The 55894-nt window shown below is 69.0% G+C and carries 60 protein-coding genes and 1 tRNA gene (2 of these 61 cut by a window edge); 52 read left to right on the top strand and 9 right to left on the bottom strand.

Annotated elements, in window-relative coordinates:
• Together ACH01S_RS12025 and ACH01S_RS12020 are read left to right on the top strand one after the other, a co-directional pair.
• Window positions 1–32: the 3' end of a UDP-N-acetylmuramate dehydrogenase gene (locus tag ACH01S_RS12025; protein ID WP_067889398.1), read on the top strand. The gene continues 1036 nt to the left of window position 1, outside the view; the window shows 32 of its 1068 coding nt (coding positions 1037–1068); its start codon lies off the left edge, out of view; the stop codon is at window positions 30–32.
• 305 nt (window positions 33–337) lie between these two features.
• The gene (locus tag ACH01S_RS12020; protein ID WP_067889395.1) at window positions 338–919 is read left to right on the top strand and encodes a TMEM165/GDT1 family protein; all 582 of its coding nucleotides are present in this window, start codon (window positions 338–340) and stop codon (window positions 917–919) included.
• A gap of 18 nt (window positions 920–937) precedes the next feature.
• On the opposite strand, the gene ACH01S_RS12015 is transcribed toward ACH01S_RS12020, so the two are convergent.
• Entirely contained in the window at window positions 938–2035 is a 1098-nt protein-coding gene (locus ACH01S_RS12015; protein ID WP_083980588.1) for an adenosine deaminase, read from the bottom strand.
• Window positions 2036–2256: 221 nt separating this feature from the next.
• Here ACH01S_RS12015 and ACH01S_RS12010 point away from each other — a divergent pair, with 221 nt between their 5' ends.
• The 3 genes from ACH01S_RS12010 (at window position 2257) to ACH01S_RS43380 (ending at window position 4687) form a co-directional block, all read left to right on the top strand.
• The gene (locus ACH01S_RS12010) at window positions 2257–3288 is read left to right on the top strand and encodes a hypothetical protein (RefSeq protein ID WP_067889392.1); all 1032 of its coding nucleotides are present in this window, start codon (window positions 2257–2259) and stop codon (window positions 3286–3288) included.
• Window positions 3289–3421: 133 nt separating this feature from the next.
• Window positions 3422–3931 (top strand): SigE family RNA polymerase sigma factor, encoded by a 510-nt coding sequence (locus tag ACH01S_RS43385; protein ID WP_067889390.1) that lies wholly within the window; start codon window positions 3422–3424, stop codon window positions 3929–3931.
• Between the two features lie 3 nt (window positions 3932–3934).
• A complete protein-coding gene (locus ACH01S_RS43380) occupies window positions 3935–4687 on the top strand; it encodes a hypothetical protein (protein WP_067889387.1) in 753 nt (250 codons plus the stop codon).
• Between the two features lie 192 nt (window positions 4688–4879).
• Here the strand turns inward: ACH01S_RS43380 and ACH01S_RS11995 are convergent, their stop codons facing one another.
• Complete coding sequence (locus ACH01S_RS11995) at window positions 4880–6091, bottom strand: pyridoxal phosphate-dependent aminotransferase (RefSeq protein WP_067889384.1); 1212 nt, start codon at window positions 6089–6091, stop codon at window positions 4880–4882.
• Window positions 6092–6357: 266 nt separating this feature from the next.
• Here ACH01S_RS11995 and ACH01S_RS11990 point away from each other — a divergent pair.
• The 26 genes from ACH01S_RS11990 (at window position 6358) to ACH01S_RS11865 (ending at window position 36344) form a co-directional block, all read left to right on the top strand.
• Window positions 6358–6430, top strand: a tRNA-Trp gene (locus ACH01S_RS11990).
• A gap of 123 nt (window positions 6431–6553) precedes the next feature.
• Window positions 6554–6811, top strand: a complete 258-nt coding sequence (secE, locus tag ACH01S_RS11985) for a preprotein translocase subunit SecE (RefSeq protein WP_067889382.1) — start codon at window positions 6554–6556, stop codon at window positions 6809–6811.
• Between the two features lie 101 nt (window positions 6812–6912).
• A complete protein-coding gene (gene nusG / locus ACH01S_RS11980) occupies window positions 6913–7785 on the top strand; it encodes a transcription termination/antitermination protein NusG (protein WP_067889379.1) in 873 nt (290 codons plus the stop codon).
• A 140-nt stretch (window positions 7786–7925) separates the two neighbouring features.
• Window positions 7926–8354, top strand: coding sequence for a 50S ribosomal protein L11 (rplK, locus tag ACH01S_RS11975; protein WP_067889376.1), 429 nt, complete (start codon window positions 7926–7928; stop codon window positions 8352–8354).
• A 64-nt stretch (window positions 8355–8418) separates the two neighbouring features.
• Window positions 8419–9135 carry a 50S ribosomal protein L1 gene (rplA, locus tag ACH01S_RS11970; protein WP_067889373.1) on the top strand — a complete coding sequence of 239 codons (717 nt, stop codon included), beginning with the start codon at window positions 8419–8421 and terminating at the stop codon, window positions 9133–9135.
• Between the two features lie 117 nt (window positions 9136–9252).
• Window positions 9253–10776, top strand: a complete 1524-nt coding sequence (locus ACH01S_RS11965; RefSeq protein WP_067889371.1) for a class I adenylate-forming enzyme family protein — start codon at window positions 9253–9255, stop codon at window positions 10774–10776.
• A gap of 135 nt (window positions 10777–10911) precedes the next feature.
• Window positions 10912–11778 (top strand): SCO4651 family lipoprotein, encoded by an 867-nt coding sequence (locus ACH01S_RS11960; RefSeq protein WP_067889368.1) that lies wholly within the window; start codon window positions 10912–10914, stop codon window positions 11776–11778.
• A 139-nt stretch (window positions 11779–11917) separates the two neighbouring features.
• On the top strand, window positions 11918–12802 hold the full coding sequence (locus tag ACH01S_RS11955; protein WP_067889365.1) for an SCO4651 family lipoprotein: 885 nt from the start codon (window positions 11918–11920) through the stop codon (window positions 12800–12802).
• Between the two features lie 322 nt (window positions 12803–13124).
• A complete protein-coding gene (gene rplJ / locus ACH01S_RS11950; RefSeq protein WP_067889362.1) occupies window positions 13125–13736 on the top strand; it encodes a 50S ribosomal protein L10 in 612 nt (203 codons plus the stop codon).
• Window positions 13737–13787: 51 nt separating this feature from the next.
• Window positions 13788–14177, top strand: coding sequence for a 50S ribosomal protein L7/L12 (gene rplL / locus ACH01S_RS11945; protein ID WP_067889358.1), 390 nt, complete (start codon window positions 13788–13790; stop codon window positions 14175–14177).
• Window positions 14178–14710: 533 nt separating this feature from the next.
• Window positions 14711–15784, top strand: a complete 1074-nt coding sequence (locus ACH01S_RS45190; protein ID WP_067889355.1) for an ABC transporter ATP-binding protein — start codon at window positions 14711–14713, stop codon at window positions 15782–15784.
• A complete protein-coding gene (locus ACH01S_RS45185) occupies window positions 15784–16644 on the top strand; it encodes an MlaE family ABC transporter permease (protein WP_246236442.1) in 861 nt (286 codons plus the stop codon). Before ACH01S_RS45190 ends, ACH01S_RS45185 begins: the two co-directional genes overlap by 1 nt.
• Window positions 16644–17492, top strand: coding sequence for an MlaE family ABC transporter permease (locus ACH01S_RS11930; protein WP_067889352.1), 849 nt, complete (start codon window positions 16644–16646; stop codon window positions 17490–17492). Before ACH01S_RS45185 ends, ACH01S_RS11930 begins: the two co-directional genes overlap by 1 nt.
• 16 nt (window positions 17493–17508) lie before the next feature.
• A complete protein-coding gene (locus ACH01S_RS11925) occupies window positions 17509–18813 on the top strand; it encodes an MCE family protein (protein ID WP_067889348.1) in 1305 nt (434 codons plus the stop codon).
• Complete coding sequence (locus ACH01S_RS11920; protein WP_083980586.1) at window positions 18810–19841, top strand: MCE family protein; 1032 nt, start codon at window positions 18810–18812, stop codon at window positions 19839–19841. The genes ACH01S_RS11925 and ACH01S_RS11920 overlap by 4 nt, the downstream gene beginning before the upstream one ends.
• On the top strand, window positions 19842–20906 hold the full coding sequence (locus ACH01S_RS11915; protein ID WP_067889342.1) for an MCE family protein: 1065 nt from the start codon (window positions 19842–19844) through the stop codon (window positions 20904–20906).
• Window positions 20907–20924: 18 nt separating this feature from the next.
• Window positions 20925–22163, top strand: coding sequence for an MCE family protein (locus ACH01S_RS11910; RefSeq protein WP_246236441.1), 1239 nt, complete (start codon window positions 20925–20927; stop codon window positions 22161–22163).
• Window positions 22160–23443, top strand: a complete 1284-nt coding sequence (locus ACH01S_RS11905) for an MCE family protein (protein WP_067889339.1) — start codon at window positions 22160–22162, stop codon at window positions 23441–23443. The genes ACH01S_RS11910 and ACH01S_RS11905 overlap by 4 nt, the downstream gene beginning before the upstream one ends.
• A complete protein-coding gene (locus tag ACH01S_RS11900; RefSeq protein WP_067889336.1) occupies window positions 23440–24906 on the top strand; it encodes an MCE family protein in 1467 nt (488 codons plus the stop codon). The genes ACH01S_RS11905 and ACH01S_RS11900 overlap by 4 nt, the downstream gene beginning before the upstream one ends.
• Window positions 24907–24940: 34 nt before the next feature.
• The gene (locus ACH01S_RS11895) at window positions 24941–25429 is read left to right on the top strand and encodes an Rv1363c family protein (protein ID WP_067889333.1); all 489 of its coding nucleotides are present in this window, start codon (window positions 24941–24943) and stop codon (window positions 25427–25429) included.
• 2 nt (window positions 25430–25431) lie between these two features.
• Window positions 25432–26385, top strand: coding sequence for an Rv1363c family protein (locus ACH01S_RS11890; RefSeq protein WP_502687048.1), 954 nt, complete (start codon window positions 25432–25434; stop codon window positions 26383–26385).
• 345 nt (window positions 26386–26730) lie between these two features.
• On the top strand, window positions 26731–30198 hold the full coding sequence (gene rpoB, locus ACH01S_RS11885) for a DNA-directed RNA polymerase subunit beta (protein ID WP_067889327.1): 3468 nt from the start codon (window positions 26731–26733) through the stop codon (window positions 30196–30198).
• Between the two features lie 20 nt (window positions 30199–30218).
• Window positions 30219–34091 carry a DNA-directed RNA polymerase subunit beta' gene (locus ACH01S_RS11880; RefSeq protein WP_067889324.1) on the top strand — a complete coding sequence of 1291 codons (3873 nt, stop codon included), beginning with the start codon at window positions 30219–30221 and terminating at the stop codon, window positions 34089–34091.
• 246 nt (window positions 34092–34337) lie between these two features.
• A complete protein-coding gene (locus ACH01S_RS11875) occupies window positions 34338–34994 on the top strand; it encodes a DUF4360 domain-containing protein (RefSeq protein ID WP_067889321.1) in 657 nt (218 codons plus the stop codon).
• 49 nt (window positions 34995–35043) lie between these two features.
• Window positions 35044–35679, top strand: a complete 636-nt coding sequence (locus ACH01S_RS11870; protein WP_083980584.1) for a DUF4360 domain-containing protein — start codon at window positions 35044–35046, stop codon at window positions 35677–35679.
• 41 nt (window positions 35680–35720) lie between these two features.
• A complete protein-coding gene (locus ACH01S_RS11865) occupies window positions 35721–36344 on the top strand; it encodes a DUF4360 domain-containing protein (protein ID WP_067889319.1) in 624 nt (207 codons plus the stop codon).
• Between the two features lies 1 nt (window position 36345).
• On the opposite strand, the gene ACH01S_RS11860 is transcribed toward ACH01S_RS11865, so the two are convergent.
• Both ACH01S_RS11860 and ACH01S_RS11855 read right to left on the bottom strand, forming a co-directional pair.
• Window positions 36346–36696: a hypothetical protein gene (locus ACH01S_RS11860; RefSeq protein ID WP_067889316.1), complete on the bottom strand. Its 351-nt coding sequence runs from the start codon at window positions 36694–36696 to the stop codon at window positions 36346–36348.
• Window positions 36690–37079 carry an ATP-binding protein gene (locus ACH01S_RS11855; protein WP_067889313.1) on the bottom strand — a complete coding sequence of 130 codons (390 nt, stop codon included), beginning with the start codon at window positions 37077–37079 and terminating at the stop codon, window positions 36690–36692. Before ACH01S_RS11855 ends, ACH01S_RS11860 begins: the two co-directional genes overlap by 7 nt.
• Window positions 37080–37247: 168 nt before the next feature.
• Here ACH01S_RS11855 and ACH01S_RS11850 point away from each other — a divergent pair, with 168 nt between their 5' ends.
• From ACH01S_RS11850 to ACH01S_RS11840, 8 genes are all read left to right on the top strand, one after another.
• Window positions 37248–38063: a helix-turn-helix domain-containing protein gene (locus tag ACH01S_RS11850; protein WP_067889310.1), complete on the top strand. Its 816-nt coding sequence runs from the start codon at window positions 37248–37250 to the stop codon at window positions 38061–38063.
• Window positions 38054–38242, top strand: a complete 189-nt coding sequence (locus ACH01S_RS42065) for a DUF397 domain-containing protein (protein ID WP_083980582.1) — start codon at window positions 38054–38056, stop codon at window positions 38240–38242. Before ACH01S_RS11850 ends, ACH01S_RS42065 begins: the two co-directional genes overlap by 10 nt.
• Window positions 38239–38421, top strand: a complete 183-nt coding sequence (locus tag ACH01S_RS42060; protein WP_083980581.1) for a DUF397 domain-containing protein — start codon at window positions 38239–38241, stop codon at window positions 38419–38421. The genes ACH01S_RS42065 and ACH01S_RS42060 overlap by 4 nt, the downstream gene beginning before the upstream one ends.
• 30 nt (window positions 38422–38451) lie before the next feature.
• Window positions 38452–38634 carry a DUF397 domain-containing protein gene (locus tag ACH01S_RS42055; RefSeq protein ID WP_083980580.1) on the top strand — a complete coding sequence of 61 codons (183 nt, stop codon included), beginning with the start codon at window positions 38452–38454 and terminating at the stop codon, window positions 38632–38634.
• Between the two features lie 29 nt (window positions 38635–38663).
• Entirely contained in the window at window positions 38664–38852 is a 189-nt protein-coding gene (locus tag ACH01S_RS42050; protein WP_083980579.1) for a DUF397 domain-containing protein, read from the top strand.
• Window positions 38849–39031 carry a DUF397 domain-containing protein gene (locus ACH01S_RS42045; RefSeq protein WP_083980578.1) on the top strand — a complete coding sequence of 61 codons (183 nt, stop codon included), beginning with the start codon at window positions 38849–38851 and terminating at the stop codon, window positions 39029–39031. Before ACH01S_RS42050 ends, ACH01S_RS42045 begins: the two co-directional genes overlap by 4 nt.
• A 166-nt stretch (window positions 39032–39197) precedes the next feature.
• Window positions 39198–39692 carry a PLAT/LH2 domain-containing protein gene (locus ACH01S_RS11845; protein WP_067889307.1) on the top strand — a complete coding sequence of 165 codons (495 nt, stop codon included), beginning with the start codon at window positions 39198–39200 and terminating at the stop codon, window positions 39690–39692.
• 181 nt (window positions 39693–39873) lie between these two features.
• The gene (locus tag ACH01S_RS11840; protein WP_067889304.1) at window positions 39874–40305 is read left to right on the top strand and encodes a VOC family protein; all 432 of its coding nucleotides are present in this window, start codon (window positions 39874–39876) and stop codon (window positions 40303–40305) included.
• 75 nt (window positions 40306–40380) lie between these two features.
• On the opposite strand, the gene ACH01S_RS11835 is transcribed toward ACH01S_RS11840, so the two are convergent.
• From ACH01S_RS11835 to ACH01S_RS11815, 5 genes are all read right to left on the bottom strand, one after another.
• Window positions 40381–40590, bottom strand: coding sequence for a hypothetical protein (locus tag ACH01S_RS11835; RefSeq protein WP_067889301.1), 210 nt, complete (start codon window positions 40588–40590; stop codon window positions 40381–40383).
• A 189-nt stretch (window positions 40591–40779) separates the two neighbouring features.
• Window positions 40780–41130 (bottom strand): MazG nucleotide pyrophosphohydrolase domain-containing protein, encoded by a 351-nt coding sequence (locus tag ACH01S_RS42040; RefSeq protein ID WP_083980577.1) that lies wholly within the window; start codon window positions 41128–41130, stop codon window positions 40780–40782.
• Between the two features lie 98 nt (window positions 41131–41228).
• Window positions 41229–42068 carry a radical SAM protein gene (locus tag ACH01S_RS11825; RefSeq protein ID WP_246236547.1) on the bottom strand — a complete coding sequence of 280 codons (840 nt, stop codon included), beginning with the start codon at window positions 42066–42068 and terminating at the stop codon, window positions 41229–41231.
• 226 nt (window positions 42069–42294) lie between these two features.
• Window positions 42295–42789: a hypothetical protein gene (locus ACH01S_RS11820; RefSeq protein WP_083980575.1), complete on the bottom strand. Its 495-nt coding sequence runs from the start codon at window positions 42787–42789 to the stop codon at window positions 42295–42297.
• Window positions 42786–43379, bottom strand: coding sequence for a dTMP kinase (locus ACH01S_RS11815; protein ID WP_067889289.1), 594 nt, complete (start codon window positions 43377–43379; stop codon window positions 42786–42788). Before ACH01S_RS11815 ends, ACH01S_RS11820 begins: the two co-directional genes overlap by 4 nt.
• A 454-nt stretch (window positions 43380–43833) precedes the next feature.
• Here ACH01S_RS11815 and ACH01S_RS11810 point away from each other — a divergent pair, with 454 nt between their 5' ends.
• The 13 genes from ACH01S_RS11810 to rplB form a co-directional block, all read left to right on the top strand.
• Window positions 43834–44853, top strand: a complete 1020-nt coding sequence (locus tag ACH01S_RS11810; RefSeq protein ID WP_067889286.1) for a DNA polymerase IV — start codon at window positions 43834–43836, stop codon at window positions 44851–44853.
• A 107-nt stretch (window positions 44854–44960) separates the two neighbouring features.
• On the top strand, window positions 44961–45239 hold the full coding sequence (locus tag ACH01S_RS11805; protein WP_148344102.1) for a hypothetical protein: 279 nt from the start codon (window positions 44961–44963) through the stop codon (window positions 45237–45239).
• 283 nt (window positions 45240–45522) lie between these two features.
• Window positions 45523–46503, top strand: coding sequence for an aldo/keto reductase (locus ACH01S_RS11800; RefSeq protein ID WP_067889281.1), 981 nt, complete (start codon window positions 45523–45525; stop codon window positions 46501–46503).
• A gap of 268 nt (window positions 46504–46771) precedes the next feature.
• Complete coding sequence (locus ACH01S_RS44390) at window positions 46772–48403, top strand: hypothetical protein (protein WP_067889279.1); 1632 nt, start codon at window positions 46772–46774, stop codon at window positions 48401–48403.
• Window positions 48404–49019: 616 nt separating this feature from the next.
• Window positions 49020–49394, top strand: a complete 375-nt coding sequence (gene rpsL / locus ACH01S_RS11790; RefSeq protein WP_067889275.1) for a 30S ribosomal protein S12 — start codon at window positions 49020–49022, stop codon at window positions 49392–49394.
• Entirely contained in the window at window positions 49394–49864 is a 471-nt protein-coding gene (rpsG, locus tag ACH01S_RS11785) for a 30S ribosomal protein S7 (protein ID WP_067889272.1), read from the top strand. Before rpsL ends, rpsG begins: the two co-directional genes overlap by 1 nt.
• 40 nt (window positions 49865–49904) lie before the next feature.
• The gene (gene fusA / locus ACH01S_RS11780) at window positions 49905–52016 is read left to right on the top strand and encodes an elongation factor G (RefSeq protein WP_067889269.1); all 2112 of its coding nucleotides are present in this window, start codon (window positions 49905–49907) and stop codon (window positions 52014–52016) included.
• Between the two features lie 89 nt (window positions 52017–52105).
• Window positions 52106–53299 carry an elongation factor Tu gene (gene tuf / locus ACH01S_RS11775; RefSeq protein ID WP_067889266.1) on the top strand — a complete coding sequence of 398 codons (1194 nt, stop codon included), beginning with the start codon at window positions 52106–52108 and terminating at the stop codon, window positions 53297–53299.
• Window positions 53300–53399: 100 nt separating this feature from the next.
• Window positions 53400–53708: a 30S ribosomal protein S10 gene (gene rpsJ / locus ACH01S_RS11770; protein WP_018657599.1), complete on the top strand. Its 309-nt coding sequence runs from the start codon at window positions 53400–53402 to the stop codon at window positions 53706–53708.
• 14 nt (window positions 53709–53722) lie between these two features.
• Window positions 53723–54373, top strand: a complete 651-nt coding sequence (rplC, locus tag ACH01S_RS11765; RefSeq protein ID WP_067889263.1) for a 50S ribosomal protein L3 — start codon at window positions 53723–53725, stop codon at window positions 54371–54373.
• Window positions 54370–54972 carry a 50S ribosomal protein L4 gene (gene rplD / locus ACH01S_RS11760; protein ID WP_067889253.1) on the top strand — a complete coding sequence of 201 codons (603 nt, stop codon included), beginning with the start codon at window positions 54370–54372 and terminating at the stop codon, window positions 54970–54972. Before rplC ends, rplD begins: the two co-directional genes overlap by 4 nt.
• A 10-nt stretch (window positions 54973–54982) precedes the next feature.
• Window positions 54983–55282, top strand: coding sequence for a 50S ribosomal protein L23 (rplW, locus tag ACH01S_RS11755; RefSeq protein WP_067889250.1), 300 nt, complete (start codon window positions 54983–54985; stop codon window positions 55280–55282).
• Window positions 55283–55326: 44 nt separating this feature from the next.
• On the top strand, window positions 55327–55894 hold the 5' portion of the coding sequence (rplB, locus tag ACH01S_RS11750; RefSeq protein ID WP_067889247.1) for a 50S ribosomal protein L2. Its footprint extends 266 nt past the window's final position; only the first 568 of its 834 coding nucleotides appear in the window; it begins with the start codon at window positions 55327–55329; its stop codon lies beyond the right edge, outside the window.

The raw sequence follows: 55894 nt of genomic DNA, 5'->3' as shown, positions 1-55894 counted from the left end.
ACGAGCCCGTCCTCGTCGGCGTGACGCTCTGACCGTGCCGCACGCCGCGGCGCACGTCGTGCCGCATGCGGCGGCGACCGTCCGAAAAGGACCCTCTGAGCTGTGACGATCCGCACAGCGTCCGTCCGGCCGGGGCTTGGTACGGTGGTCGGCGTCGAGGGGGAGTAGTCCTGATCGCGTGATCGACACACTGGCGCCGCCGACGGCGCCCGGTCACGCGGGCCCCGATCTCTGATCGCGCGGACGAGACCTTCGGCCTGGCAGCGATGCCGGGCCGAGGTCGCATGCGCTGAGCGCACTCCCGCCCTCCGCTCGGCATCCGAGCGAGAGGGAACCGGTGACCGCCTTCCTCATCAGTCTGGCCGTGATCTTCGTCGCCGAGCTGGGCGACAAGAGCCAGCTCATGGCGATGACCTTCGCCACCCGCTTCCGCGCCCTCCCGGTGCTGATCGGCATCACGGCGGCGACCGCGATCGTCCACCTGGCGAGCGTCGCGCTCGGCGCGGCGGTCGGCGCCGCGCTCCCGACCGGTCCGATCTCCATCCTCGCCGGGCTCGCGTTCCTCGGCTTCGCGCTGTGGACGCTCCGCGGCGACGAGCTGGACGACGCCGAACGCGACAAGGCCAGCCGCGCGACCGGGTCGGCGATCCTCGCCGTCGGCGGGGCGTTCTTCCTCGCCGAGCTGGGCGACAAGACGATGCTCGCCACCGTCACCCTCGCCGCCGACCACGGCGGGTTCCTCGGCCTGACCGGCGTGTGGGCCGGGTCGACGGTCGGGATGGTCGCCGCCGACGCGCTCGCCATCGTCGTCGGGCAGATGCTCGGCAGGAAGCTCCCGGAGCGGGTCATCAAGTACGGCGCGGCGGCCGGGTTCGCGGTGTTCGGCGTCCTCCTCCTCGTCGAGGGCATCGTCGGGTGACGGCGCGCCCCCGCCCGGCTACGGGGCGGCCAGCCAGGCGTCCACGCCGGACAGGAGGCGGCGGCGGATGTCCTCCGGGGCGGCCGACGCCTTGATCGACTGGCGGGCCAGCTCGGCCAGCTCGGCGTCCGAGAAGCCGTGCTCGCCGCGGACCAGCTCGTACTGCCGGGCGAGCCGGGCGCCGAACAGGAGCGGATCGTCCGCGCCCAGCGCGATCGTCGCGCCCGCCTCGAACAGCCGCCGGACCGGGACGTCCGCCGCCGTCCGCGCCACCCCGAGCCCGACGTTGGAGGCGGGGCAGACCTCCAGCGCGACGTCCCGCTCGACGATCCGGTCGAGCAGGCCCGGGTCCTCGACGGCGCGGACGCCGTGCCCGATCCGGTCGGCGCGCAGCGTCTCCACGCACTCCCGGACGCTGCCCGGCCCGAGCAGCTCCCCGCCGTGCGGGACGGACAGCAGCCCGCCCCGCGCCGCGATCCGGAACGCGCCCTCGAAGTCGTAGGCGCGCCCCCGCCGCTCGTCGTTGGACAGGCCGAACCCGACGACCCCGTCCCCCGCGTACCGGACGGCGAGCCGCGCCAGCGTCTTCGCGTCCAGCGGGTGCCGCGTCCGGTTCGCGGCGATGACCACGCCGATGCCGACGCCGGTCGCCTCGGTCGCGTCCCGGGCGGCGGCGAGGACCAGCTCGACGGTCGGGGTCAGCCCGCCGAACTTCGCCGCGTACCCGCTCGGGTCGACCTGGATCTCCAGCCAGCCGGAGCCCTCCGCGGCCTCGTCCTCGGCGGTCTCGCGCAGCAGGCGGCGCAGGTCGTCCGGCGTCTGGAGCACCGAGCGCGCGATGTCGTACAGGCGCTGGAACCGGAACCAGCCGCGCTCGTCGGTCGCGTGCAGGCGGGGCGGCCAGTCCTCGACGAGGGCGTCCGGCAGGTGGACGCCGTGCGTCCCGGCCAGTTCGACGAGCGTGCTGTGCCGCATCGAACCGGTGAAGTGCAGGTGCAGGTGTGCTTTGGGGAGCAGGGCCACGTCCTGGCGGGCCGAAGAACGCGCTGGGCGCTCCCCGCGGTCCGGCGGGCGGCTGTCCTCCACCGGACGGGCTGAAACGGTACGGGCCTCCATGAGCCAATGCTGCCGGATCTTCGTCCCGCCCGAACCCCCGGCCCCTCAGGACCACCTGACCGGACTACCTCGCATGACACGCCGCGGCCATCCCGCCCATGGGCATCCCGAAAAAAACTTTGGAACCGCGTGCAACCCCGTCCGGGCACCGTGCGTATACGAGGGGCGCCAGAGAGAAACAAGCACACCCCCGCAGAGAGCACGGGCAGAAGGGATACACGATGATCACGCTGAAGGCAGCCTTGGTCGCCGCGTCCGCCATCGGGGCCGTCGCGGCGGGCGGCGGCGCGACGTGGGCGATGACCGGATCCCACCACGACGCGGGCCTCCAGTCGCAGACCGCGAAGGCCCCCGCGCAGCAGCGCCAGGTCCAGGACGCCCTGCCCGCCACCCCGCCGACCTGCCTGCCGGCGAAGCCCGGCCTGCCCGGCGCGAAGGTCCCGGACACCGGCGCCGCGAAGAAGCAGGTCGAGGAGCAGCTCAAGCAGAACCCCGTCACCAAGGACCTGCCGAAGGGGCAGCTCCCGAAGACCGACAACCTGCCCGGCGTCCCGCAGGGCGCGCCCGGCGTCCCGAACCCGAACGTGCCGGGCGTCCCGAACCCGGACGTGCCGAAGCCGAACGTGCCCGGCGTGCCGGACGCGGGCGTGCCGAACGCGGGCGTCCCGAAGGCGGAGCTGCCGAAGCCGGGCGTCCCCGGCGTCAAGGCCCCGGACGGCAAGCTCCCCGCGGACCTCCCGACCTGCGCCCCGAACCCGAAGGACCTCGGCAAGCACCTCCCGGCCGCGCCGAAGCCCGACGCCCGCGTGCCCGGCAAGCCCGCCCTGCCCGCCGCGCCGAAGCTCGACTGCGACTCGCTGAAGCCCGCCGTGCCGGTCGGAAGCGCCGTCGAGAAGACCGTGATGCTGGCGAAGGGCCTGCACTACACGTCGACCGTCCCGGGCGGCGCCGAGCTCGGCAAGCTCAACATCTGCGGCGTCACCCAGAAGTGGACCGGCGCCGCCGGGCAGTGGATCACCGTCGAAACGCTGAAGACCCCGGCCGGGATGACGCAGAATCAGCTCCGCCAGGCGCTGAAGCTGCCCCAGGGCGGCACCCCGGTGAACCTGTTCGGCTCGGCCGGCTGGATGGGCCCGGGCGGCAGCGGCCTGCTCCTGTTCGACCCGAACGGCTACTCCCTGTTCGTCAACGGCAGCCCGGTCTTCGCGGGCAGCCTCCAGGACGTCACCGGCGCCCTGCGGCAGGCGGGCTGACGGTAGCGACCCGGTCCGCGCGCGGCCGCGCCGCGCGCGGGCCACACGAAGGACGCGGGGCGGGCGGCCCTGGCGCGGAGGCCGCCCGCCCTCGGTACACGAGCCGGATCTGCTCTAGCCGGGACGGAGCACAGTGGGGCGTCGAGACGAGAAGTCGTTCGTGGAGTTCGTGACGGAACGCGGCGATGCCCTGCTGCGCACCGCGGCGCTCATGTGCGGGGCCCGGCAGGACGCCGAGGACATCCTGCAGACCGCGCTGGAGAAGGCCTACCGCCATTGGGGACGGCTGGAGGCTGGCAGCGATCCCGAACCCTACGTCCGCCGGATCCTGGTCAACCTCGTGATCAGCCGGGCCCGGCGGTGGAAGGTGCTCCGGGAGATCCAGATGGCGAGGCTGCCGGAGACGCCGACGAACTCGCCCAACCATTCCGTCGAGCTGAGGGGGACGCTCATGGACGAACTGCGCAAGCTCGGCCCGCGCCAGCGGGCGGTGCTGGTCCTCCGCTTCTGGGAGGACCTGTCGGAGGCGGAGACGGCGGAGGCCCTCGGCTGTTCGGTCGGAACGGTCAAGAGCCAGGCGTCCCGGGGGCTCGCCAGGCTCCGGGAACGCCTCGACAAGAACCTGGCGCCACTGGGGAGATGAGCGATGGAACTGGAGAGCGAACTGCGGAAGGCCATGGCCGAGCAGGTGGCCGGGACGACCGCGACGCCGTCGCTCGTCACCGACGTGAAGCGCCGCCACCGCAGGCGGCGGGCGCGCGTCCAGGCCGCGGCGGGGGCCGTCGCCGCGTCGGTCGCCGCGCTCGCCCTGGTGCCCACCTACCAGTCGTTCCGGGCCGCACCTGCCGGGAACTCCGAGACGGCCCGTCCGAGCAACACCGTCTCGGCGCTCCGGATGCCGGAACGACCGCCTGCCTCGGGCCTTCCCCAGTCCCCGTCCGAACGGGGGAGGCCCGGGGCGGGAACCCCGCCGAAGCAGGAGGGGCGGCCGCCGCAGGACGGCCCGGGCGGGGGCCCGCGGCGTCCCGGCGCCGCGGTCCTGGACGACCTGCCGCGCTGGATCACCTACCTGCCGTCCGGGCTGGCCGCCGCCGCGCCGTGCGCCGTCGCCGAGGCCGCCGGACGGAAGACGACGACCTGCCGGTGGGCGGGGGACGGCGGCTGGGTGGAGATCGTCCTCGTGAAGGGCGGCGGGCTCACCGGCCCGCAGGACCTGATGAAGACGACCGGCATCCCCGGCCACGCGACCGTGCGCGGGATGCCCGCGCTGACCGGCGACCACGTCGGCTCGGGACGGCAGGTGTGCTGGCTCGCCCGGCGCGGCGTCGGCGTGACGGTCGCCGCGGGCGGGCTGGCCGCCGACCACCTGATGCGCATCGCCGAAGGCGTACGGCCGTGAGGTGACGAGAAGAGCCCTGCTCCGGCAGGGCGTCCCAGGGCGGAGAGGGGCTGCTCGCGGGACGTCCCGCCGGACATCCGGGAACGGGTCGTTCGAGGCAGCCCCGTTCCGCGACGAGACCGGCCCCGGGCGGCGCGAACGAGCCCGGGGCCGGTCTTCGGCATGAAAGGCGGGAAGGTCAGGGCGGGGAGGTCAGTTGGCCTCGGCGAGCAGCTTCGCGACCCGCGAGACGCCTTCGACGAGATCGTCGTCGCCGAGCGCGTAGGACAGGCGGAAGTATCCCGGCGTGCCGAACGCCTCGCCCGGCACGAGCGCGACCTCCGCCTCCTCCAGGATCAGCGACGCCAGCTCCACCGAGGTCCGCGGGCGCTTGCCGCGGATCTCGCGTCCGAGCAGCTCCTTGACCGACGGGTACACGTAGAACGCGCCCTCCGGCTCGGGGCACACGACGCCCGAGATCTCGTTCAGCATCCGCACGATCGTCTTGCGGCGCCGGTCGAACGCCTTGCGCATCTCCGCCACCGCCGTGAGGTCGCCGGTCACCGCGGCGAGCGCGGCGGCCTGCGACACGTTCGCCACGTTGGACGTCGCGTGCGATTGGAGGTTCTGCGCGGCCTTCACCACGTCCGCCGGGCCGATCAGCCAGCCGACGCGCCAGCCCGTCATCGCGTACGTCTTCGCGACGCCGTTCAGGACGAGCGTCCGGTCGGCCAGCTCGGGCACCACGACGGGCATCGAGTGGAACTCGGCGTCTCCGTAGACGAGGTGCTCGTAGATCTCGTCGGTGACGACCCAGAGGCCGTGCCCGTCGGCCCAGCGGCCGATCGCCTCGATCTCGGCGCGGGAGTACACCGCCCCGGTCGGGTTGGACGGCGACACGAACAGCAGGACCTTCGTCCGGTCGGTGCGGGCCGCCTCCAACTGCTCGACGCTCACCTTGTAACCGGTGGTCTCGTCGGCGACCACGTCCACCGGGACGCCGCCCGCCAGCTTGATCGACTCTGGGTAGGTCGTCCAGTACGGGGTCGGGAGGAGCACCTCGTCGCCCGGGTCGAGCAGCGCAGCGAACGCCTCGTACACCGCCTGCTTGCCGCCGTTGGTGATCAGGACCTGGGACGCCTCGACGCGGTACCCGGAGTCGCGCTCGGTCTTCTCGGCGACGGCGGAGCGCAGCTCGGGCAGCCCGCCCGCGGGCGTGTACTTGTGGAAGCGCGGCACCCTGCACGCGGTCACCGCCGCCTCGACGATGTAGTCGGGAGTCGGGAAGTCGGGCTCGCCCGCGCCGAACCCGATGACCGGGCGGCCCGCCGCCTTCAGCGCCTTGGCCTTGGAGTCGACGGCCAGCGTGGCGGATTCGGATATCGCGGCGATTCGCTTGGAGATGCGAGGACGGTCGATGCTCATGCCCCTATCGTTACAGACGACGTTCACCGACCCGAGCCATATATCAGCGCCGGTAGGACACCATGTCCCCGGAGTACGGCCCGCGCGCGGGCGGATCGTCCGCCCGGCTGGTTCGACGCGGGGGCCTCCGGCACGTAGACTCACCGTCCTAGTGAAGCGTCACCGGTATACGCGCCTGTCCGCACGCGGACGTTCTTCCAGGCCGTAAGCTGGGACGCGACACGCCCCGGCCCCGTGGCCGGGGGTTCTCCGCAGCCGGAGAATGAAGGGCAGTGGCTCAATTGGTAGAGCTCCGGTCTCCAAAACCGGCGGTTGGGGGTTCGAGTCCCTCCTGCCCTGCGAGGTGCGGTGCGCGCACCCGTACCGGCCGCGTCATGGCGGGTCCGTGGCGCTCCGCGGCACGGGACCGCGCGGCGACCACCCCGGTGGTTGGATCACGACCGATGAGGTGAACGGCGGCAAATGGCGACTGAGACTCGCGACGAGCCCGAGGCCAAGGACGAAGGCAAGGGCAAGAAGGAGAAGTCCCCGTCCAGGCGGACGTCTCCGGCCCTTTTCGTGCGCCAGGTCCTCGCCGAGCTGCGCAAGGTCATCTGGCCGACGCGCCGGGAGCTCGTCACCTACACGACCGTGTCCCTCGTGTTCGTGCTGATCATGGTGGCGATCGTGTCCGGCGTCGACTACGGGCTGCAGCAGGGCGTCTACGCCATCTTCGGCTGACCCCGTCGTCCGGGACGACACCGTCGAGCGCGGCCGCCGAGTCCGGCCCGCCGCCGCACCAACGCAAGTCCATCACCGCACAGCCGAGAGAAAGAGTCATCGTGTCCGAGTCCTCACAGCCCTACGACGAGGCCGTTGCCGAGGCCCAGTCCGCTGCGGCTGCTGCGGCGGACCAGGCGGCCGAGCCCGTGGACGAGACGGCCGAGGCGGTCGTCTCCGCCGGCGACGCCGAGCCCGCGGACACGAAGCTCGAAGGCGAGGGCCCCGAGCCCGACGCCGCCGCGGACGCCGGCGACCTGGCCGACGCCGTCTCCGCGGAGGACGAGGCGGGCGAAGAGGCGGAAGAGGCCGAGGAGGCCGAGGAGGGCCCCGCCGAGCCGCCCGTCGACCCGCACGCCGAGTTCAAGATGCAGCTCCGGATGCAGCCGGGCGACTGGTACGTCGTGCACTCCTACGCGGGGTACGAGAACCGGGTCAAGACCAACATCGAGACCCGCACCCAGACCCTCAACATGGAGGACTACATCTTCCAGATCGAGGTCCCGCAGCACGAGGTCACCGAGATCAAGGGCGGCAAGCGGCAGAAGGTCAACGAGAAGGTCCTGCCGGGGTACATCCTCGTCCGGATGGAGCTGACCGACGAGTCGTGGGCCGCCGTCCGCAACACCCCGGGCGTCACCGGGTTCGTGGGGCTGCTGAACAAGCCGTCCCCGCTGAGCCTGGACGAGGTCGCCAACCTGCTGGCCCCCGAGCCGGAGGAGGGCGCGGCCCCGGCCAAGGAGCAGGCGAAGGTCGCCGCCACGGTCGACTACGAGGTCGGCGAGTCCGTCACCGTCATGGACGGCCCGTTCGCCACCCTCCCCGCCACGGTCAACGAGATCAACGCCGAGCAGCAGAAGCTGAAGGTGCTGGTGTCGATCTTCGGCCGGGAGACCCCGGTCGAGCTGAGCTTCAACCAGGTCTCCAAGATCTGACAGAGCCCCTCCGTGCGGGCCGTATCCTGCACGCGGGGTCGTGAGTTTCAGGTGGTCCCCACACGGCGGGTCGTCCCGCCGCCGTGTTGCCCGCGAAGCGGGAGTCCGGGATCAACATCAAATGGGACAAAGGGGTTCACATGCCTCCGAAGAAGAAGGTCGCCGCGCTGGTCAAGGTCCAGTTGCAGGCCGGACAGGCCACTCCGGCGCCGCCCGTCGGCACCGCGCTCGGTCCGCACGGCGTCAACATCATGGACTTCTGCAAGCAGTACAACGCTGCCACGGAGTCCCAGCGCGGCAACGTCGTCCCCGTCGAGATCACCATCTACGAGGACCGGTCGTTCACCTTCGTCACGAAGACCCCGCCGGCCGCGCAGCTCATCCTGAAGGCCGCGGGCGTGGAGAAGGGCAGCGGCGAGCCGCACAAGACCAAGGTCGGCTCGGTCACCCGCGACCAGATCCGCGAGATCGCGACCACCAAGATGCCCGACCTCAACGCCAACGACCTGGACGCCGCCGAGAAGATCGTCGCGGGCACCGCGCGGTCGATGGGCATCGAGGTCAAGTAGGTCACCGAAACAGTGGCAGGGCCGGCGCTTGGCCCGTACCACGAGTTCCATTGGAGGAACGCACATGAAGCGCAGCAAGGGCTACCGCTCCGCGGCGGACAAGATCGACCGGGAGCGGCTGTACAGCCCGGTCGAGGCCGTGAAGCTGGCCAAGGAGACCAAGGTCGTCAAGTTCGACCCGACCGTCGAGGTCGCCCTGCGGCTGGGCGTCGACCCGCGCAAGGCCGACCAGATGGTGCGCGGCACCGTCAACCTGCCGCACGGCACCGGTAAGACGGCCCGCGTCCTCGTGTTCGCGGTCGGCGCGAAGGCGCAGGAGGCGGAGGCGGCGGGCGCCGACCTCGTCGGCTCCGACGACCTGATCGAGCGGATCCAGGGCGGCTTCCTGGACTTCGACGCCGTCGTCGCGACGCCGGACCAGATGGGCAAGGTCGGACGGCTCGGCCGGGTGCTCGGTCCGCGCGGCCTGATGCCGAACCCGAAGACCGGCACGGTCACCATGGACGTGGCGAAGGCCGTCGCCGACATCAAGGGCGGCAAGATCGAGTTCCGGGTCGACCGGCACGCGAACCTGCACTTCATCATCGGCCGCGCGTCGTTCGACGAGCGCCAGCTGGTGGAGAACTACGCGGCCGCCGTGGACGAGATCCAGCGGTTGAAGCCGTCCGCCGCGAAGGGCCGGTACGTGAAGAAGGCGGTGATGACGACGTCCATGGGGCCGAGCATCCCCGTCGACCCGAACGCCGTCCGCAACCTGACCGCGGAGCTGGACGAGGCCTGATCCAGCGCGAGCGACATCGAACAGGGCGTCCCCGCCGGGGGCGCCCTGTTCGCTTTCTCCAGGGCTGCTCAGCCAACCGGACGACTGGTAGATTCAAGTGGTCTGGGAGGGGGAGTTATGGACGGTTCACGGCATCGGCTCTACGACGTCCTCGACGGTGCGGCCCGGGACGTCCCCGACGCTCCGGCGCTCTCGGTCGGCGCCACGACCTGGTCGTTCCGCGAGCTGCGGGCCCGGACGGACGCCCTGAGCGCCCATCTCACCACGCGGTTCCCGGCCGGGACGCGGGTGGCGCTGCTGTCGCACAACCGTCCGGAGTACGTGGCCGCCTACTACGGGGTTCCCCGCGACGGCCGCGTCCTCGTGCCGCTGAACCAGCGGCTGCATCCGCGCGAATGGGCGGACCAGATCGTCCGCGCCGGGGCGGGCGTCGTGCTCGGCGAGGCCGATCTGCTCGCCCGGCTGGCCGCCGACGGCGACCTGCCCGCCGATCGTCCTCCGCTGGTCGACCTGGACGACGTCCCCTGGGACGCTCCGCCCGTCGAACCGTCCAAGGCGGCGGAGGACGGCGACGACGTCGCCTGGCTGATGTTCACCAGCGGGACGACGGGCCGTCCGAAAGGGGTGCGGCTCACGCACCGGAGCCTGCTCGCGGGCATCGACGTGTCGGCGGTCGGGCGTCCGGTGCGGCCGGGCGACGTGTTCTGCACGCCGTTCCCGCTCTGCCATGTGGCGGGCTACCAGGTCATGCTGCACCACCTGTTCGGACGGCACGCCGTGGTGCTGCGCCGGTTCCGCGCGGACGCCCTGGTCGAGGCGGCGCGGCGGCACGGCCTCACGAGCCTGTCGCTGGCCCCGACGATGCTGGAGGACCTGCTCGCGCACGTCGCGGCCGACCCGGCGGCGGCCGCCGTGCTGCGCGGCTCGCTCCGCGTGATCTCCTACGGGTCGGCGCCGATGCCCGTCCCGCTGCTGCGCCGCGCCGCCGACCTGCTCGGCTGCGACTTCAACCAGGGCTTCGGGATGACGGAGCTGTCCGGCAACGCGACGTTCCTGACGCCCGCCGACCACCGCGCCGCGATCACGACCCGGCCCGAGCTGGCGGAGTCGGCCGGACGCCCGGTCGGCGGCGTCGAGATCGCGGTCCTCGGCCCGGACGGCGGGCACCTCCCGCCCGGCGCGCTCGGCGAGGTCGCGGTGAAGGGCGCGCAGGTCACGCCCGGCTACTGGGACGACCCCGAGGCCACCGCCGAGGCGTTCGCGGACGGCTGGTTCCGCACCGGCGACGCCGGGCGCGTCGACCCGGACGGCTACCTCTACCTGGTCGACCGCCTCAAGGACGTGATCATCACGGGCGGCGAGAACGTCTCCTCGCGCGAGGTCGAGGACGTGCTGCTGACCGTCCCCGGCGTCGCGCAGGTCGCCGTCGTCGGCCTGCCGGACCCGCGCTGGGGCCAGACGGTGTGCGCGGTGGTCGTCCCGGACGGCTCCGCCCCGCCCAGCGCGGACGACCTCATCGCCGCCTGCCGCTCCCGCCTCGCGGGCTTCAAGACGCCGCGCCGCGTCGAGTTCGCCGACGACCTCCCTCGCACCGGCACCGGAAAGATCCGCAAATCCGTGCTGCGGGCCCGCCTGGGGTAGCGCCGGACGGGAGGTGCGGTGCTACGCCGATGGTCGTACCGCGCGGACGCCCATTCGTACCAACGGGTGATGTAGCGCGGTGGGCGCGACGCGACACTGGGAACACCAGCAGGCGATCAAGGAGGCTCTACCCTCATGAGCTCGACCCGCATCAACCGACGACTCGTGGTGGCGGCCGGAGGCGCGGCGGTGGGCACCGCGCTCCTGCTGTCCGGATGCAACGGCGACGGCACGGCGAACACCGACAACATGAAGCTCAGTGCCGGTGAGGCACTGCTGAAGACGTCCCAGAAGGCGGGGCGCGCGGACACGTTCAAGGCCGACCTCACGGTGACGGGCACCGGCGAGAACAAGGGCAAGGTCCACGCCGACGGGCGGTTCCAGCTCCGCCCGACGCTGAAGTTCAGCGCGAAGCTGGACGAGTTCAGCAGCAACGGGCAGTCCGTCCCGGGCGCGAAGGGCCAGGCGCTCCTCACCGACAACGTGCTGTACGCGAAGGTGCCGCAGCTCGCCCGGTTCGTCAGCGACGGCAAGCCGTGGGTGAAGGTCGACCTGAACGAGGTGGGGCAGCGGACCGGGTTCGACATGAAGAGCGTCGTCGACCAGATCCAGCAGGTCGATCCGGCCGAGCAGACGAAGATGTTCACCGGTTCCAAGGACGCCCGCCGCGTCGGCGCCGAGACCATCGACGGCGTGAAGACGACGCACTACACCGGCACGGTGACCGTCCAGGACGCGCTGAACCGCCTCGACGCGGACGCCCGCCAGAAGGTCGAGAAGTGGCTGCCGAAGGACCGCGCGAACGGCAAGATCAACTTCGATCTGTGGACGGACGGCGACAACCTGCCGCGCAAGCTCGTCTCCAAGGCGTCCGACAAGCAGGGCGACTCGGGCACGGTGACGGTCCTCTACAGCGACTACGGCACGTCCTTCAAGGTGAATCCGCCGCCGTCCGACCAGGTGGGGCAGCTGTCGCTCAACGGGATCCTCGGCGGCAACTAAACGGTGCCCGAAACCGGGACACACCAGGACGGAGTGAACCACAGCGGTCTGCCTGACGTCTGATCTACCATCGGCCCGGACCCCCGGCCGCCAATTCGGAGCGGGCGCGGGGCGACCCAGACCAAGGAGACCCTCCACGATGATCCGTCGTTTCGCCGTAGGAACGGCGCTGGCGACCGGCCTCGCCCTCTCGTTGACCGGCTGTCTCGGCGACACCGGGAACAAGGTGGACGAGGCCGGCAAGAACCTGAAGCTGACCGCCGCCCAGGTGCTCGGCAAGACCGCCGAGAAGACCGGCACCGCCGACTCGTTCAAGGCCGAGCTGTCGATGCGGGTGAGCGGGTCGGGCGCCGGCGACGTCACGGCGACCGGGAACATGCAGTACCGCACGAAGCCCGACCTCGCCTACAGCATGAACTTCGACACGATGACGGTCGGCGGCAAGTCGACGGGCGGCATGCAGCAGGTTCTCGTCGGCCGCACCATGTACATGAAGATGCCGATGCTCAGCCAGCTCGGCGGCGCGACCGGCGCCAAGCCCTGGATCAAGATCTCGCTGGACGACCTCGGCAAGAAGTCCGGCATGAACTTCGACCAGCTGCTCAAGCAGTCGCAGCAGATGGACCCCGTCCAGAACACGAAGATGCTGACGGCGTCCAAGGACGCCCGCGAGGTCGGCAAGGAGACGGTCGACGGCGTCGAGACGACGCACTACACCGGCACCTACCGGGTCGAGGACGCGATCGCGAAGCTCCCGGCGGACAGCCAGGAGACGTTCCGCAAGAACCTCGGCACCACGGGCCTGGACGCCATGAACTTCGACCTGTGGGTGGACGGCCAGCAGCTTCCCCGGAAGATGGCGCTGAAGTCGAAGCAGGGGGCGCAGAGCGCCATGGACCTGACCATGACCTACCGCGACTTCGGCAAGCCGGTGCAGATCAGCGCGCCGCCGGAGAGCGAGGTCACCGACTTCGGCCAGCTCCTGAACGGGCTCGGCGGCGGCGGTGGCATCCCCGGCACCTGATCCCGGCGGGACGAGACGTCCGAGGGCCGCGCCGCGATCACCGGCGCGGCCTTCGCCGTTTCCGATTTGGCTTAGCCAGTGGGCGTACGTATCCTGTCCTGTGCCGAAGACCGCCGGTCGTCGCCCCACCCGGGGCGGCCGAAGGACCCGATTCGTTTCGGGCGGCCTGCGCAGGTGAGACGAGAGCTTCCCGCATGGCCTCCGCGCCCTGCCTGTGGACGCCCCGCGCTTATCTGCGCCGGGGCGTTTTTTGGTCGATCCGGTCCGTCCTCCAAGACGGGCGAGGGGTCGTGACCAACCCAGGTAATCGGAAGGAGGCCCCATGGCAAAGGCCGAAAAGGCCGCGGCGATCGCCGAGCTCAAGAACGAGTTCGAGAGCTCCAACGGCGCCGTGCTGACCGAGTACCGCGGGCTCACGGTGGCGCAGCTCAAGGAGCTGCGCACCAACCTCGGCGACACCGCGCGGTTCGCCGTGGTGAAGAACACGCTGACCAAGCGCGCGGCGAACGAGGCCGGCGTCGACGAGAAGTTCGGTGAACTGCTCGAAGGCCCGTCGGCGATCGCGTTCGTCCGCGGCGACGTGGTCGAGGCCGCGAAGGGCCTGCGTGACTTCGCCAAGGCGAACCCGCTCCTGGTGATCAAGGGCGGCTTCATCGACGGTCAGTCGATGGACGCCGCCGAGATCGCCCAGCTCGCGGACCTCGAGTCGCGCGAGGTGCTCCTCGCGAAGCTCGCGGGCGCGATGAAGGCGTCGATGTCGAACGCGGCGGCGCTGTTCAACGCACTGCCGACGCAGACGGCCCAGCTCGTCGAGGCGCTGCGCGTCAAGCGCGAGGCCGCCGGCGAGACCGCCGAGGCCCCGGCCGACGCGGCTCCGGCCGAGGAGGCCCCGGCCGCCGACGCGGAGGCACCCGCAGAGGCGTCCGCCGAGTAGGCACCCGCGGTACCCACACCCCATCCACGTAGCCACAGCGGAGGAAAGATCATGGCGAAGCTCAGCAATGACGACCTGCTCGACGCGTTCAAGGAGATGACCCTCCTGGAGCTGTCGGCGTTCCTGAAGGAGTTCGAGGAGGTCTTCGACGTCAAGGCCGCCGCCCCCGTCGCGGCCGTCGCCGCGGCCCCGGGCGCCCCGGCCGCCGGTGGCGAGGAGGCCGCCGTCCAGGACGAGTTCGACGTCATCCTGGAGGGCGCGGGCGACAAGAAGATCCAGGTCATCAAGGAGGTCCGCGCGCTGACGAGCCTCGGCCTCAAGGAGGCCAAGGACCTGGTCGACGGCGCGCCGAAGCCGCTCCTGGAGAAGGTCAACAAGGAGACCGCCGACAAGGCGAAGGAGGCCCTGGAGAAGGCGGGCGCCTCCGTCACGGTCAAGTAGGACCGTCCAGGACCGCCGTCCTTCTAACGGCGCTTCTCACGAGGCGGTCGTCCCACCGGAAGGTGGGGCGGCCGCCTCGTTCGCGTCCGGGGCGTCCGCGGCGTCCGCGCCCCGGGGCGCCGCCGGGTTTCCGTCCCCGAGTGATAAACCGCAGCGGAAATCCGTGTGCCGCGGCGGGTTGTGCCGGTCCGCGGACGCGGCGTAGCGTCCCGTCTGGCGTCGCGGCCGCCTCCCCTCCCAGGTGATGCGCCGGTTCTGCACCATTAGCCTCATTGCCGCCATAAGTAACGATTGTCTTACGACGTCGCATTTAGCCGCTGATCTGGGCCGGAACCCCTTCCATTTGGACGGGAGGCCGCTACGGTAGTTGAACCCCTCGCGGCTACCGAACGGTAGTAAGAGAGCGGGCACACGGCGTGACAGCCGACCGACCGACGGAGCCGGACAGCCGCAGACAGCGCAGACAGACAGAGCCTGAGAGCTACTCGCTCATTGGTTCGGGATTTCCCCCCGGCCTGGACGAAAGGTGACGAGTGGGCGTCGAGATCAGAGTCGAGGGCCTGACGAAGTCCTTCGGCCGCCAGGTGATCTGGCAGGACGTGTCGCTGACCATCCCCGCCGGGGAGATCTCCGTGCTGCTGGGCCCGTCCGGTACCGGCAAGTCGGTCTTCCTGAAGTCGCTCGTCGGGCTGCTCAAGCCCGACCGGGGCCACATCTGGATCGGCGACCGCGACCTGCCCCACCTCCCGGAGTCGCAGCTCTACGAGACCCGGAAGCTGTTCGGCGTGCTGTTCCAGGACGGCGCCCTGTTCGGCTCGATGAGCCTGTTCGACAACATCGCCTTCCCGCTGCGCGAGCACACCAGGAAGTCCGAGTCCGAGGTCAAGCGGATCGTCCTGGAGAAGATGGAGATGGTCGGCCTGCTCGGCGCCGAGCACAAGCTGCCCGGCGAGATCTCCGGCGGCATGCGCAAGCGCGCCGGGCTCGCCCGCGCGCTCGTCCTCGACCCGGAGATCCTGCTCGTGGACGAGCCCGACTCCGGCCTCGACCCCGTCCGCACGGCGTTCCTGAACCAGGTGTTCATCGACCTCAACGCGCAGATCGGCGCGACGTTCCTGATCGTCACCCACGACATCAACACGGCGCGGACCGTCCCGGACAACATCGGCCTGCTCTACCAGCGCCACCTCGCGATGTTCGGACCGCGCGAGATGCTGCTGTCCAGCGAGGAGCCGGTCGTCCGGCAGTTCCTCAACGCCAGCAAGATCGGCCCGATCGGGATGTCGGAGGAGAAGGACGAGTCCGAGCTTGAGGCCGAGGCCAAGATGGGCCACGACCCGGGCAAGCTGCCGCCGATCCCGCCGCAGCAGATGCCGAGCAACGGGCTGCTCCGCGCCGGCATGCACGCGCCCGGCGCGTGGTGCGCCGCGCACGGCGTCACCCCGCCGCCCGGCTCGTTCATCGACGACCTCGGCCGCGACTGGGTGACGGAGTGGCCGCGGTACGTGGCGTCCATGACGCCCGTCGGCGCGGCCGGGCCGGGCGGACCCGGCGGGCCCTTCCCCGGCAGTCCGCCGCCGGGGCCGGCCGGAGGTGCGGGCCGCTGATGTCCACTCCTGACACCGGCATCGGCGCGGGCCGGCCAGGGGGCGACAAGGGCGGCGGCGGCTCCGCCGCGGCGTTCCGCAAGGTCGGCGACGGCGCGGTCAACATCCTGGTGAAGGAGCCGGGCCGGTTCTTCGCCCTCTGCCTGGACACGGGCCGCGCGCTGTTCAGGTGGCCGTTCCAGTGGCGCGAGTTCATCGAGCAGGCGTGGTTCATCGTCAGCGTGACCGTCGTCCCGACGATGCTCGTCGCGATCCCGTTCGGCGGCGTGCTGTCGTTGCAGGTCGGCGGGCTGATCCGGCAGCTCGGCGCGCAGTCCTACACGGGCGCGACGGCGGTGGTCGCGATCGTCCGGGAGGCGAGCCCGCTCGTCACCTCGCTGCTGGTGGCCGGGGCCGCCGGGTCGGCGATGTGCGCCGACATCGGCTCCCGGAAGATCCGCGAGGAGATCGACGCCATGGAGGTGCTCGGCATCAATCCGCTGCACCGGCTCGTGGTGCCGCGGATGCTCGCCTGCGCGTTCGTCGCGCTGTTCCTGAACGGGCTCGTGTCGGTGGTCGGCCTGATGGGCGGCTACTTCTTCAACGTCATGCTGCAGGGCGGGACGCCCGGCGCCTACCTGGCGTCCTTCAACGCGATCGCCCAGCTCCCCGACCTCCTTCAGGCGGAGTTCAAGGCGTTCGTGTTCGGCATCACCGCGGGGCTCGTCGCCGCCTACAAGGGGCTGAACGCCAAGGGCGGCCCGAAGGGCGTCGGCGACGCCGTCAACCAGACCGTCGTGATCACGTTCATGCTGCTCTTCCTGGAGAACTTCCTGATCTCCACGCTGTACTTCCAGTTCGTCCCGTCGAAGGGCATGTGATGGCGGCCTCGGGCAGCGGGCGGACGCCGTTCTCCAGGTGGCTCAACACCCCCCTCGACCGGCTGGACGACTTCGGCCACCAGATGTCGTTCTACGCCCGCGCGTTCGCGTGGACGTTCCGGGTGCTGCGCCGCTACCGGAAGGAGGTGCTGCGGCTGCTCGCCGAGGTCAGCCTCGGCACCGGCGGGCTCGCGGTGATCGGCGGCTCGGTGGTGATCGTCGGCTTCATGACGTTCTTCACCGGCAGCCAGGTCGGCCTCCAGGGCTACGAGTCGCTGAACCAGATCGGCACGGCCGCGTTCACCGGGTTCGTCGCGTCCTACTTCAACACGCGCGAGATCGCGCCGCTCGTGTCGGCGCTCGCGCTGTCGGCGACGGTCGGCTGCGGGTTCACCGCGCAGCTCGGCGCGATGCGGATCTCCGACGAGATCGACGCGCTGGAGGTCATGGCCGTCCCGTCGATGCCGTTCCTCGTCACGACCCGGATGCTGGCCGGGATGATCGCGGTCATTCCGCTGTACATCGTCGGGCTGCTCGCGTCCTATGGCGCGACGCGCGTGATCGTGACGCTGTTCTACGGGCAGTCGACCGGCACCTACGACCACTATTTCCATCTATTCCTGCCGCCGAACGATATCTTGTGGTCCTTCGGCAAAGTGATCATCTTCTCGGTGCTGGTGATGCTGATCCACTGCTATTACGGCTACCACGCGAGCGGCGGCCCGGCGGGCGTCGGCGTGGCGGTGGGCCGCGCGGTGCGCACCAGCATCGTCGTGATCAACGTGGCCGACCTGCTCCTCGGCATGGCCATCTGGGGCACCGGCACCGGCGTTCGGATCGCGGGGTGAACGGGGTGACGGTCAGATGAGTCAACGCATCCGGTATCGGCTCCTCGGCACGGGAATGCTTCTCGTGATCGCCCTGCTGCTGGCGCTGACCGTCGCGCTGTACAACAAGTCGTTCACGCCGGTGACCGAGGTGACGGTGTCCGCGCGGCGCGCCGGGCTGCAATTGCTGCCGCATTCGGACGTCAAAGTGCGCGGCCTGATCGTCGGCGAGGTGCGCGGCACGGACGCGACCGCGAATGGCGCGACATTGCGGCTGGCGCTCGATCCGGGCAAGGCGAAGATGATCCCGGGGAACGTCCGGGCGCGGCTGCTGCCGAAGACGCTGTTCGGCGAGAAGTACGTCGATCTGCAGATCCCCGAGCGGCCCGGGCCGCTCGGGCTGCGCGCGGGCGCCGTCATCCCGGAGGACCGCTCGCAGGCCGCCGTCGAGATCGACAAGGTGCTGGACGACCTGCTCCCGCTGCTCCAGGCGGTGAAGCCGAAGGAGCTGCACGCGACGCTGAACGCGCTCGCCACGGCGCTGCAGGGCCGCGGCGACCAGATCGGCCGGAACCTGGAGGAGGCCGACGAGCTGCTCCGCAAGATCAACCCGCAGCTCGGCACGCTGGTGCACGACCTGAACGGCCTCGCGGACGTGTCCGACATCTACCACGCGGCCGCGCCCGACCTGGTGCGGACGCTTCGCAACCTGAACGTCACCAGCCGGACGATCACCGACAAGCGCGGCACGATCGAGCAGCTGATCCCGGCGACGACCGCGCTGGCGCAGGACGGCGACACGTTCATGCGGCGCAACGGCCCGAAGATCATCGGGGTGAACATCGCGAACCGGGACGGGCTGAGCGTCGTCGCGAAGTACTCGCCGTCGCTGCCCTGCGTCCTCGCCGGGATGATGAAGCTGAAGCCGGAGGCCGAGCGGGTGGCGGGCGGGAACGGCTCGAAGACCTTCAACCTGACGATCGAGATCGTCAAGCCGCGGCCGGGCTACAAGTACCCGCTGGACGCGCCCGAGGCGAAGGACCAGCGCAACCCGCGCTGCTACAACCTGCCGAACCCGAAGGTCCCCTTCCCCGACTACCTGGCGCTGGACGGCACCCAGGACGACCTGTGGTGGAAGAACCCCAGCGACCCGAACGGCGGCGGGAGCCGCGGGCGGGCCGTGTCGAACGTGTTCGTCGACCCGGGCTCGATGAGCGAGAAGGACAAGATCAAGAACATCGTCGGCCCGATGACGCGGACGCCCGCCGACGAGCTCTCCGACGTGTCCGCGCTGATGTTCGGCCCCCTGCTCGGTGACGGATCGGTGGTGACGATCAAGTGAGGACGACGAGCGCCGCGGTCAAATTGGGCATCTTCGTGGTCGTCACGTCGGTGGCCACCGGCATCCTCGCGATGACGATCTCGAACACGCGGTTCCGGGACACCGTCCGCTACAAGGCGATCTTCACGGACGTGACCGGGCTGCTGAAGAACGACGACGTCCGCGTCGCGGGCGTCCGGGTCGGCCAGATCGAGGGCATCAGGCTCTACAAGGGGACCCAGGCCGAGGTCACGTTCAGCGTCGAGGACGACGACGTGTTCAAGGCGGGGCTGCCGTCGTCCACGCGGGCGCAGATCCGGTACCGCAACCTGATGGGGCAGCGGTACCTCGCGCTCACCGACGGGGCCGGGAGCGTCAACGGCTACCTGCGCAAGGGCGGCACGATCCCGGTGGCGCACACCGAGCCCGCGCTCGACCTGACGACGCTGTTCAACGGGTTCCGGCCGCTGTTCAGCGCGCTGGAGCCGAAGGACGTGAACACGCTCGCGACGCAGATCGTCCAGGTGCTCCAGGGCGAGGGCGGGACGATCAACAGCCTGCTCGCGCACGTCGCGTCGCTGACCAACACGCTCGCCGACCGCGACCGCGTCATCGGCCAGGTGATCGACAACCTCAACACCGTGCTCGGCACCATCGACGAGCGGCACACCGAGGTCAACCGGCTGATCACCGACCTGCGCGGGTTCGTCGGCGGGGTGTCGGCCGACCGGCAGGCGATCTTCGACTCGGTCGCGGCGATCAACGACCTGGAGGGCACGACGCGGAGCCTGCTCGCCGACGCCCGGCCGGGCATCGCCGCCGACATCGCCGGGCTGCGCAAGCTGACGGCGACCCTCGACGCCAACAAGCGCGACCTCGACCAGGGCCTCCAGCGCACCCCGAAGCGGCTGGAGGGGCTCGTCAACATCTCGTCCTACGGGTCCTGGTTCAACATGTACATCTGCGGGCTCGACGCGCGGGTGCGGCTGCCGGGCGGTCCCGTCTACCAGACACCGGCGATCGTGAACGAGAGCGCGAGGTGCAAGTAGATGAGGGTGTCCTTCCGGGAGCGCAACCCGGTCCCCATCGGCCTCGCGGGGTTCGCGGTCATCGCCGTCCTGCTGGCGCTGGCGCTGAACCTCGACAACATCCCGTTCGTGTCGGGCGGCAAGACCCACACGGCGTCGTTCCGGGAGGCGGCCGGGCTGAAGGCGGGCGAGGAGGTCCGCATCGCGGGCGTCAAGGTCGGCGAGGTCAAGAAGCTTGAGCTGGACGGCGACCACGTCAAGGTCACCTTCCGGGTGGACGACGGCGTGCGGCTCGGGGCGACGACCAAGGCGTCCATCAAGATCAAGACGGTGCTCGGCGCGCACTACCTGGAGCTCACCCCGCGCGGGAAGGGGCGGCTCGGTCGCGACATTCCGATCTCGCGGACGAGCGAGCCCTTCGAGGTCGTCCCGGCGATCAGCGAGCTGAGCAAGACGATCGGCGACATCAACGTCCAGCAGGTCGCGAAGTCGTTCGACGTGCTCTCGGAGACCTTCAAGAACTCGCCGGAGGAGGTCAGGGCGTCGTTGCAGGGGCTGCGGCGGCTGTCGAACACCGTCGCGTCCCGCGACGACCAGTTGCACGAGCTCGCGGGCAAGGCCAAGGACGTCTCCAAGCTCCTCGCGGACCGCAACCAGGACTTCGCGAAGCTCGTCCAGGACGGCGACCGGGTCCTCCAGGCCGTGCAGGCGCGGCGGGCCGTCATCCACCAGCTCCTGATCAACACGGTCACCCTGTCGCAGCAGGTCAACGCGCTGATCAACGAGAACGACAAGCAGCTCCGGCCGATGCTCGACAACCTTTCGCAGGTCAACCGGGTCCTGCTGAAGAACCAGGACAACCTCGACCGGATCATCCAGCTGTTCGCGCCGTTCGCCCGCCAGTTCTCCGACGTGACCGGCACCGGGCGCTGGTTCGACTCCTGGATCCAGAACCTCATCCCGATCCCCGCCTCGATCCAGGCCCCCAAGCAGCAGGGCGGCGGGACGTCCCAGACCGAGAAGCCGACTCGACGGCAGGGCCAGACCGGCAACCGGCCGGACAACCCCCTCCCCTTCCTCCCGTGAACTAGCAGGCAGGTTCCAGTGCGCAACTCCGCGACCATTCTTCGCCTCGGCGGCGCGATCCTCGCCGTCGCGGTGCTGGCTGCCGCGCTCCTGCTGGTCTTCCAGGGGACGGAGCAGCGGCACATGACCGCGTACTTCGAGAAGACGGTCGGCCTCTACAAGGGCGCGGACGTCCGCATCCTCGGCATCCCGGTCGGCGAGGTCACGAGCGTCGAGCCGGTCGGCGACGCGGTCAAGGTCGAACTGAGGTACGACGCGAAGTACAAGGTCCCCGCGAACGCGAAGGCCGTCATCGTCAACCAGACGCTCGTCGCCGACCGCTACATCCAGCTCGCGCCCGTCTACAAGGGCGGCCCGGTCCTGGCGGACGGCGCGACGCTCACCACGAGCAGGACGGCCGTCCCGGTCGAGGTGGACGAGGTCGGCGCCAGCCTGAACAGGCTCTCCAAGGCGCTCGGCCCGCAGGGCGCGAACGCGCCGGGCGCGGACGGCACCGGCTCCCTGTCGCGGCTCCTGCGCGTCGGCGCCGCGAACCTGGAGGGGCAGGGCGAGGACATCCGGCAGACGATCGCCGACACCTCCAAGGCGCTGAGCACGCTCAGCACCGACCGCGGCGACGTCGCCCAGACGATCCGGAACCTGCGGGTCATCACCGACGCGATGAAGGCGAACGACCAGCAGATCAAGTCGTTCACCGGGCATCTGAACGGGGTGTCGGGGCAGCTCGCGGGGGAGAAGGAGGAGCTGAGCGCGGCCCTCAACACGCTCGCCCCGACGCTGCGGAACGTGCAGCGGTTCGTCAAGGACAACCGGACGGAGCTGGCGTCGAACGTCCGGCAGCTCGCGCAGATCACCGGCGTGCTGGTCAAGGAGAAGGACTCGCTGGCCGAGATCCTCACCGCGGGCCCGCTCGCGATCAACAACCTGGCCCGCGCCTACGACCCGATCAGCGGCACGATCCACACCCGCGACAACTTCCGCCAGTTCCACGACCTGGCCGACTGGATCTGCTCGCTGGCCTACTCGGTCGGGACGCCCGCCAAGCAGTGCCTCGACTTCGTCCGCCCGTACAACGGGATCGGGAAGGCGCTGACCGGGTTCAGCCTCGACCTGTCCTGGATCACCGCGCTGACCACGCACTACGAGCCGGTGCCGATCCCGCCGGACGCCTACGGCCCGCAGGGCCCGCCGAAGTCGGGGAAGACACGGAGCCAGCCGGGCGACCTCTCCGCGCTGCTGCCGGGAGGTGCCCGATGAGAGCACGGCTGAGGGGCCTCGCGGTCGCCGCCGCCGCGGGCGCGGTGGCGCTGTCGGGCTGCTCGTTCGACGGGGTCCAGTCGCTTCCGCTGCCGGGCGGCCCCGACCTCGGCCCGCACCCGAAGACCGTGAAGATCGAGTTCGCGAACGTGCTGGACCTCGTCCCGCAGTCGGCGGTCAAGGTCAACGACGTGTCGGTCGGCAAGGTCGAGAAGATCAGGCTGGCCGGGCGGCCGGGGCAGGACGGCTGGCACGCGGTCGTCACGGTCAAGGTGCGCGGCGACACGAGGCTCCCCGACAACGCCTACGCGACGATCGGGCAGACGAGCCTGCTCGGCGAGAAGTTCGTCGAGTTGAGACCGCCGGAGAAGGAGACGCCGGTCGGCGACCTCGGCGACGGCGACCTCATCCCGCTGAACCGGACGAACCACGGCACCGAGATCGAAGAGGTGCTGTCGGCGATGTCGCTGCTGCTGAACGGCGGCGGCCTCGAACAGGTCTCCACGATCAGCCACGAGCTGCAGGCGGCGATGCGCGGCCGGGAGCCGACGATCAGGTCCGTGCTGTCCCGGGTGAACACCTTCGCCGGGACGCTCGACCGCAACCGCGCCGCGATCACCCGCGCGCTGGACAGCATCGACCGGCTCACCGGCAAGCTCTCGGACGAGCGGAAGACGATCCAGGACACGATCGACAAGACCGGTCCCGCGATCTCCGTCCTCAACCAGAACCGCGCCGACCTGACCAAGATGCTCGTCGCGCTGAACAAGCTCAGCCGCACCACGACCTACGTGATCGACAAGTCCAAGGCCGACCTGCTGGCGAACCTCCAGGACCTCGACAAGATCCTGCGGAACCTGAACAAGGCGGGCTCCGACCTGCCGAAGTCGCTGGAGAGCCTGATCACGTTCCCGTTCCCGGCGACGTTCGAGAACGTCATCGAGGGCGACTACGGCAACGTCCGGCTGACCCTCGACCTCGACCTGGAGTCCGTCGCCCAGAACCTCCTCGGCGGCACCGACCTGGAGGGGCTGCTCGGCAGCGGACGGCAGATGCGCAACATGCTCCAGGTGCCGAACGTGACGCTGCCGGACACGCCGCTGGGCGTCCTGCCGCAGATGCCGGGCGACCCCGGCTCCGGTTCCGGTTCCGGCTCCGGCGGGCTTCCCGGCCTGCCGGGGCTCCCGAGCGGCGGCTCCACGCCGGGGCGTCCGGGCGCGCTCGCGCCGCGGTCCGACGACGGCGGTCTGCGGACCCTGATGACGGGGGGCCTCTCGTGATCCTGAAACGCGGCGTCATCATCCAGTTGATCGCCTTCGCGGTCATCACGGTCGTCGGCGTGGCGATCGTCTCGGTGAACTACATCGGCATCGGACGCGACCTGCTCGGCAAGCAGTACATCGCCTACGTCGACCTCACCGACTCGGGCGGCGTGTTCACCAATGCCGAGGTCACCTACCGGGGCGTCCCGGTCGGACGGGTCGGCCCCATCGAGCTGACCAAGGACGGCATCCGCGTCAAGCTGATCCTCGAACGCGGCAAGCGCATCCCCAGGGACGGCACCAAGGCGACCATCGCCAACCGGTCGGCGGTGGGCGAGCAGTACATCGACCTGGAGCCCACGAAGAAGACCGGCCCGTACCTGGACGAGGGCGACGCGTACACGATCCCCCGCCAGCGCACGGCGCTCCCCATCTCGACCGCCGAGCTTCTGCGCAACGTCGACTCGCTCGTCGGCTCGGTCGACACCCGTGACCTCGGCGTCATCGTGGACGAACTCAACAAGGCGTTCTCCGGCTCGGCCGACGACCTCCAGTCGCTCCTGGACGACACCGACCGCCTCTTGAAAACCGCCGAGCAGGCTTACCCCGACACCAAGCGGCTCCTGGACAACAGCGTCACCGTCCTGGACACGCAGCGCGGGCAGGCCGCCAACATCCGCGGTTTCGCCGCCAACCTGAACGAGCTCACCACGTCCCTGCGCAACGACGACCCCGCCCTGCGCAGGACGATCGACGCGGTCCCCGGCGCGGTGGACGAGTCCCACAAGGCCATCAACCAGCTCGCCCCGACGCTGCCGGTCTTCCTGGCCAACCTCACCACCACGGGCCAGATCATCGCGACGCGCAAGGCGGGCCTCCGGTCGCTGTTCATCCTGTACCCGGTGACCATGGCGGGCGCGTTCACCGTCACGCCCGGCGACGGCACCCAGCACCTCGGCCTCGCCCTCAACATCGACGCGCCGCCCGCCTGCACCAAGGGCTACGAGAAGGTGAAGCACCGCTGGCCGCAGGACACCTCGAAGAAGAAGCCGCGCCTGGACGCGGGCTGCAAGGCCCCGCACGACGCGCAGACGGCCGTCCGGGGCGGGCGCAACTTCCCGCGCGAGGACCTCGCCCCCGTCCCGCAGGTGCCGCCGGGCGCGACGGCGGGAGCCGGGTTCCCGGAGGGCGGCGCCGGTCCGCGGGGCGGTGCGAAGTCGCAGGCCAAGGGCGCTCCGAAGAACACGGACGGCTCCGGCGGCACGCCCGCCGCGGCGGCCCCGACCGGTCAGTTGTCAGATGACCGGCTGTACCTCTCGTATCCGGCCGACACAGTCGAATTCGCTGGATACGATCCAACGACCGGTGCGGTCTACGGGCCCGACGGCAAGCGGTACGTCATGCCGCGCAGCGCCGGTTCCCGCCAGCTCGGAGAGGATTCCTCGTGGAAGTGGCTCCTGCTCGGACCGTTGAGCCAATGAGGCCGGGTGAGCCGGTGAAGCCGGGACGGGGCCGATGAGCCGGCGCGCGTCCCTGGTGACCGTGGTCGCGCTCGGCGCGGTCGTGCTCGCGCTCGCCGTGGCGGCCGGCTGGCTCGGCGTCGTCACCCTCCACAACAAGGACGAGGCCGACCAGAAGGCGAAGGCCGTCCAGGCGGCGCGGCAGATGGGCGTGAACCTGATGTCGCTCGACGCGTCCACCGCCCAGCGCGACCTGGACCGCATCGTCGCGGGCACGACGGGCGAGCTGAAGAACAAGCTGGCGTCCCAGTCGAACGCGTTCATGCAGCAGGTCAGCAAGTACAAGGCCAAGTCGACGGTCAGCGACATCGACGCGGCCCTGGTCTCCATCGACGGGGACTCCGCCGAAGTGATGGTCTCCCTGAACGGGACCGTGACCAACGACAAGGTCAAGAACGGCACACCCAAGGGCTACCGGTACCAGATGGACCTCACGCGGGTCGATGACCGCTGGCTCATTTCCGGACTGGAGGTCGTCCCGTGACGATGCTCGGCCGGGGCAAGCGCGACGCCCCCGAGAAGAAGACCGGCTCCGACAAGAAGCCCGACAAGAGGCCCGACAGGAAGGCCGACGGGAAGTCGGACATGGCGGCGCGGGCCGAGGAGGCGGCGGAGGCCGCCCGGCTCGCCGAGGAGGCCGCCGCGAAGGCCCGCGAGGCCGCGCGGCTCGCCCAACTCGCCGCCGAAGAGGCCGAAGAGGCCGAGGCCGAAGAGGAGGACGACGCGGAGGACGCCGCCAAATCCCCTCAGAAGCCCGAAGAGCGCCAGGATGGCCCTGAAGTCGCGTCTGACGGTGACAGCGCGTCAGAGGACGACTCAGACGCTCCGGAGCCTGCCTCCGCCGCGTCGGAACAGGCGGACGGCGACGAAGACGAGCCGGAGAAGCCGCGCGAACCGTCGCGCGCCGTCAAGCTCAAGAAGGACTCGGGCGCATCCCGCGGCTCCGGCTCCCGCTCCGGAAGCCTGACGCTCGTCATCGCCGTCCTGGCCGTGCTGACGGTCGCGCTGGGCGCGGGGACGGCGGCGCTCGCCCTGAAGGTCCGCCAGCAGAACGCGACGGAGACCGCGAGCAGGGAGGCGACGTTCGCCGCGTCCCGCGCCGCGCAGAAGCTCTCGTCGTACGACTACCAGACGCTCGACGCCGACCTGAAGGAGGCGTCCGCCACGACGACGGGCAAGCTGCACACGCAGTACGACAAGCTCGCCGCCGAGCTCAGGACGGCCGCCATCCAGCAGCAGGCCGTCTCCACGACGACCATCCTGAAGGTCGGCGTGGTGAGCGCGACCCCGGACAAGGTCGTCGCCCTCGTCTACGCCAACCGCTCGTCCGCGACGAAGAACGACAAGCAGCAGAGCCTCCCCGAGCCGCTCCGCATCCGGATGACCATGGTGAAGAAGGACGGCAAGTGGCTCGCCTCGGAGCTCGTCGTCATCTCCTAGGGGGGCCCGCTCGGGCGCCGCGGCGTTCGGCCACGTCCGGCCGGTCGGGGACCCCTAAACTATGGCGTTCCTCACTGCAGGTCAGAGCCCGAAAAGTCCAAGTCCGCTCTTGACTGGAAGGCGTTCAGGGGCGATGCTCCATGGCAACGTGATGCATACTGCGCCGCTAGAGTTGCGAGCAGTGTACCGGTCGGCTACACTGCCCCTTTGCGCTGCCCTCTGACTATCCACGTGTGAGAGCATCCCTGCTTCGGTCCGTTTTGGACCTCTCTGTGCAGGTCTCGGACGTGGATCGTCTGGCGTGCGTGTCACCAGTTACGCCGCGAGCCCTCGGAAGGACCACTCTTGGCAGCCTCGCGCAACGCCTCGAATACCGCAACCGGTCCGAACCGCGTCTCCTTCGCGCGCATCAAGGAGCCGCTCGAAGTCCCGGACCTCCTTGCACTGCAGACCAACTCCGTCGACTGGCTGCTGGGCAACGAGAGGTGGAAGGCCCGGGTCGAGGCGGCCCAGAAGGCCGGAAGTAAGAGCGTCCCGACCCAGTCGGGGCTTGAGGAGATCTTCGAGGAGATCAGTCCCATCGAGGACTTCTCCGGGACCATGTCCCTCTCGTTCCGCGACCACCGGTTCGAGCCGCCCAAGTACTCCGTCGAGGAGTGCAAGGACAAGGACATGACCTACTCCGCCCCGCTGTTCGTCACGGCGGAGTTCATCAACAACACCACCGGCGAGATCAAGAGCCAGACGGTGTTCATGGGCGACTTCCCGCTCATGACCCCGAAGGGCACCTTCATCATCAACGGCACCGAGCGCGTCGTCGTCTCGCAGCTCACCCGGTCGCCCGGCGTGTACTTCGACCGCGCGCTCGACAAGGCGTCCGACAAGGACATCTACGGGTGCCGGGTCATCCCGAGCCGCGGCGCCTGGCTCGAATTCGAGATCGACAAGCGCGACAACGTCGGCGTGCGCATCGACCGCAAGCGCAAGCAGCCCGTCACCGTGCTGCTCAAGGCGCTCGGCTGGGACGAGGCGCGCATCCGCGAGCGCTTCGGCTCCTACGAGTCGATCAACGTCACCCTGGAGAAGGACCACACCTCCGGCCAGGACGACGCCCTGCTCGACATCTACCGCAAGCTGCGCCCGGGCGAGCCGCCGACGCGCGAGTCCGCGCAGACGCTCCTGGAGAACCTGTACTTCAACCCGAAGCGCTACGACGTCGCCAAGGTCGGTCGCTACAAGATCAACAAGAAGCTCGGCCTCGACCTGGACATGCGCCAGGGCACCCTCACCGAGGACGACATCGTCGCGACGATCGAGTACCTCGTCCGGCTGCACGCCGGTGAGGAGGAGGCCACGATCGGCGTCGTCCCCGTGCCGATCGAGGTCGACGACATCGACCACTTCGGCAACCGGCGGCTGCGCACGGTCGGCGAGCTGATCCAGAACCAGGTCAGGCTCGGCCTCGCCCGGATGGAGCGCGTCGTCCGCGAGCGGATGACCACCCAGGACGTCGAGGCCATCACGCCGCAGACCCTGATCAACATCCGGCCGGTCGTCGCCTCCATCAAGGAGTTCTTCGGCACCAGCCAGCTCTCCCAGTTCATGGACCAGACCAACCCGCTGGCCGGGCTGACGCACAAGCGCCGCCTGAACGCGCTGGGGCCGGGCGGTCTGTCCCGTGAGCGGGCGGGCATGGAGGTCCGCGACGTCCACCCGTCGCACTACGGCCGCATGTGCCCGATCGAGACGCCGGAAGGCCCGAACATCGGCCTGATCGGCTCGCTCGCCGCGTTCGGCCGGGTCAACCCGTTCGGGTTCGTCGAGACCCCGTACCGCCGGGTCACCGACGGCGTCGTCCAGGAGGACATCGACTACCTCACCGCCGACGAGGAAGACCGCTACGTCATCGCGCAGGCCAACTCCCTGCTGAACGACGACGGCACCTTCGTCGACGACCGGATCCTCGTCCGCCGCAAGGGCGGCGAGGTCGAACTCGTCCCCGCCCGCGAGGTCCAGTACATGGACGTCTCGGCCCGGCAGATGACCTCGGTCGCCACCGCGATGATCCCGTTCCTGGAGCACGACGACGCCAACCGCGCGCTGATGGGCTCCAACATGCAGCGCCAGTCCGTCCCGCTGCTGCGCAGCGAGGCGCCGCTGGTCGGCACCGGCATGGAGTACCGCGCCGCGACCGACGCGGGCGACGTCATCACGGCCGAGAAGGCCGGCGTCGTCGAGGAGGTCTCCGCCGACTACGTGACCGTCATGAACGACGACGGCACGAGGACGACCTACCGCGTCTCCAAGTTCAAGCGGTCGAACCAGGGCACCTGCTTCAACCAGAAGCCGATCGTCGACGAGGGCCAGCGGGTCGAGCTCGGCCAGGTCATCGCCGACGGCCCGTGCACCGACAACGGCGAGATGGCGCTCGGCAAGAACCTCCTCGTGGCGTTCATGCCGTGGGAGGGCCACAACTACGAGGACGCCATCATCCTCAGCCAGCGCCTGGTGCAGGACGACGTCCTCTCCTCGATCCACATCGAGGAGCACGAGGTCGACGCTCGCGACACCAAGCTCGGCCCCGAGGAGATCACCCGCGACATCCCGAACGTCTCCGAGGAGGTCCTCGCCGACCTCGACGAGCGCGGGATCATCCGGATCGGCGCGGACGTCGTCCCCGGCGACATCCTCGTCGGCAAGGTCACGCCCAAGGGCGAGACCGAGCTCACCCCGGAGGAGCGGCTGCTCCGCGCGATCTTCGGTGAGAAGGCGCGCGAGGTCCGCGACACGTCGCTGAAGGTGCCGCACGGCGAGCAGGGCAAGGTCATCGGCGTCCGGGTGTTCTCCCGCGACGAGGGCGACGAGCTCCCGCCCGGCGTGAACGAGCTGGTCCGGGTGTACGTCGCGCAGAAGCGCAAGATCACTGACGGTGACAAGCTGGCCGGACGGCACGGCAACAAGGGCGTCATCTCCAAGGTCCTCCCCGTCGAGGACATGCCGTTCCTTGAGGACGGCACCCCGGTCGACATCGTCCTCAACCCGCTCGGCGTGCCGGGCCGGATGAACGTCGGCCAGGTCCTGGAGACGCACCTCGGCTGGGTCGCCTCCCGCGGCTGGAAGGTCGAGGGCGACGACGCCGAGTGGAAGCGGGCGCTGCACGCCATCGGCGCGTCCGAGGCCCCGCCGTGGACGAACACCGCCACCCCGGTGTTCGACGGCGCCCGCGAGGGCGACGTCACCGGCCTGATCGAGAGCACCCTGCCGAACCGCGACGGCCAGCGCATGGTCGGCCCGGGCGGCAAGGCGCGGCTGTTCGACGGCCGGACCGGCGAGCCCTACCGCGACCCGATCTCGGTCGGCTACATCTACATCCTCAAGCTGCTGCACCTGGTCGACGACAAGATCCACGCCCGTTCGACCGGTCCGTACTCCATGATCACCCAGCAGCCGCTCGGCGGTAAGGCGCAGTTCGGCGGCCAGCGCTTCGGTGAGATGGAGGTGTGGGCGCTGGAGGCCTACGGCGCCGCCTACGCCCTGCAGGAGCTCCTGACCATCAAGTCCGACGACGTCCTCGGCCGCGTGAAGGTGTACGAGGCCATCGTCAAGGGCGAGAACATCCCCGAGCCCGGCATTCCCGAGTCCTTCAAGGTGCTCATCAAGGAGATGCAGTCGCTCTGCCTCAACGTCGAGGTCCTGTCGAGCGACGGCATGTCCATCGAGATGCGCGACACCGACGAGGACGTCTTCCGCGCGGCGGAGGAGCTCGGCATCGACCTGTCCCGGCGTGAGCCGAGCAGTGTCGAAGAGGTCTGATCAACTCAAGGGGAAATCTGTTGCTTGACGTCAACTTCTTCGACGAGCTACGCATCGGCCTGGCGACCGCTGACGACATTCGCCAGTGGTCGCACGGCGAGGTCAAGAAGCCGGAGACGATCAACTACCGCACCCTGAAGCCGGAGAAGGACGGGCTCTTCTGCGAGAAGATCTTCGGTCCGACCCGCGACTGGGAGTGCTACTGCGGCAAGTACAAGCGCGTCCGGTTCAAGGGCATCATCTGCGAGCGCTGCGGCGTCGAGGTGACCCGCGCCAAGGTGCGCCGTGAGCGGATGGGCCACATCGAGCTGGCCGCGCCGGTCACGCACATCTGGTACTTCAAGGGCGTCCCGTCCCGGCTCGGCTACCTGCTGGACCTGGCCCCGAAGGATCTCGAAAAGATCATCTACTTCGCGGCCTACATGATCACCAGCGTGGACGCCGAGCGGCGCGACCGCGACCTGCCGACGCTGGAGGCCCACATCTCCGTGGAGCGCCAGCAGATCGAGCAGGCCCGCGACGCGCAGGTCGAGGCCCGCCAGCAGAAGCTGGAGGGCGACCTCGCGGAGCTGGAGGAGGCCGGCGCGAAGGCCGACCAGAAGCGCAAGGTGCGCGACGGCGCGGAGCGCGAGATGAAGCAGCTGCGCGACCGCGCGCAGCGCGAGCTCGACCGGCTGGACGAGGTGTGGAGCCGCTTCAAGAACCTCAAGGTCCAGGACCTTGAGGGCGACGAGCTGCTCTACCGCGAGATGCGCGACCGCTTCGGCAAGTACTTCGAGGGCGGCATGGGCGCCGCGGCCATCCAGGCCCGGCTCCAGAACTTCGACCTGGAAGCCGAGGCCGAGAAGCTGCGCGACATCATCCGCACGGGCAAGGGCCAGAAGAAGGCCCGCGCGCTCAAGCGGCTGAAGGTCGTGTCCGCGTTCCTCAACACCCGCAACAGCCCGCTCGGCATGGTGCTGGACTGCATCCCGGTCATCCCGCCGGACCTGCGCCCCATGGTGCAGCTCGACGGCGGCCGGTTCGCCACGTCCGACCTGAACGACCTGTACCGGCGCGTCATCAACCGGAACAACCGCCTGAAGCGGCTGCTCGACCTCGGCGCGCCCGAGATCATCGTCAACAACGAGAAGCGGATGCTGCAGGAGGCCGTCGACGCGCTGTTCGACAACGGCCGCCGCGGCCGCCCGGTCACCGGGCCGGGCAACCGTCCGCTGAAGTCGCTGTCCGACATGCTCAAGGGCAAGCAGGGCCGGTTCCGGCAGAACCTGCTCGGCAAGCGCGTCGACTACTCGGGCCGTTCGGTCATCGTCGTCGGCCCGCAGCTCAAGCTGCACCAGTGCGGCCTGCCGAAGCAGATGGCGCTGGAGCTGTTCAAGCCGTTCGTGATGAAGCGGCTGGTCGACCTCAACCACGCGCAGAACATCAAGTCCGCCAAGCGGATGGTCGAGCGGGCCCGCCCGGTCGTCTGGGACGTGCTGGAAGAGGTCATCACCGAGCACCCCGTCCTGCTGAACCGGGCGCCGACCCTGCACCGGCTCGGCATCCAGGCGTTCGAGCCGCAGCTCGTCGAGGGCAAGGCCATCCAGATCCACCCGCTCGTCTGCACGGCGTTCAACGCCGACTTCGACGGCGACCAGATGGCCGTGCACCTGCCGCTGTCCGCCGAGGCGCAGGCCGAGGCGCGCATCCTGATGCTGTCGACGAACAACATCCTGAAGCCGTCGGACGGCAAGCCCGTCACCATGCCCACCCAGGACATGGTGATCGGCCTCTACTGGCTGACCACGCAGAAGGACGGCGCCGAGGGCGAGGGCCGCGCGTTCGGCTCGGTCGCCGAGGCCATCATGGCCTACGACCGGGGCGAGCTGGACCTCCAGGCGAAGATCCACATCCGGCTCAAGGACGTCCCGCCGCCGCGCGACTGGATCGCGCCGGAGGGCTACGAGCCCGGCCAGCCGTACCGGCTGGAGACGACGCTCGGCCGCGCCATCTTCAACGAGACGCTGCCGGACGACTTCCCGTTCGTGGACGACGAGATCGGCAAGAAGCGCCTCTCGGCGATCGTCAACGAGCTGGCCGAGACGTACCCGAAGGTCGCCGTCGCCAACGCGCTCGACGCGCTGAAGAGCACCGGCTTCCACTGGGCGACCAGGTCCGGGGTGACGATCGCGATCGCCGACGTCATCACGCCGCCCAACAAGCAGGACATCCTCGGCGGTTACGAGCAGCGCGCGGAGAAGGTGCAGCGGGAGTTCAACCGCGGCCTGATCACCGACGACGAGCGCAAGCAGGAGCTCATCGAGATCTGGAACCAGGCGACCGCGGACGTCGCGGTCGACATGGAGAAGGCGTTCCCGAAGGCCAACCCGATCTGGATGATGATCCAGTCGGGCGCCCGCGGCAACCCGCTCCAGCTCCGCCAGATCGCCGGCATGCGCGGCCTCGTCTCCAACCCGAAGGGCGAGACGATCCCGCGTCCGATCAAGTCGTCGTTCCGCGAGGGCCTGTCGGTCGTCGAGTACTTCATCTCGACGCACGGCGCCCGCAAGGGCCTCGCCGACACCGCGCTGCGCACCGCCGACTCGGGTTACCTGACCCGGCGCCTGGTGGACGTCGCGCAGGACGTCATCGTCCGCGAGGAGGACTGCGGCACCGACCGCACGATCCCGTTCGAGGTCGGCGAGCGCCTGTCCGACGGCACCCTGGTCAAGCTGGCCACCTCGGAGACCAGCCTGATCGGCCGCACGATCGCCGAGGACGTCGTCGTCGACGGGACGGTCATCTTCCCGGCCGACACCGACCTGTCCGACTCGGTCGTGTCGCGCCTGGTCGAGGCGGGGGTGGAGAAGGTCCGCACCCGCAGCGCCCTGGTCTGCGAGGCCAAGATCGGCGTCTGCGCCGCCTGCTACGGCCGTTCGCTGGCCACCGGCAAGCGGGTGGACGTCGGCGAGGCCGTCGGCATCATCGCCGCGCAGTCCATCGGCGAGCCGGGCACGCAGCTCACGATGCGCACCTTCCACACCGGCGGTGTGGCCGGTGGCGACATCACGCACGGTCTGCCCCGTGTGCAGGAGCTGTTCGAGGCCCGGATCCCGAAGGGCGTCGCCCCGATCAGCGAGGTCGCCGGCCGCGTCAAGATCGACGAGACGGAGAAGGCCCGCAAGGTCGTCATCGTCCCGGACGACGGCTCCGACGAGATCGCCTACCCGGTGCCGATGCGGTCCCGCCTCCTGGTCAAGGAGGGCGAGTCCGTGGGCGTCGGCCAGCAGCTCATCGCGGGTGCGATCAACCCGCACGAGGTGCTGCGCATCCTCGGCCCCCGCGCGGTGCAGCTGCACCTCGTCCAGGAGGTCCAGGAGGTGTACCGGTCGCAGGGTGTGTCGATCCACGACAAGCACATCGAGATCATCGTCCGCCAGATGCTGAAGCGGGTGAACATCCTCGAGTCGGGCGACACCGAGCTGCTGCCGGGCGACCTGGTCGAGCGTCCGATCTTCGAGGAGACGAACCGGAACGTCGTCGCCGAGGGCGGGGTGCCCGCCGCGGGCCGCCCGGTCCTGATGGGCATCACGAAGGCGTCGCTCGCGACCGAGTCGTGGCTGTCGGCGGCGTCCTTCCAGGAGACGACCCGGGTTCTCACCGAGGCCGCGATGCACGCCAAGAGCGACCCGCTGCTCGGCCTCAAGGAGAACGTCATCATCGGTAAGCTCATCCCGGCCGGTACCGGCATGCCGCAGTACCGCAACGTCCGGGTCGAGCCGACCGAGGAGGCGAAGGCGGCGGTGTACTCCGTCGGCTCCTACGACGACGGCGCCGAGTACGCCTTCGGGCAGGGCTCCGGCGAGGCCGTGCCGCTGGAGGAGTACGACTTCGGCCAGTACAACCGGTAAGCACGACAGGCAAAGGGCCGCCGTTCCCGCATCCGCGGGGCGGCGGCCCTTCGCATGTCCGGCCGGGGCCGAATTGAAAAGTGGCCGTTGACACCTTTTCGGGACGGCTTTACTCTCACGGTGAACCTGACAAGATCACGGCCAACGTCCTGACCGTAACTGTCGGCTGCGCAGGCTGAAATGGCCGCTGAGAGTGCGCGGGATGTCGGTGCGCCTTTCCTCGCCATCTCTTTAGCGGAGACTTCCATGGCCCATGCCAAACGCAGGGTGATTTCGTTGTTCGGCGCCGTCGTCGCCGTGTCCGCGCTCACGGCTCCGGCGGCGTCCGCGGCCCCGGCGGGCCCGCCGCCGCCTGGCGGGGTGACCTTCGAACTGGCGAACCTGACCGGCCCGACGGGCTGCCAGATCTCCGGCTACGCGTGGACCGCCGACGCCACCGCCTTCACCGTCACCTACTCGCGCTACCAGGGGCGCGCCGGTGGCGGTTCGGCTCCCGCCGACCGCTGGAAGAGATGCGTGATCGCGCTGCGGGTGCACGCTCCGAGCGGCTACACCTACGGAATCGAGAGGACCGACTACCGCGGTTTCGCCGATCTGGCGGACGGGACTACGGGCACGTTGAAAGCGCGCTCCTATTTCCCGGACCGGGCCGACTCGCCGGTGCGGGACGTTCTCTCGCTCAACGGCCCCTACTCCGGCAACTGGACGGCGGCGGACGAGACCCTGCCCGAACAGGTGGTCTACCAGCCGTGCGGCGAGATCCGCAGTCTCTTCCTCCATAGCGAACTCGCGGTGGACCTGGGCACCTCGGACGGTTCCAAGGCCAGCGTCATGTCATTGGACAGCACCGACGGCTCCCTCAAGGTGACCTATCGCTTCGCGTGGAAGAACTGCCCGCGGTGAGCGACCCAGCGGACGGGCGGCTCCGAAGGCGCCATTTCGGAGCCCTGCCATGACGCATTCCAAGCGGAGGGCGATGGCGCTTTTCGGCGTCGTTCTCGCCTCCTCCGCCTTTTTGGGACGTCCGGCTTCGGCCGATCCGCCGCCGTCCGGCGTGCGGTTCGAGGTGGCGACCTTCATCGGCCAGGGCTGCGACGGCGTTTCGGTGGCGATTCCCGAGGCGCCTACGGAGGTCGTCGTCACCTACGGGAGGTACCGGGCCAGTGTCGGCGGTGATTCCGTCCCGGCCGACCAGCGGAAGAAATGTCAGCTCGGCCTGCGGGCGATGAACCTGCGGGACTTCACCTATGCGGTCAGCCGGGTCACCTACCGTGGCTACGCCGACCTGGCGCCCGGAGCGTCGGGCACGCTCATAGCGCGGCACCAATTCCAGGGCATGTCGGCTCGGACAACGCCCCATACTCTGGCTGGCCCCTACTCCCGCGCCTGGGCAGCGGACGACCCGGTTCCGTCCGAGCAGTTGGTCTTCAAGCCCTGCGCCGGGGAGCGCGTCCTCACCTTTTCCAGCGAACTGAGCGCGGACCTGGGCACCTCGGACCCGTCCAAGACCAGCACCTTCGCAATGGACGAAGGTGGCATCGCAGCCTCGACGACCTACTACTTCACCTGGAAGAAATGCGGCCCGTAATCGCCGAGCCCTTATCTTCCGTCCCATTCCGGAGAATTTCCATGAGGCATGTCAAACGCAAGGCGATCGCGGTCTTCGGTGCCGTCGTTGTCGCGTCGTCGGCCCTGATGGCGCCGCCCGCTTCGGCGGATCCGCCGCCGCCCGGCGTGGCGTTCACCGTGGAGGGCGTGAACGGCCAGGGCTGCGATCTGCAGTCACTTACGGTGCCGGAGTCCGCGTCCGAGTTCACCGTCAGGTATGGGACCTACCAGGCATGGGGTGGCGGTGGTTCCACCTCGGCCGACTGGGTGAAGAGATGTCAGGTCGTCCTGCGGGCGCAGATTCCGTCCGGCTTCACGTATGCGATAGCCGGGGTCAACTATCGCGGCTACGCCGAACAGGCGGCCGGAGCCAGGGGGTTGCTCAGAGGGTGGTACTCCTTCGAGAGCATGACGCCGAGTGAGCCGCTGAACCACCTGGAGACCGGGCCCAACGTCAAGCATTGGAGCGTGAATACCGAGGTCGCGGAGACCGACTTGGTCTTCAAGCCGTGCGGTGAGGATCGTCTGCTTTACCTCGACAGCGAGCTGAGGGTTGACGCGGGCCAGCCCACTTTCATGGCAATGGGCACCACCGCGGACCCGGCGGCCTCGAACACCGTCCACCTAGCCTGGAAGAGCTGCTGAACTACCAGCACGTTGACGGATACATGCTGTATTTGAGGAGCCGTCCTATCGCGTGGGCCGCGGCGTCGGCGTCCCCGCACGGGTGCAGGTAGCCGCTTCGTCCGAGCGGCACTTCGTGGTATCCCCACATTCGGTGGGGAACGGCGAGGGCGCTCACCATCAGGGCGATTTCCGCGGGCCCTCGCGCGTAGATCCGCAGGACCGGTATCGGAGTGGGCCGGTACAGCTTGACGAACCGCCAGCCTTGGGGCTTGAGCGCGGCGGAAAGGTCGTCGAGGTATTGGATGGACGTGGACCGTCCGAGCCGCGTCCGCCAATCGAGCACGGAGCGCTCCAGCCGTACGTTCAGCATTTCGCCCACGTCACCTTTCCTCCGTCGGGCACCAGTCGGGTTCCCCAGTCGAGGGCGAGCAGCGACACCATGAGCAGCCCGCGCCCGGACGTCGCCGCGCAATTCTCCGGCTGAACCTCGGGCCGCCCCGCGCCGTCGTCCTGCACCTCGATGACGGGCCGCCCATCCCGCCCGTCTCGCACGACCCGAACGACGATCGTCCCGTCCCCGTGCAGCAGCGAGTTCGTCACCAACTCGGACACGACGACAAGCGCATCCGCGAACTCGGAGATCCCCCACTCCCGGAACCACACCCCCACGAACCGCCGCGCCAGCGACGGCGCCAACTCAGACGGTTCGAGGACGAGCGTCGGCACCCTGGGCGCCACGACCGTCGAAGGCATCGAACATCCACCTTTCCTTCTCGGTAGAGTCGTGAATTTCCTAGCGACAGTCAGCCACAAGAGAAGTACTCTCCGTCACAAAGTGCTGGCCATGGTTGGCAAGTCGGGCCGTGCGCGTCAGCCCACTTGAGTGTTGGTTGTGTGCGCTTTGCGAGGGAGGATGAGGACATGGCTCCACAGCGGAAGCGCGGGACGCTCTCGCCGACGCTGCTCGCGTTCGGACGCCGCTTCCGGCGGCTCCGGGAGGCCAAGGGCTGGACGCAGGAGGCCGTCGCCCGCCGCGCGAACAATGGCGCGGGCGTGAAACCGCAGTACATCGGGGCCGTGGAGAACGGCCGCACCCGCTGCACGCGCGAGTTCGCCGAGACCATGGACAAGGCCCTCGAAGCCAACGGCGAACTTCTGTACCTCTACGACGACTTGGTGAAGGACGCCACGTTCCCTACCTGGTTCGACTGGCACACCGTCGAGCCTGAGGCGGACATGCTCCAGTCCTACCAGCCGCTCCTGATCCACGGACTGCTCCAAACCCCGGCCTACGCTTCGGCGCTCCTGAAGGGCGACAAGGAGGCGGTCGAGGCGCGACTCAACCGTCAGAACGTCCTGACGAGGGAGAACCCGCTCCCACCCCACTTCTCCGTCCTCCAGGACGAGGTTTCGCTCACCCGGCTGACCGGCAGCCCCGAGATCATGAAGGAGCAACTAGAGCATGTGATCGACTTGGCGGAGCGTGACGTCGTCACCCTTCAGGTGGTGCCGAACAGGGGTGAGCACCTCGGCAACCTAGGGTCTTTCACACTCGCTACGATGCCGGACAGAAGCGAAATCGCCTATGCAGACATGGCGGTACGCGGAATTACGCTGGACGATCCAGATGACATCGCCGCGATCAGCAAAGCGCTCATCTCGGTCCGCTCCCAGGCATTCGCCGTGGGACCATCGCTAGATCTGATACGCAAGGTGGTACATGAGAAATGGACCTGACCAATGCCTCTTGGCGCAAGTCCAGCTACACGGGACCCAATGGCGGTGAGTGCGTCGAGCTTGCCTCAATGCCAGATGTGGTCGCCGTTCGTGACAGTAAAGATCCAGATGGGCCGAAGCTCCTTGTGAGCCGTCGAGCGTTCGCGGCACTCTTGGGTGACCTCAAGTGGTCGAAATGAACCTGGTCAAGGCTGTCTGGCGCAAGTCCAGCTACACCACCGCCAACGGCGGTGACTGCGTAGAGCTTGCCTCAACGTCCGACACGGTCGCCGTTCGTGACAGCAAGGACCCTGACGGCCCGAAACTCTTTGTGGACCGGCGTGCTTTCGCTGCCCTCCTGTCCGATCTCAAGCGCTAGTCTCAGCCGCCGATCCTGGACGGTCGTGAAATGAATCTGGTCATGGCTGAGTGGCGTAAGAGCAGCCGAAGCACCAACAACGGTGGCGACTGCGTAGAGCTTGCCTCAACGTCCGACACGGTCGCCGTTCGTGACAGCAAGGACCCGGCGGGTCCCAAGCTCCTTGTGAGCCGTCGGGCTTTCGCTGCCCTCCTGTCCGACCTCAAGCAGTAACCTCAGCCGCCGATCCTGGACGGTGTGAAATGAACCTGGTCAAGGCCGAATGGCGGAAGTCCAGCTACACGGGGCCCAATGGCGGGGACTGTGTCGAGCTTGCCTCAGAGGCAGACACGGTCGCCGTTCGCGATAGCAAAGATCCAGATGGGCCGAAGCTGTTTGTGAGCCGTCGAGCGTTCGCGGCACTTTTGGGTGACCTCAAGTGGTTGAAATGAATCTGGTCAAGGCTGTGTGGCGCAAGTCCAGTTACACCACCGCCAACGGCGGTGAGTGTGTTGAGCTTGCCTCAACGTCTGACGCGGTTGCCGTGCGGGACAGCAAGGATCCGGGTGGTCCGGCGTTGTTCGTGAGCCGCCGGGACTTCGCGGTGCTCCTGGCTGATCTCAAGCGATAGGCGGTCGTCGGCGAGCGCACGTGCCGGGCGGTCGGGTGCCGACCGTCGTGGCCATGAGAGTCAGGACGTCCGGTGCCGACACCGGTACCGTAGTAGCTATGGGTAGTCATCCAGCTACCGAACGATACTTTCCCTGGTCGGACCCCCAACCAGGGAAGGAAGTTCGATGATGTTACTCAACCCGTTCGGCGCGGCACCGGGGCGTTCCCGCCGGTTCCGCCCGCCGTGGTGGTGGGCTCAGGCCGTGGGCGCGTGCGTCGCCGTCCTGACGGTGGTGGCCTCCACGGCCGCGCCCGTCCAGGCCGCGCAGCCCCGCATCGCCTACGAAAACTACGGCCTCGGTCTGGAGACCGGCACCGCCGACGGCGCTTCGGGCACCGACTCGACCGTGGAGATCGCGCTCGTCGGCGACAAGGACACCAGTTCCTACTACGCATTCCCCAGCCACAATTTGTGCGCCGGGTGCAATGAGGTCGAGACGGTTCCGGTGAGCGAGGATCTCGGCACCATCAGGGCCCTCCGCATCAAGTTCACCCGGCACTGGTGGGACAACTGGCAGCTCCACAACGCCTACGTGAATCTCCCGGACGGCCGAACCCTCGATAATCTGTGCGACTGCTGGTTCGACGGCGACATGACCAAGGACCTGCCCGTCCACTGACCGAGCCGCCTCGGTAGCTCCGCGTCCGCCCGACGGTTGGGTGGACGCGGATGCCCGTCGCGTGGGGGCACAGGGCAGGGGGCGCGCACGCCATTTAGTTTGGAAGTGGAACTGATGAGCTGCGGGCCGTCGTGTCGTCAGGACATCGACGTCCGCCCCTGGGAGAGATGGAGCGCGCGGCATGAGTGAGAGCGGGATTTCGCCGAAGGGGTATGGGCCGGACCACCAGTCGCCTTTCGGGTTAGGCGTCCACCACGTGCAGATCGCCGTCCCGCCGGGGAGTGAGGACGAATGCCGTGCCTTCTACGTGGACGCCCTGGGCATGCGTGAGATCCGGAAGCCGCCGGTGCTGGCCGCGCGGGGCGGGCTGTGGGTGCGCGCCGACGCGCTGGAGATCCACCTCGGCGTCGAGCAGGACTTCCGTCCCGCCGCCAAGGCGCACCCCGGCATCTACGTCGAAGACCTGGACGGCCTGGCCGCACGCCTCGCCAAGCACAACGTCGATGTCGCCTGGGACGACGACTTTCCCGGCCACCGCCGCTTCTACGTCCACGACAACCTGGGCAACCGCCTGGAATTCCTACAGCGCGACGGCTCCCAACCCGACTGGTAACGCCTAAGGCAGGACGGCGACAATGCGGTGGGCGCTGATCCGGGAGAGTCCGCTTCCCCCGGATCAGCGCTTGACTCACGCGGCGGCCAGACTGAAGCGCTGCTTCTCGGGGTCGATCGCCAGGATCCTGACCGAGACGCGGATGCCGACCGGCCACGCCTCCTGCGGTGCGAGCCCGGTGAAGCCCTCCGATTCGACGAACGAACCGAACGGCGCCTGCCTGGTCACCACGCCCTCGATGAGGTCACCGACCTGGTGAAGGGCGAGGAATTCCTGCCAGCTCACAAGTTTTCACCTCCTTCCGTCACGAGCGGCTGTTCGCTGCGTCTCGCGACGGAGGGCGGGCCTCTCGCCCGCGCGGTGATCAAACGCCGGCCGGGTACCCGTCCTGTGCACGGCCCACGGCCGACCCGGCAGTCATGATCAGATGGTAGCCAGACCCCCGAGAAGCCCGCAACGAATCACCGGCCAGGACTATTGCTGAACGCTCTGCTGGACGTGGCCGGGACGATGCCAAACACGACGGTTGTTGCGTTCTTCTTTGCGGCGGAAGGCGTCTTCCAGGTCGATGTCATATCGGTTGACGACCGCGACCAGCATGAGCAAGGAGTCGACGGCTTCTTCGCCCAGGTCGTTGACTCGGCCCTGCGGGTCTTCGGGTTGTCCTTCGAGTTTCGCCACCGCTCGGCATACCTCGCCGATCTCCTCGACGAGCTTGAGGCACTGCGCTGTGGCGGGACGTCCCTCGAAGCCCCTCTCGGCTTCCAGTTTGGCGACATAGTCCTGGATGTCGCGTAACGACGCATGCTCGCGCAGGGGATTCATGCCGTGTCACCCCATGAGGTCGGTGAGGCTGCTGGGGTGACGCTAGCAGCCGGGCATGATCGATGGCCGGGTGTTCCTCGCCGAACTCGGCCCGGCGATCAATCCACGACCATCAAGGTGCGTTCCAGGTATTTGTTCAGGTGTTGCTCTTTGTAGGGGTACGCCTCCCACAGTTGAGCCGCCGTCTGTTCGTGCAGGTTCCCGAACGGCACGACGCACTCCGGTTCCTGCCACACCGGTGAGGCGACGGCGCGACCATCGGGCTCGATGAGGATCGCATGGCCGGTGCCGATCTTCATCCAGTCGGCGATGGTGATGCGCGGCAGCCAGCCGCACGCCTCCCGTTCGGACGTCAGGAACCTCTCCAGTTCATCCAGTTCCTCGCCGGTGGTGAAGTCCTCGAACAGATTCCGGCTGTAGCCTTTGGGAATTGTGGTGAGGATCTTGACTTTCTTCGCGCCGAAGACGTCGCCGGTCTGGCAAATGTAGTGGATCTTTCGCTTGTTGCGGCCCAGGTAGACGCAGATGACCGACAGCGGGATGCCCTCGACGGCGACCCGACAGAGTCCGCGGATCACCATGTCGTAGTTGCCGCGGATGCGATCGTGCTGGCGGCGGGGCCCGTCCACGGTGATGTCCACGTAGTCGACGAGCGTCCGCAGCCTCGTCGCCCCGTCCCGGGTGATCATGGATGCGTTGGTGGAGAGCACGACCTGCCCGAACTTGTCCTGGCAATATTCCAGGACCTCCCAGAAATGGCGATATCGCATGGGCTCGCCGCCGGACAGGATGATCCGCCGCATCCCCGACAGCTTGTCGAGCATTGCCAGGACTTCTTCGTATGACCGTGTGTCGATTCCGGGCGGCTCACTGCAGTACGTGCAACTGAAGTTGCAGTCGCGGGTGAGTTGAAACGTCAGTGATAAGGGACGGTCCATCTGCTCAACGAGCTTGCTGGTCTCCTCCCCGCCGGGAGCCTTGTAACACTGCGCCTCGTCGTCGAACACCAACTGCGGGAGGGCGCCCGCTGGCGGCGTGTAGGTGCTGCGCCGGTGACTTCGGGATCGGGCTAACCGACGGGTATTCGGGACGCCTCCTGACGGATGGACGATGGGACCGTCGGACGGCTGTGTCATGACGTGGCCCTTTCTGCGGGATGGGGGGTTAGGTCACGAGGACCTCGCTGAGTCTTGGGCAGGCCCTCAGCGCCGCGGCCGTCGCGGCCGTCGAGCCGACGATCGGAAGGCCGTACTCACGGGTGAGCAGTGCCACGGCGACATTGGCCTTGTGGGTCCCGATGCCGGGGAACCCGGTCAGCCGAGAATGGAGAGCCCCCGCAGTCGGGTGGTCGGCCCAAACGTTGGCTGCGCGGGCGCTGTAATGGTCGACCAGCCGGGCACAGATCCCGATGACGCGAGCGGACATCGCGACGGCGAACGGGTGGATCGCCGGACGCTCGCGCATCACCGTGACAAGGACGGCTGGATCGGCGGCGGCGAGGTCGTCCACGTCCAGGCTCCCAAGGCGTTCCGCGAGCCGGACGGGGGCCTTCCACGCGGTCTCCGCGCGAATCTGCTGGTTGAACAGCACTCCGAGCAGGAAATGCAGATCACCGTCAGGTGCGTCCAGGTCCGGTAAGCCCGGTATGCCGGATGTCATTGGCGCCCCCTGACGCAGCGGGCATGCAGCCAGTCCAGAAGAGTTCGGTGGTCGGTCATCGTCGAATTATCGACTACGCGACTCGGTACACCCTGGCATTTCATGTGTTCGGCATAGCGCAGGTACGCCGACGCCTCGGCATCGGGGTCGTCCCACTGCAACCGAGTCTCGGCCGCGCGCAGGATGCGTCGATGGCGCAGTTCACCGGCCGACACGCGTAAGACGAGGTTCAGCGCAGGAGGGGGGAAGTCACGGTTCAACTCCTCGACGACGGTCGGGGGCACGCCGTCTGCGATGTGGAAGACATAGGAAGACAGGATGTAGCGATCGCAGATGACGGTGCGCCCGTCGACGAGGGCCGGCCCGATTACTTCCGCGATGTGTCGGCGGCGGTCTTCCGCGATGGCGGCGGCCAAGTCCACGCCACGCATCCGCTGTTCCCGGGTGAGGTCGAACGCCGGGGTCGGCTCCTTGGTCAAGACGACGTCGGCCGACCGCGCTGCTGACAGACGGCTGGCCATGGCGCTGAGCAGCGTCGACTTTCCAGCCAGTTTGGGGCCTTCGAGCGCGATGAGTTGGCCGTCGACCATCGCGACTCACCTCTTGATCACATCTGTGGCCGTGTGTCCTATTGATTTGTCGGTATTCCCCTTATTGGAGGGCGTGCCTCCAGCGTGGCCACAGCCGGTCGCCTTCAGAAGTTCTTGGCGGGTGCGAGAGGACGGAGTTAGGTGAGCCTCTCAATGATCAGTGTCCCGGCGGCACCCGGTGCAGCGCCAGCGGGCTTGAGCCCCTCTGATACCGGGCGTCGGGGTGGGGCTCTGCCAGGGTGGGGGATTACTGGAAGAGGGGTAGAGGAAATTGTCTATTGGGTGCGGTTGTAGCCGCGTATTGTGAGGCGGAACGGTAGGGGTGTGCCGGATTCGAAGGCCTTCGATGTCGCTAGGCGTTCGTGGTCCAGTTTTTGCAAAGTCATGGGGGCAAAATAGCGCGGAGTGGGGCGATAGTTCGGGGTGTTTGGGCTGGTCGGGGGACAATGGTGGGGTGGCTCGGTGGGTCCTGCATGTTGATCTGGACCAGTTCATCGCCGCCGTGGAGGTGCTGCGCCGTCCGGAGTTGAGGGGGCGGCCGGTCGTCGTCGGTGGGGATGGTGATCCGACGAAGCGCGGTGTGGTGAGCACGGCCTCGTATGAGGCGCGTGCCTATGGCGTGCATTCGGGGTTGCCGCTTCGCACGGCGGCGCGGCGGTGTCCGGACGCCGTCTTCCTGCCCGTCGACCGGGACCTCTACGAGGACGTGTCGGCCCAGGTCATGGAGGTACTGAGGGGTCTCGGCGCGGTGGTCGAGGTGATGGGCTGGGACGAGGCCTTCCTCGCCGTGGACGGGGACCCGGAGGAAATGGCCCGGGAAATCCGTGGACGGGTGCGGGCGGCGACGGGGCTCGAATGCACGGTCGGCATCGGGCAGAACAAGCTCCAGGCGAAGCTGGCGACCGGCTTCGGTAAACCGGCCGGGATTTTCCGGCTTACGGGGGAGACGTGGTTCGACGTGCTCGGCGACCGTCCGGCCGACGCGCTCTGGGGGATCGGGGCCAAGACCGCCAAACGGTTGAAGGGGCTCGGGATCGGGACGGTCCGGGAACTTGCGGCGGCCGATCCGGGCGCTCTGGCGGACGCGATCGGCCCCACCATCGGGCCCTGGCTGGTGCGGCTCGCGCAGGGGCGGGACGACTCACCGGTCAGCGACGCGCCCTACGTCCCGCGCTCGCGCGGGCGGGAGACCACGTTCCAGCAGGACCTCGGCGACTGGGACGACGTCCGCCGCGAGGTCGTCCGGCTGGCGCGGCGGGTCGCCGGGGACGTCGCCGCCGACGGGAGGCGGGCCGCGCGCGTCGTCGTCAAGGTCCGGTATGCCCCGTTCAACACCCAGACCCACGGGCGGACGCTGGACGCCCCGACCGTCGATCCGGAGCGGATCGAGGAGGCCGCGCTCGACGTGCTCGACGCGTTCACCGGACGGCGGCCGGTGCGGCTGCTGGGCGTCCGCGCCGAGTTCGCCCGCTGACCTCCAGTGGTCCCCGAGTAGGGCGCCCTCCTTGACCTGGAGATATATGGGATTTCTTGACTCTTTGCCGTGTTTTGCGGTGGCGTGGCCGGGGAGGAACCCGTGCGTTGACCGATGAACGCGACGGGGGAGAAGCACAGATGAAGAGGGTCATGACCGGTGCGTTGATCGTCGCCGTCCTCGGGATCGGCGGGACGGCCAGCGCCGTGGCGGCTTCGCCGTCCGAGAACGGACAGCAGCCGCGCCAGGACTGCCGCACCTATTCGAGCGTCACCCAGTGTGGCGAGCCGCAGCTCAACAAGAAGCAGCAGGCGTGTGTGAACTCGGCGGTCCAGCAGGGCATGACCGAACGGCGTGCGGTGGTGGAGTGCCACACGTTCGAGTGAGGCGTCTGGGACGCACGTGAGACTTTCCGCTAACCGAAAGGGGCCCGTCCGGGGGGGACGGGCCCCTTTCCATGCCCGCCCCCAATCCCGGGGCTAACCCACGCGACCAGTCGGCCATGGCGGCCTGGCTCAGCCGCGCGTCCTGTGCGCTGTTGCCCGTGACGGCGAGCGTGGTCGGGGTCGTCGTCCTGCGGCAGGTCCCGACGGCGGACGAACCGGACGGATCGGTTTGGTGATCGCCGGTGTTGCGTTGCACCGTGGAGAGCGGTGAGAGGAGCAGCACATGGAACAGGTACGTCTCGGCACGACGGGCACGAGGGTCTCGCGCGTCTGCCTGGGGATGATGAGCTACGGCGACCCGGCGGTGCGGCCGTGGACGCTCGACGAGGACGGGGCGGAGCCGCTCGTCCGGCGGGCCGTCGAAGGGGGCGTCACCTTCTTCGACACCGCCGACGTGTACTCCAACGGCGTCAGCGAGGAGATCACCGGGCGCCTGCTCCCGAAGTTCTTCCCCCGGCGTGACGACTACGTCCTGGCGACGAAGGTCTGCCTCCCCATGGGGGACGGTCCGAACGACCGCGGCCTTTCGCGCAAGCACATCCTGGCGAGCATCGACGACTCGCTGCGGCGCCTCGGCACCGACCACGTGGACCTCTACCAGATCCACCGCTGGGACTACGAGACCCCCATCGAAGAGACCATGGAGGCCCTGCACGATGTCGTGAAGTCGGGCAAGGCGCGGTACATCGGGGCGTCCAGCATGTACGCGTGGCAGTTCGCCAAGGCGCAGCACGTCGCCGAGTCCCACGGCTGGACGAAGTTCGTCACGATGCAGAACCACTACAACCTCATCTACCGCGAAGAGGAACGTGAGATGGTCCCGCTCTGCATCGACCAAGGGGTGGGGCTCATTCCGTGGAGTCCGCTTGCCCGGGGGATGCTGGCCGGGAACAGGGAGCGGGGCGGTGAGCGCAAGACCGTCCGGTCCCAGACCGACGCCTACGGGGAGACCCTCTATACCGATGACGACTTCGACGTCGTCGACGCCGTGCGCGAGGTCGCGTCCGAGCGGGGCGTGCCCCCGGCGCGGGTCGCGCTCGCGTGGCTGCTCGGGCGTCCCGGTGTGACCGCCCCGATCGTCGGCGCGACGAAGCTCACCCACGTGGAGGACGCGGTGGCCGCCGCCGACCTGGAACTGGACGAGAAGGAGGTCGAGCGGCTGGAGGCGCCCTACCGTCCGCACCCGGTGCGCGGCCACTCCTGACCGTCCCCCTCAGGGACCGTTCCCGAGCCGACGACCAGCGCGGACGCCCCCGGGCCGGAACGACCCGGGGGCGTCCCGCGTCTATCAGGGTGGTGATTTGCGATAGCACGGGCGATCGGGGCAGGCTGGGTGCGAGAACGCCCACGCCCGGCAAGATCGCCACGTGGGGGACGAGAGCAGAGGTCCGGAGGCCGCGTTACGCGCCGCGCGCTTCCGGACGTCCGGGAGCCGAGGAACCCCGGGACGACGGCGCTGAAGGAGCCCGACGATGACCGAGAACGACGGCACGCTGGGACCGCAGCGGCCGGTGCCGGAGGACGAGGGTCAGCCCAGGCCGCAGGAGCCGCCGCAGGAGCCGCCCGCGCGCCCCCTGGGCGACCGCACCGTGGTCTTCGGCGCGCCCCAGCTGGGCGGCGCCGCCGCCGGTGGCGCGACGCCCCCGCAGGAGCCGCCGCGGGAGGAGGAGCGCCCCGCGCCGCCTCCGCCGCCCCCGACGATGGTCGAGCAGCCGCTGCAGCAGTTCGGCGAGCAGCAGCCGCCGCCCCCGCCCCAGTTCGGCGGCCAGGAGCAGGCCCCGTACGGGCAGCCGCCCGCCGGGCAGCTGCCTTACGGCGCGCCTCCCGGCCCGGGCGGCTTCCCGCCCCCGCCGGAACAGCAGCAGCAGTGGGGGCAGCCGCAGTACGGCCAGCAGCCCGAGCAGTCGCCGTACGGCCAGCCCGAGCAGTCGCCCTACGGGCAGCAGGAGCAGGCTCCGTACGGGCAGCAGCCTCCGGCGTACCCGCAGCAGCCCATGCACGGCGGGCCGCAGGAGCAGCAGCCGCCGCAGTACGGGCAGCCCCAGTACGGCGGCGGGCAGGGCGGCGCGTTCCCGCCCCCCGAGGCGGCGGCGACCGCCGAGCAGGCGCCGCCCGAGCCGCCGGAGGCGGCGACCGAGCGGACGATGATCGTCCCCGGTCCGTCCACCGGCGCGCCGGAGAGCGAGCCGCAGCGTCCCGTGGTGGACGACCAGGCGACGCTGCACTGGTCGCCCGGCACCGACATCCCGGTCGCGACCGGCCCCGAGCGCAGGCAGGACCCCCCGGCCGCCGGACCCGGCCAGGGCGAGCCGTGGCAGACGCCGACGACGCCGTCCACGCCGGAGCCGTGGTCGCCCGAGTCGTCCCAGCCCGGCGGCGGCCAGCCCGGCGGCGGCCAGCCCGGTGGCGGCCAGCAGGGTGGCGGCCAGATCGACACCGAGCGGACGATGATGGTGCCCCCGCCCGAGTCCGGCTTCGGCGCGGGACCGGGCGCGCAGGCGCCCGACGACCCGTACCGCCCGCACGGCGAGAGCGGTGTGGAGGACGCGCGCCCGACCGAGGCGTTCGACCCGTCCGCCCACGCGCGTCAGGCGGCCGAGCCGCAGGGTCTGGCCGAGCACACCCGGCTCGACATCGGCCAGCAGCAGTGGGGTCAGCCCCAGCAACAGCAGGGCGGCCAGCAGGGCTACGGCCAACAGGGCTACGGCCAGGCCGAACAGCAGCAGGGCTACGGCCAGCAGGACCAGCAGGGCTACGGCCAAGCCGAACAGCAGCAGCAGGGCTACGGTCAACAGGACCAGCAGGGCTACGGCCAGCAGGGTTATGGCCAACAGCAGCAGCCCTACGGCCAGCAGGGCTATGGGCAGCAGCAGACGCCCCAGCAGCAGGCCCCGCCCCAGCAGGGCTACGGCCAGCAGCAGCAGTATGGCCAGCCCGGTCAATATGGTCAGCAGCAGGGCCAGTACGGTCAGCCGCAGACCTATGGGGCCGGGTCCGGCGCCGACGAGGGCAAGGGCGGCAGGAACACGCTCATGCTCGTCGTCGGCGGCATCATCGCCCTCATCGTCGTCATCGTGGTGGTCTACATCGCCTTCCTCCGGTAAGAGGGTGTGGTGACGCACACCACGGCCGGAACGGCGTAAAACCTGGTCCAACTCTTCCCCAAACGCGGGGACCTGGGACACAATGCCGACGGGTCGTTCCTTCGGGAACATCCGTCGGCACCAGGCCGTTCACCGTCAAGGGAGGAAGCGCCTCCCGCGACCTCTCGACCGACCCACCGGGCCCGCGGGCTTGCGCCGGAAGGCGCCCGCGCGGTAGTGCGTTCTGGATTTTGCACTTTGGCTCGGGGCTCGGTAACCTTCTCACTTGTGCCCGCTGTGTGCGGGCCGCTGTGCGTGCGCGTCGGCGAGGCCGTCAGGTCCGGCTCCAGCGCCGCATCGGATGAGTCCGTTCCGCCTTCGGCGGGCACGGTGGCCGCGAGTGTTCTCGGGCCGTCGGCCGCGCGGGGCGAAAGGGGCTCGACTCCCCGGCTTGATTCGGCCCTGCTACGGGCCGGGCGGTCTGTGTCGGAATCTCGCGGGTGTATTTCCGTGGGGCGGCGACACGCCCGACCGCGTGGGTCGGAGAGGTCGGGAAACCGGCAGGTCACAGCCTCGCCTGAGGTGGTGATTGCAGCAATAAGACTTACCGGCTCGGTACGAGGAAGACGGAGACGCGGTGCCCACGATCCAGCAGCTGGTCCGCAAGGGCCGCCAGGACAAGGTGACCAAGAACAAGACGCCCGCGCTCAAGGGCAGCCCCCAGCGCCGGGGTGTCTGCACGCGCGTCTACACGACGACGCCCAAGAAGCCGAACTCGGCGCTTCGCAAGGTCGCCCGTGTCCGGCTGTCGAGCGGGATCGAGGTCACGGCCTACATCCCCGGCGTCGGCCACAACCTGCAGGAGCACTCGATCGTGCTCGTCCGCGGCGGCCGTGTGAAGGACCTCCCGGGCGTTCGGTACAAGATCATTCGCGGCACGCTGGACACCCAGGGCGTCCGGAACCGCAAGCAAGGCCGCAGCCACTACGGCGCGAAGAAGGAGAAGGGCTGATGCCGCGCAAGGGCCCCGCTGGCAAGCGCCAGCTGATCGCTGACCCGGTGTACAACTCGCCGCTCGTCACCGCGCTCATCAACAAGGTTCTCCTGGACGGTAAGCGCTCCATCGCGCAGACCATCGTCTACGACGCCCTGGAGGGCGCCCGCGAGAAGACCGGCAACGACCCGGTCGTCACGCTGAAGCGCGCGCTCGACAACGTCAAGCCCACCCTGGAGGTCCGCAGCCGCCGCGTCGGCGGCGCGACCTACCAGGTCCCCGTCGAGGTGCGGCCGGCCCGCAGCACCACGCTCGCCCTGCGCTGGCTGGTGCTCTACGCCCGGCAGCGCCGCGAGAAGACCATGACCGAGCGGCTGATGAACGAGCTGCTCGACGCGAGCAACGGCCTCGGCGCGTCGGTGAAGAAGCGCGAGGACACCCACAAGATGGCGGAGTCCAACAAGGCATTCGCCCACTACCGCTGGTAACCCCGGCGAACTGCAACGACGAGACGACGCGAGGACGAAAGTGGCTACCAAAACCGGTGTAGACCTAGCCAAGGTCCGCAACATCGGGATCATGGCCCATATCGACGCGGGCAAGACCACGACGACCGAGCGCATCCTGTACTACACGGGGATGAGCTACAAGATCGGCGAGGTCCACGACGGCGCCGCCACCATGGACTGGATGGAGCAGGAGCAGGAGCGGGGGATCACCATCACCTCCGCCGCCACCACCTGCGAGTGGCCCGTCGACGAGGTCAAGCACACGATCAACATCATCGACACCCCGGGTCACGTCGACTTCACCGTCGAGGTGGAGCGCAACCTGCGGGTGCTCGACGGCGCTGTCGCGGTGTTCGACGGGGTCGCCGGGGTGGAGCCCCAGTCCGAGACGGTGTGGCGGCAGGCCGACCGGTACGGCGTGCCGCGCATGTGCTTCGTCAACAAGCTCGACCGGGTCGGCGCGGAGTTCCACCGCTGCGTCGACATGATCGAGAACCGTCTCAACGCGACGCCGCTCGCGCTGCAGCTTCCGATCGGCGCCGAGGCCGACTTCAAGGGCGTGATCGACCTCGTCACGATGAAGGCCCTCGTCTGGAACGAGGAGGCCAAGCTCGGCGAGATGTACGACACGCTCGACATCCCCGAGACGCACGTCGAGGCCGCCCGCGAGTGGCACGACAAGCTGGTCGAGACCCTCGCCGAGAACGACGACGAGATCATGGAGCTGTACCTGGAGGGCGACGAGCCCACCGCGGAGCAGCTCCACGCGGGCATCCGCCGCGCGACGATCGCCGCGAAGCTCACTCCGGTGCTGTGCGGCACGGCCTTCAAGAACAAGGGCGTGCAGCCGCTGCTGGACGCGATCGTCCGCTACCTGCCGTCGCCGCTGGACGTCGAGGCCATCGAGGGCCACGCCGTCCGCGACGAGGAGAAGGTGCTCTCCCGCAAGCCGAGCGAGGAGGAGCCGTTCTCCGCGCTGGCGTTCAAGATCATGAGCGACCCGCACCTCGGCAAGCTGACCTTCGTGCGCGTCTACTCGGGCGTCATGGAGTCCGGCGCGAGCGTGATGAACTCCGTCAAGGAGCGCAAGGAGCGCATCGGCAAGATCTACCGGATGCACGCCAACAAGCGCACCGAGATCGAGCGCGCGGGCGCGGGCGACATCGTCGCGGTCATGGGCCTCAAGCAGACCACCACCGGTGAGACGCTCTGCGACGACAAGGACCCGATCGTCCTTGAGTCGATGAACTTCCCGGCGCCGGTCATCCACGTCGCGATCGAGCCGAAGACCAAGGCCGACCAGCAGAAGCTCGGCACCGCCATCCAGCGGCTCGCCGAGGAGGACCCGTCCTTCCAGGTCCGCACGGACGAGGAGACCGGGCAGACCGTGATCTCCGGCATGGGCGAGCTCCACCTGGAGATCCTCGTCGACCGGATGAAGCGCGAGTTCAAGGTCGACGCCAACGTCGGCCGGCCGCAGGTCGCCTACCGCGAGACGATCACGAAGAAGGTCGAGAAGGTCGAGTACACCCACAAGAAGCAGACGGGTGGCTCCGGCCAGTTCGGCCGCGTGATCATCGACCTGGAGCCGCTCGGCGGCGGGTCGGACGGCTACGAGTTCGAGAACAAGGTCACCGGTGGCCGCATCCCGCGGGAGTACATCCCGTCGGTCGACGCGGGCTGCCAGGAGGCCGCCGAGTTCGGTGTCCTCGCCGGCTACCCGATGGTGGGCGTCAAGGTCACTCTGCAGGACGGCGCCTACCACGAGGTCGACTCGTCGGAAATGGCGTTCAAGGTCGCCGGTTCCATGGCGTTCAAGGAGGCCGCCCGCCGGGCGACCCCCACGCTGCTGGAGCCGATGATGTCCGTCGAGGTCACCACGCCCGAGGACAACATGGGCGATGTGATCGGCGACCTCAACAGCCGCCGCGGTCAGGTCCAGTCCATGGACGAGCGGCACGGCATGCGCGTCATCAAGGCGCTCGTGCCCCTGTCCGAGATGTTCGGCTACGTGGGTGATCTGCGCAGCAAGACCCAGGGCCGGGCTGTCTTCACGATGCAGTTCGACTCCTACGCCGAGGTTCCGGGGAACGTCGCGCAGGAGATCATCGCCAAGGCGCGGGGCGAATAGCCAAAGCCCTGGCTAGGCCGTAGTCAGATCACCAGACCTACATCGAAGCGGTCGTCAAGGCGGCCGAGGATCGCAACAAGGAGCAACCAGTGGCGAAGGCCAAGTTCGAGCGGACCAAGCCGCACGTGAACATCGGCACCATCGGACACATCGACCACGGTAAGACCACGCTTACCGCGGCGATCACCAAGGTGCTCCACGACAAGTACCCGGACCTCAACCCCTTCACGCCGTTCGACGAGATCGACAAGGCGCCGGAGGAGCGCGAGCGCGGCATCACCATTTCGATCGCGCACGTCGAGTACCAGACCGAGGCCCGGCACTACGCGCACGTCGACTGCCCGGGGCACGCCGACTACATCAAGAACATGATCACCGGCGCCGCGCAGATGGACGGCGCGATCCTGGTGGTCGCCGCCACCGACGGCCCGATGCCGCAGACCAAGGAGCACGTGCTCCTGGCCCGCCAGGTCGGCGTCCCCTACATCGTCGTCGCGCTGAACAAGTGCGACATGGTGGACGACGAGGAGATCCTGGAGCTCGTCGAGCTTGAGGTCCGCGAGCTGCTCACCGAGTACGAGTTCCCGGGCGACGACGTCCCGGTCATCCGCGTCTCCGCGTTCCAGGCCCTGCAGGGCGACGAGAAGTGGGCCGCCTCGATCGGCGAGCTCATGGACGCCGTCGACGAGAACGTGCCGGAGCCGGTCCGCGACGTCGACAAGCCGTTCCTGATGCCGATCGAGGACGTCTTCTCGATCACCGGCCGCGGCACCGTCGTGACCGGCCGCGTCGAGCGCGGCGTCGTGAACGTCAACGAGACCGTCGACATCATCGGCATCAAGCCGGAGAAGACGACGACCACCGTCACCGGCGTCGAGATGTTCCGCAAGCTGCTCGACCAGGGCCAGGCGGGCGACAACGTCGGCCTGCTGCTGCGCGGTGTCAAGCGCGAGGAGGTGGAGCGCGGCCAGTGTGTCATCAAGCCGGGCACCACGACCCCGCACACCGAGTTCGAGGCTCAGGTCTACATCCTGTCCAAGGACGAGGGCGGCCGCCACACGCCGTTCTTCAACAACTACCGTCCGCAGTTCTACTTCCGGACCACGGACGTCACCGGCGTGGTGAACCTCCCCGAGGGCACCGAGATGGTCATGCCGAGCGACAACACCGAGATGCGCGTCGAGCTGATCCAGCCCGTCGCCATGGAGGAGGGCCTGAAGTTCGCCATCCGCGAGGGTGGCCGGACGGTCGGCTCCGGTCGCGTCACCAAGGTCATCAAGTAACACCCCTCATGAGAGCGGCGGCCCGGCCGCCAACGCCGGGCCGCCGCTTCCATGAACCGAAGTAAACAGCGGCACTACAGCAAAGGACACCGAGGCCACCATGGCGGGACAGAAGATCCGCATCCGGCTCAAGGCCTACGACCACGAGGTCATCGACACCTCCGCGAAGAAGATCGTTGAGACGGTGACGCGGACGGGCGCCAAGGTCGCGGGCCCGGTGCCGCTGCCGACCGAGAAGAACGTGTACTGCGTCATCCGCTCGCCGCACAAGTACAAGGACAGCCGCGAGCACTTCGAGATGCGCACGCACAAGCGGTTGATCGACATCATCGACCCGACGCCCAAGACGGTCGACTCGCTGATGCGGCTCGACCTTCCGGCCGGCGTTGACATCGAGATCAAGCTCTGAGGGACGCACCGACAATGAGTACGCAGAGGAAGGGCGTCCTGGGCGAGAAGCTCGGCATGACCCAGGTCTTCGACGATGAGGGCCGGATCGTCCCGGTGACCGTCGTCCAGGCCGGGCCGTGTGTCGTGACCCAGCTCAAGAGCCAGGAGAAGGACGGCTACAGCGCCGTCCAGATCGGGTTCGGGCAGATCGACCCGCGCAAGGTGAACAAGCCGCGCACGGGTCACTTCGAGAAGGCCGGCGTGACGCCGCGCCGCTACCTCGTCGAACTGCGGGCGGACGACACCACCGGGTACGAACTCGGCCAGGAGATCACCGCCAGCGTCTTCGAGGCCGGCCAGAAGATCGACGTGACCGGCACGAGCAAGGGCAAGGGCACCGCGGGTGTCATGAAGCGCCACGGGTTCAAGGGCCTCGGCGCCTCGCACGGCACCCAGCGCAAGCACCGCTCCCCGGGGTCGATCGGCGGCTGCGCGACCCCCGGTCGCGTCTTCAAGGGCCTCCGCATGGCGGGACGGCACGGCAACGCCCGCACCACCGTGCAGAACCTGACCGTCCACGCCGTCGACGCGGAGAAGAACCTGCTGCTGATCAAGGGCGCGGTTCCCGGTCCCAACGGCGGCGTGGTGCTGGTCCGCGACGCAGTGAAGGGGACGGGCAAGTGACGACGAAGCTCGACATCGACCTGCCCGCGGAGGTCTTCGACGCGAAGACCAGCGTGCCGCTGATCCACCAGGTCGTGGTGGCCCAGCTGGCCGCGGCCCGGCAGGGCACGCACGCCACGAAGACGCGCGGCGACGTGCGCGGCGGCGGCAAGAAGCCGTACCGGCAGAAGGGCACCGGACGCGCCCGCCAGGGCTCGACCCGCGCGCCCCAGTTCGCGGGCGGCGGCGCCGTCCACGGCCCGCAGCCGCGCGACTACTCGCAGCGGACGCCGAAGAAGATGAAGGCCGCCGCGCTGCGCGGCGCGCTGTCCGACCGCGCCCGGTACGGCCGCGTGCACGTGGTCGACGGCCTGGTCGAGGGCGACACCCCGAAGACGAAGGCGGCGCTGAAGGCCCTGCGCGAGGTCACCGAGGCCAAGCGCGTGCTCGTGGTCCTGGACCGCGAGGACGACGTGACCTGGAAGAGCCTGCGCAACGAGCCGAGCGTGCACGTGCTCGTCTCCGACCAGCTCAACACCTACGACGTGCTGGTGAACGACGACGTCGTCTTCACGAAGACGGCGTACGACGAGTTCATCTCGCGCGCGGCGAAGAAGTAAGGAGGGTCGAATGAACAAGATCGCCGACCCCCGCGACATCATCATCGCGCCGGTCGTCTCGGAGAAGAGCTACGGGCTGCTGGACGAGAACAAGTACACGTTCATCGTGCGCCCGGACGCCAACAAGACCCAGATCAAGCAGGCGGTCGAGAAGGTGTTCGGCGTCAAGGTGACGAACGTGAACACCCTCAACCGGCAGGGCAAGCGCAAGCGCACCCGGTTCGGCTACGGCAAGCGCAAGGACACCAAGCGCGCCATCGTCAGCCTGGCCGAGGGCGAGCGGATCGACATCTTCGGCGGCACGGCCTAACAAGCCGGGTCGTCCCGAAGACTGACAAGGGATGAACGAAAAAGATGGGCATCCGTAACTACAAGCCGACGACTCCCGGGCGTCGCGGCTCCAGCGTGGCCGACTTCGTCGAGATCACGCGCAGCGAGCCGGAGAAGTCGCTGCTGCGTCCGCTCCCCAAGAAGGGCGGCCGCAACAACCACGGCCGCATCACGACCCGGCACCAGGGCGGCGGGCACAAGCGCGCCTACCGCGTGATCGACTTCCGCCGGCACGACAAGGACGGCGTCCCGGCGAAGGTCGCGCACATCGAGTACGACCCGAACCGCACCGCGCGGATCGCGCTGCTGCACTACGTGGACGGCGAGAAGCGCTACATCCTCGCCCCCCGCGGCCTCAAGCAGGGCGACCGGGTGGAGAACGGGCCGAGCGCGGACATCAAGCCGGGCAACTGCCTGCCGCTGCGCAACATCCCGACCGGTACGGTCATCCACGCCATCGAGCTGCGGCCCGGCGGCGGCGCCAAGATCGCCCGCAGCGCGGGCGCGGGCGTCCAGCTGCTGGCCAAGGAAGGCAAGTACGCGACGCTGCGCATGCCGTCCGGCGAGATGCGGATGGTGGACGTGCGCTGCC

It is taken from the genome of Actinomadura chibensis NBRC 106107 (genome assembly GCF_001552135.1).
Lineage (GTDB): Bacteria > Actinomycetota > Actinomycetes > Streptosporangiales > Streptosporangiaceae > Spirillospora > Spirillospora chibensis.
The sequence above is the reverse complement of the archived record's forward strand: the minus strand, read 5'-3'. Positions and strand labels throughout refer to the sequence as shown.

What these genes read in the sequence shown, in the direction of transcription:
- ACH01S_RS12015 (WP_083980588.1), bottom strand. Translation starts at nt 2,035, where the DNA reads ATGGAGGCCCGTACCGTTTCAGCCCGTCCGGTGGAGGACAGCCGCCCG.
- ACH01S_RS12010 (WP_067889392.1), top strand. Translation starts at nt 2,257, where the DNA reads ATGATCACGCTGAAGGCAGCCTTGGTCGCCGCGTCCGCCATCGGGGCC.
- ACH01S_RS43380 (WP_067889387.1), top strand. Translation starts at nt 3,935, where the DNA reads ATGGAACTGGAGAGCGAACTGCGGAAGGCCATGGCCGAGCAGGTGGCC.
- ACH01S_RS11995 (WP_067889384.1), bottom strand. Translation starts at nt 6,091, where the DNA reads ATGAGCATCGACCGTCCTCGCATCTCCAAGCGAATCGCCGCGATATCC.
- secE (WP_067889382.1), top strand. Translation starts at nt 6,554, where the DNA reads ATGGCGACTGAGACTCGCGACGAGCCCGAGGCCAAGGACGAAGGCAAG.
- rplK (WP_067889376.1), top strand. Translation starts at nt 7,926, where the DNA reads ATGCCTCCGAAGAAGAAGGTCGCCGCGCTGGTCAAGGTCCAGTTGCAG.
- rplA (WP_067889373.1), top strand. Translation starts at nt 8,419, where the DNA reads ATGAAGCGCAGCAAGGGCTACCGCTCCGCGGCGGACAAGATCGACCGG.
- ACH01S_RS11965 (WP_067889371.1), top strand. Translation starts at nt 9,253, where the DNA reads ATGGACGGTTCACGGCATCGGCTCTACGACGTCCTCGACGGTGCGGCC.
- ACH01S_RS11960 (WP_067889368.1), top strand. Translation starts at nt 10,912, where the DNA reads ATGAGCTCGACCCGCATCAACCGACGACTCGTGGTGGCGGCCGGAGGC.
- ACH01S_RS11955 (WP_067889365.1), top strand. Translation starts at nt 11,918, where the DNA reads ATGATCCGTCGTTTCGCCGTAGGAACGGCGCTGGCGACCGGCCTCGCC.
- rplJ (WP_067889362.1), top strand. Translation starts at nt 13,125, where the DNA reads ATGGCAAAGGCCGAAAAGGCCGCGGCGATCGCCGAGCTCAAGAACGAG.
- rplL (WP_067889358.1), top strand. Translation starts at nt 13,788, where the DNA reads ATGGCGAAGCTCAGCAATGACGACCTGCTCGACGCGTTCAAGGAGATG.
- ACH01S_RS45185 (WP_246236442.1), top strand. Translation starts at nt 15,784, where the DNA reads ATGTCCACTCCTGACACCGGCATCGGCGCGGGCCGGCCAGGGGGCGAC.
- ACH01S_RS11930 (WP_067889352.1), top strand. Translation starts at nt 16,644, where the DNA reads ATGGCGGCCTCGGGCAGCGGGCGGACGCCGTTCTCCAGGTGGCTCAAC.
- ACH01S_RS11925 (WP_067889348.1), top strand. Translation starts at nt 17,509, where the DNA reads ATGAGTCAACGCATCCGGTATCGGCTCCTCGGCACGGGAATGCTTCTC.
- ACH01S_RS11915 (WP_067889342.1), top strand. Translation starts at nt 19,842, where the DNA reads ATGAGGGTGTCCTTCCGGGAGCGCAACCCGGTCCCCATCGGCCTCGCG.
- ACH01S_RS11905 (WP_067889339.1), top strand. Translation starts at nt 22,160, where the DNA reads ATGAGAGCACGGCTGAGGGGCCTCGCGGTCGCCGCCGCCGCGGGCGCG.
- ACH01S_RS11895 (WP_067889333.1), top strand. Translation starts at nt 24,941, where the DNA reads ATGAGCCGGCGCGCGTCCCTGGTGACCGTGGTCGCGCTCGGCGCGGTC.
- ACH01S_RS11890 (WP_502687048.1), top strand. Translation starts at nt 25,432, where the DNA reads ATGCTCGGCCGGGGCAAGCGCGACGCCCCCGAGAAGAAGACCGGCTCC.
- ACH01S_RS11875 (WP_067889321.1), top strand. Translation starts at nt 34,338, where the DNA reads ATGGCCCATGCCAAACGCAGGGTGATTTCGTTGTTCGGCGCCGTCGTC.
- ACH01S_RS11870 (WP_083980584.1), top strand. Translation starts at nt 35,044, where the DNA reads ATGACGCATTCCAAGCGGAGGGCGATGGCGCTTTTCGGCGTCGTTCTC.
- ACH01S_RS11865 (WP_067889319.1), top strand. Translation starts at nt 35,721, where the DNA reads ATGAGGCATGTCAAACGCAAGGCGATCGCGGTCTTCGGTGCCGTCGTT.
- ACH01S_RS11860 (WP_067889316.1), bottom strand. Translation starts at nt 36,696, where the DNA reads ATGCTGAACGTACGGCTGGAGCGCTCCGTGCTCGATTGGCGGACGCGG.
- ACH01S_RS11855 (WP_067889313.1), bottom strand. Translation starts at nt 37,079, where the DNA reads ATGCCTTCGACGGTCGTGGCGCCCAGGGTGCCGACGCTCGTCCTCGAA.
- ACH01S_RS11850 (WP_067889310.1), top strand. Translation starts at nt 37,248, where the DNA reads ATGGCTCCACAGCGGAAGCGCGGGACGCTCTCGCCGACGCTGCTCGCG.
- ACH01S_RS42065 (WP_083980582.1), top strand. Translation starts at nt 38,054, where the DNA reads ATGGACCTGACCAATGCCTCTTGGCGCAAGTCCAGCTACACGGGACCC.
- ACH01S_RS42060 (WP_083980581.1), top strand. Translation starts at nt 38,239, where the DNA reads ATGAACCTGGTCAAGGCTGTCTGGCGCAAGTCCAGCTACACCACCGCC.
- ACH01S_RS42055 (WP_083980580.1), top strand. Translation starts at nt 38,452, where the DNA reads ATGAATCTGGTCATGGCTGAGTGGCGTAAGAGCAGCCGAAGCACCAAC.
- ACH01S_RS42050 (WP_083980579.1), top strand. Translation starts at nt 38,664, where the DNA reads ATGAACCTGGTCAAGGCCGAATGGCGGAAGTCCAGCTACACGGGGCCC.
- ACH01S_RS42045 (WP_083980578.1), top strand. Translation starts at nt 38,849, where the DNA reads ATGAATCTGGTCAAGGCTGTGTGGCGCAAGTCCAGTTACACCACCGCC.
- ACH01S_RS11845 (WP_067889307.1), top strand. Translation starts at nt 39,198, where the DNA reads ATGATGTTACTCAACCCGTTCGGCGCGGCACCGGGGCGTTCCCGCCGG.
- ACH01S_RS11840 (WP_067889304.1), top strand. Translation starts at nt 39,874, where the DNA reads ATGAGTGAGAGCGGGATTTCGCCGAAGGGGTATGGGCCGGACCACCAG.
- ACH01S_RS42040 (WP_083980577.1), bottom strand. Translation starts at nt 41,130, where the DNA reads ATGAATCCCCTGCGCGAGCATGCGTCGTTACGCGACATCCAGGACTAT.
- ACH01S_RS11825 (WP_246236547.1), bottom strand. Translation starts at nt 42,068, where the DNA reads ATGGACCGTCCCTTATCACTGACGTTTCAACTCACCCGCGACTGCAAC.
- ACH01S_RS11820 (WP_083980575.1), bottom strand. Translation starts at nt 42,789, where the DNA reads ATGACATCCGGCATACCGGGCTTACCGGACCTGGACGCACCTGACGGT.
- ACH01S_RS11815 (WP_067889289.1), bottom strand. Translation starts at nt 43,379, where the DNA reads ATGGTCGACGGCCAACTCATCGCGCTCGAAGGCCCCAAACTGGCTGGA.
- ACH01S_RS11800 (WP_067889281.1), top strand. Translation starts at nt 45,523, where the DNA reads ATGGAACAGGTACGTCTCGGCACGACGGGCACGAGGGTCTCGCGCGTC.
- ACH01S_RS44390 (WP_067889279.1), top strand. Translation starts at nt 46,772, where the DNA reads ATGACCGAGAACGACGGCACGCTGGGACCGCAGCGGCCGGTGCCGGAG.
- rpsG (WP_067889272.1), top strand. Translation starts at nt 49,394, where the DNA reads ATGCCGCGCAAGGGCCCCGCTGGCAAGCGCCAGCTGATCGCTGACCCG.
- rpsJ (WP_018657599.1), top strand. Translation starts at nt 53,400, where the DNA reads ATGGCGGGACAGAAGATCCGCATCCGGCTCAAGGCCTACGACCACGAG.
- rplC (WP_067889263.1), top strand. Translation starts at nt 53,723, where the DNA reads ATGAGTACGCAGAGGAAGGGCGTCCTGGGCGAGAAGCTCGGCATGACC.
- rplW (WP_067889250.1), top strand. Translation starts at nt 54,983, where the DNA reads ATGAACAAGATCGCCGACCCCCGCGACATCATCATCGCGCCGGTCGTC.